Source organism: Bacillus sp. JAS24-2 (assembly GCF_008274905.1).
GTDB lineage: Bacteria > Bacillota > Bacilli > Bacillales > Bacillaceae_G > Bacillus_A > Bacillus_A cereus.
Window position 1 is genome coordinate 4926042 of record NZ_CP031068.1, and the last position, 57671, is coordinate 4983712.

Below are 57671 nucleotides of genomic sequence, written 5' to 3' on the forward strand. Positions count from 1 at the left end.
CACACCATCCGCATAAAAGTCACTGTAAAATACATCAGAAAATGGATGCACCGCTCTATCTTCCCCACAACGACGAATTGGAACATTATATTTAGCTGCTAATCTCTCAAGAACATCGTGTAAGATCGGTAATCCGTGTACATGATGATGACTATCTAAATGAGTTGGTGTTAATCCGTAAGATAGGAATTTCTCAATTTGAGCAGTCCACTCTCTCTCAACTTCTTCTGGATTTATATTCCCTTCCCTTACAACACTTTGTTTATGAAACAATCCGTCGCTACCTACAAGTGATGGTACGTTTCCAAGAAGTGGTTCCCCTGCTGTTAATACGAGATGTACGCCTACTCCGAGTAGGTTATACTCTTTCGCTAAGCGTACCGCATGCTCTGTTCCTGGCATATTCATCATCATCGTCGTTGAATTTACAAGTCCATTTATATGCCCATCAATAATGCCGTAATTTGTACCTTCTGTAAGACCGAAATCATCTGCATTTACAATTAACTTAATCATCATAATACCTCCTAATAGAATAAAAAAAGCGGGCTAAATAGCGCCGCTTTTACTTCTCTACCTTTTTAAAGAACTGTGGAAGATACTCTTTATGTGCTTCCAACATTTCATCTAAAATTTGTTTTGCAACTTTATCTGATGGTACAAGTGGATTGATTGTCATAGCAAGCAGCGCCTTATGATAATCCCCTGTAACAGCAGCTTCAATTGTTGTGCGCTCGAATGATTTAATTTGTTGTACTAAACCGCGAACTGGTACTGGAAGATCTCCAACTGCAATTGGTTTTGGGCCTTCTTTCGTAATAATACAGTTCACTTCAACAGCTGAATCATGTGGTAAGCTTGCAATTGTTCCGTTGTTTCGTGTATTAACAGGCTGGATATCACCTTTATTATTGTAAATAGACGTAATTAAGCTACATGCTGCATCACTATAATAAGCTCCGCCACGTTTTTCTAATTGTGGTGGTTTAATATCTAAGTTCGGGTCTTTATATAACTCAAATAAATCATTTTCTAATTGTTTTACTACTTCTGCACGTGTACCTTTTTCAACAGAAGCCTCTTTCTCTTCTTCTAACATTTCACGTGTTTTGTAGTAGTAACGATGGTATGGACATGGAATTGCACGAAGGCCGCGAATAAAGTCTGGTTCCCAGTTAAGCGCTGCGATATTTTCCATCGTAATTTGCTTTTCTGGATCTGTCACAAGCTCTAACACACGATCCATTACACTTACGCCATCTAAGTATACATCTAGTCCGTATACCATATGATTTAAACCTGCGAAATCAACGTGGACACGACTTGCATCTACTTCAAGTAATCTTGCAAGACCCATGCGGATTCCGATTGGAACGTTACATAGACCAACTACTCTTTGAATATTTGTATAACGAAGGACAGCCTCTGTTACCATACCAGCTGGATTTGCAAAGTTAATTAACCATGCATTCGGACAGAGCTCCTCCATATCTTTACAAATATCTAAAATAACAGGAATCGTTCTCAACGCTTTGAATAGACCACCAGGACCATTTGTTTCCTGACCGATTACATCATATTTTAACGGGATTGCTTCATCTTTTGCACGTGCTTCTAATAAACCAACGCGAAGTTGTGTTGTTACGAAGTCAGCATCTTTTAATGCCTCACGGCGATCAAGTGTTAAATGTACCTCGATTGGTAAACCTGATTTTTTCACCATACGTTTTGCTAAGTTACCAACGATTTCTAACTTTTCTTTTCCTGCCTCAATATCTACTAACCAAATTTCACGAACAGGAAGCTCATCATAACGCTTAATAAATCCTTCAATTAACTCTGGTGTATAACTAGATCCACCGCCGATTGTAGCAATTTTAATTCCAGTCATGCTTTATTCCCCTTTCGCTTCAAGCTTTTTATAAAGATCGATAAACTCTGCTGCTAATTCTTTCACTGTAATCGCATTCATTAAATGATCTTGTGCGTGAATTAAAAGAACACTAACCTCTGTTTTTTCTCCTCTTGCTTCTGATTGTATGAGCTCTGTTTGGAAATGATGCGCTTCATTAATCGCTTCTTTTGCCTTTACCATCGCTTCATCTGCTTCTACCATTTTCCCCTGTTTGGCAAATTGAAGTGCCTCCATCGCAAAGCTTCGTGCGTTACCACTATTTAAAATCAATTGGAATGGAATTTGTTCTGCTGTAGTCATCATAATTACCGCCCTCTCTATTATGGTTCAACCGATTTACATACCCCTTCAGTTTGAACATTTCTATTACATTATTATTTTATGAATGATAGTTTGGTGTTCTTGTAGATGGATTTCATCTTTTTGAACATGATATAAAGGTGATTGTTCTCACAGATAGTGTTATCTGTGAGAACAATTACTATGTTACATAGGTAAAGAATTACTATTACCTTGCGCTGCTGCTTTTTCAGTACGAACAACTGAACGGTCACATAACACAACGAATGGATAATAAATTACCATTGCAATTACAAAGTTGAATAACTGTAGAATTGCACCAGAAATATGTCCACCTGTTACAAGATAACCACTAATAATTGGTGGTGTTGCCCATGGAATCATCACAACTGTTTTTGGTACCCACCCCATAGATATAGCTGTATAAGAAGTAATTACTAATACAATTGGTGTTAGGATAAAAGGTAAGAATAAAATTGGATTTAAAATAATTGGTGTACCAAATATTACTGGTTCGTTAATGTTAAATGCACCAGGTCCAATTGATAAGCGAGATACACCACGTAATTGTGCACTTTTTGCTACGAGTAATACCACTACTAAGAATGCTAATGTCGCACCAGAACCACCAAGGTATACGAAAGTATCAAAGAATGGTTTTGTAATAATATTTGGAACATCAAATGCAGATGTACCACCTTTAAATAAATTCATATTTTTCTCTAATGCCGGTAAGTATAATGGCTCAATAATACCACCAACGATATTTGGCCCATGTAAACCGAAGAACCAAAGAAGATGAACAAGGATTACAATGATAATTGCACTTGGTAATGTCCCTGCTAAACTTTGCAGTGGTGATTGAATCGTATTAAAAATAAATTCATGAACACTTGTACCAGATAATTTCACTGCTAATTGAATACCTGCAACTACTGTTAAGATAACAAATGCTGGAACTATAGCTGCGAAAGATCTTAAAACTGCTGGTGGTACTCCATCAGGCATTTTAAAAGTAATGTTTCTTTGTACAAAGAAACGGAATACTTCAGTAACAAGGAGTGCCACAATAATTGCTACGAATAACCCTTGTGCACCTGTCCAAGCTAAGTTCAATCCGCCTTCTTTCGGTGTTGTTGGTGTAAGAATAATTAACGCACCAAATGAAATAATACCTGCTGACAAACCATCAACGCCGTAAGATTTTGCTAAGTTATAACTTGTTGTAAATGCTATGATTAGTGCTAGAATCGCGAAAGAACCAGTCCACATTCCGCCGCCGACTTGTTTCCACGTTTCACCAAACAAACCTTTCATGAAATCTTGGAAAACTTCAGATGGAAAACCATTAATTAGTGATGCCAGTGCACCAACTAAAATAAGTGGCATAACTGCAATAAATCCGTCACGGATCGCAGCTAAGTGACGTTGCGATCCGATTTTACCAGCGACAGGAACAATATATTTCTCCATAAATGCAATAAACTTTTGCATTTCGCTTCCCCCCTAATTATTTTTTAAGTGTTAATGCGTGATCTAAAACTGCTTCTCCATTCATCATGCCGTAGTGCATTGGATTGATAACGTCGATTCCAACATTTTTCTCGTCAGCAAGCGTTTTCATTGAAGAGAGCATGTAACGAACCTGTGGTCCTAGTAATAACACATCTGCTTGGTCGATATTGTTTTTTACTGCATCCCCAGATACAGCCCAAATCTTTCCTTCTAGACCGCGAGCTTTTGCAGCCGCTTCCATTTTTGTAACTAGTAAACTTGTAGACATCCCTGCTGAACAACATAATAAAATATTCATTTGAAAATCCCCCTTGTGTAGTATAAAAAATTTATGTTTATTTATTTTTCTTTACGCTATTTATTAATGCAATTAGCGTGCCAACTTTTTAAAACCACTAAAATCAGTGCTTTTTCGAGCATTTTCTTTGTGTGTTAACGCTTTCAATTAGTGTGTCGTCCAAAAAAAACACAGTGTGTTATAAAACAACACGCTTTTAACACATAACTGTATGAAAATAGATTAGTGTTTAGTCGTCTAGTTGTGTTTAATATGAAAAAACACTAAAAAAACTTTTTCAATGAAAAATAATTCATTATTTTAACCCACTATTTAGTGAAATAAAAAAACCTTGCATAAGCAAGGTTCATTCATCCACCGACATCTTCCTATATAACTCTACAAACTCACTCGCTAATTCTTTCACCGTAATTGCATTCATTAAATGGTCTTGCGCGTGTACCATTAAAAGAGTAACTTCGGTCTTTTCGCCACCAGCCTCTTTCTGGATAAGCTCCGTTTGTACGCGGTGCGCCTCCTTTAATTCCTCTAGTGCTTCTTGTAATTTAGCTTCAGCTTCTGTAAACTCCCCACGCTTCGCACAATCAATTGCTTCCATTGAACAACTTCTCGCGTTTCCCCCATGCAAGATTAAATGAAAAGCTTTCGTCTCTATCGTATCCATTGTAGTTCTTTACTCCCCCTTTTCTTCCGCCAGTTTTTGTTTATCCCATATTTTTAAGAACGGTAAATAAATGAAGAATGCTAGCGCAAAGTTAACAAGTTGCAAAATAACACCTGAAATTTTCCCGCCCGATCCTAAATATCCACTAAAAAGAATAGGTGTCGTCCAAGGTACAGCGGCCCCACTCGGACGTGCAACCCATCCCCATTCCATTGCAAAGTAAGAAACAATCGTTAGGACGACTGGAACTAATATAAATGGAATTAGTAAAAGTGGGTTCATCACAATCGGCATACCAAAAGTTACCATCTCATTAATATTAAATATACCAGGTGCAATTGACAATCTCCCTAAACTTTTTAATTGTTGACTTCGTGCAAATAGTAACATTCCGACAACTAGAGCAAGCGTTGCACCAGAACCGCCCATATAAATCCATAAGTCAAAAAACTGTGCCGTAATCGTATTTGGTACATCTTGCCCAGCTTGAAAAGCAACTCGGTTTTGATCCATTAACGACAACCAAACGGGGCTCATTACACCACCAACAATAGTAGCACCATGAATTCCACAAGACCAAAGAACATGAACGAGAATAACTGCTATTATTGCGCCCCAAAGACTAGCGCCAAGTACACTAAGCGGTTCCTGTAAAATTTGTCCTACAATATTATGGATACTGCCAAAAGAAGTATTTTCTATAATTAAGCGCAAAATCCAAATAACTGTGACAACAATAAATCCTGGAACAAGTGCTGCAAATGAACGCGTGACAGCTGGTGGAACTGTCTCTGGCATCTTTATAATTATCTTTTTTTGTACAATAAACCGATAAAGTTCAGTAGATATAAGTGCAATAATCATTGCTACAAATAACCCTTGGCTTCCCATTAATGCAGCTGGGATAGCGCCTTCTACAAGTACACTTTCTTTTGTACTTGGTATAATATATGCAACTTGAAATGGAGTCGCAAGTAAAAACGTCACAAGCGACAATGCCCCGGATGCTAAAGCATCTACTTTATAATACTCTCCAAGTCTGTAAGCGATTCCAAAAACAGCTATTAAAGCCATTATATTAAAAGTTGCACTAACTGGATACCCTAAAGCTCGCTGCCAATTCTCCCCAAACAAACCTGCCATAAAATCGTTATATCCCGGTATCGGCAGTGCACTAATAATGAGGAAAAACGATCCAATAATTAAGAAAGGCATCGTTAAAATAATTCCATCTCGAATTGCTTGTAAATGCCTCTGCTCTGCAACCTTCCCTGCTACCGGCATCACATACTTCTCTAAAAACCGTATCATCTATCCCACTCTCCTCATGGTTTCATTAACAAAGCTGCTTGCAAGATAGCTTCTCCATTACAAAGTCCGTAATGAACAGATTGAATGACATCAACAGGTATCCCTTTATCCTTACATAGTTCTTTCATTTTCGGTAATAAATAACGTACTTGCGGTCCAAGTAAAAGGACATCAGCTTTATCAATATGACTATTCACTTCAGAACCTGATACTGCCCAGATTGTTACTTCTATCCCTCTTGCCTCTGCTGCTTTCTCCATCTTTGTAACAATCAAACTGGAAGACATTCCCGCTGCACAGCAAAGTAAAATATTCATCCCGCTTCCCTCCCCCTTTTTCTCTACCTAAGTTATGGTGCACTCCTTGCCACCACTAGGTTACAAATATATATGTCTAGATTTCCTGCTGTATGCCGAGCTTAAAAACAAAAATTTCTTCGTTTTCACGCTATTCCATTTATCCGTATTCTCCTAGTAAAGAGGACGCTAACTCGCTATAATAATTCAGTATGATTTTTTTAATTGATAGGAGGATATATTTATGAAGGCATATCGCTTTCCACTTATTTTGTTATCTTCTATCCTAATTGGTGGTTTCATTGGTTATTTCATGGGTGCCGATGCAGTTGCTTTAAAGCCGCTTGGTGACATTTTCTTAAACTTAATGTTTACGATTGTTGTACCTCTAGTGTTCTTTAGCATCGCATCGTCTATTGCTAATATGGATGGATTAAAACGTTTCGGTAAAATTATGTCTAGTATGGCTGGGACTTTCTTATTTACAAGTATTTTAGCTGCTATTTTTATGATTATTGTCGTGAAAGTATTCCCGCCAGCACAAGGTGTTGTACTAGAACTAACACAACCTGACAAAGCCGGCAAAGCTGTTAGTGTTGCAGATCAAATCGTCGGTATTTTAACAGTATCTGACTTCTCGAAGTTACTATCTCGTGAAAATATGTTAGCTCTTATTTTCTTCTCTATCTTAATGGGGATTGCAACTTCAGCAGTTGGCGAAAAAGGAAAGCCATTTGCTACATTCCTACAAGCTGGTGCAGAGATTTCAATGAAGGTTGTATCTTTCATTATGTACTACGCTCCAATCGGACTTGCTGCTTACTTCGCAGCATTAGTTGGCGAATTCGGACCACAACTTCTTGGAACTTACTTCCGAGCAGCAATGGTATACTATCCTGCTTCTCTCATTTATTTCTTTGTATTCTTCACATTCTATGCATACCTTGCAGGTCGCAAACAAGGTGTACAAGTATTTTGGAAGAACATGGTCTCTCCTACAGTTACATCACTTGCAACTTGTAGTAGTGCCGCAAGTATTCCAGCAAACTTAGAAGCAACAAAGAAAATGGGTATTTCTTCAGACGTTCGTGAAACAGTTGTCCTTCTTGGTTCTACTCTTCATAAAGATGGCTCTGTTTTAGGCGGCGTATTAAAAATTGCTTTCTTATTCGGTATTTTCAACATGGAATTCGAAGGACCGAAAACATTAGCAATCGCACTTGTTGTTTCTCTATTAGTAGGAACAGTAATGGGCGCTATTCCAGGCGGCGGTATGATTGGTGAAATGTTAATCGTTTCTTTATATGGCTTCCCGCCAGAAGCATTGCCAATTATCGCAGCAATCAGTACAATCATTGATCCTCCTGCAACGATGTTAAACGTAACAGCAGATAACGCTTGTGCCGTAATGACAGCTCGCCTTGTAGAAGGTAAGAACTGGATCAAAAACAAATTTGCTTAATAAATAGAAAGAGGATGCTCGTTTTGAGCATCCTCTTTCTTTGTTGTTAATCCATTCCGCCACAAATTTGTTAAAACCTTCACAAATATTCCACACCTCTTATCCATTCTCCGTACTATAATCATGTATGGAAAAGGAGATGGACACAATGACACAAAGCGCACCAGAATTTAAAGTTTTGCAAAGCATTGCATTTCTCGCTGTCGTTTTGCAAAGTTCTTTATTATATACAATGAATCAAGGAAATGTCTTACTTGAGCAATCCCTCGTTATGGGCATGCTATTTAATCTTGCAAAATTCTCAGCACCAGCATTCATATTTATCGTTGGATTTCACTTAATTCGTCACTATACAAAGCAATTAGTATATAAAGAATATATTTCCGAAAAAGCGATACACTTACTCATTCCTTATTTCTTTTGGTCTATTCTTTACTTATTAACAACAAATGATCTTATTACGTTACAAAGTGGAATAAAAAGTTTATTACTCGGAACAGCCGCTCCCCATCTTTGGTACGTTATTATGATGTTCCAAATTCACTTATTGTTCCCTTTACTATGCACACTTTTTTATTGGTTTCAAAAACGAACAGAAAATAAAAAAGACATATATAAATATATGACCTTTTTCGCTTGCCTATATTTTCTATTAATGTGGTTCTCTTCTCACTATATTTTTAATGGAGAAAAATTAACAAGTTCAACAATTTTACATTATACAGATCGATCATTTCTATTCTACTCATTCTATTTCGTTATGGGCGGCATTGCCGCTGTAGCACTAAAAACTTGGCGTCTATTCGTCATGAAACATATCCCGCTTATAACAATATTATTTTTCATCTTATTTTTATTCATCAATTATGAGTTGTTTAGTTTTTACGGAGCAAACTCTATTCATTTAACTGTTTCTACCTATTTAAAACCATCTATGTTTTTATATATCGTATGCGAAATTATCATACTGTATGTGTTATCTATTATGATAGTACAGCGTCGTGGTTTCTTATATAAAACGTTACGTTTCATTGGTAATTACACGTATGGTGCTTATTTAGCTCATTTATTCTTCTTGCAACTATGCACAAAACTTCTTTCCTTATTCACACTGCAAGAAAATACTATATTATATGCCCTATTACTATTTGTGTTAACGGCCATTATCTCTATTTCAACAATGGTCATTTGTAGCACAATACCATTTCATACTTGGATTACAGGGCCTTCTCCTACAACAAAGATGAAATGGACGAAGGTTGTATTACGAAAAAATCATAAAAAACTATTCAAGCCATATATTTGATATAATAATACGCATATAAAAAGAAAGCGAGAGACACCTATGATTAATCAAGTTGGACAAATTATGCTATATGTAAATAACCAAGACGAAACAGTACAATTTTGGACAGAAAAAGTAGGGTTCCAAATCATTGCGGAAGAAAATAACGGAAACGGATTCCGCTGGATTGAAATTGCACCGGCGAAAGAAGCAGGAACAAGCATCGTCCTTCACGATAAAGCGTTAATCGCGAAGATGCAACCTGAACTAAACCTAAATACGCCTTCACTTATGTTCTTCTCAAATGACTTAGACCGTCTATATAAAGATCTTTCTGAGAAAAATGTCACAGTTGGACAGGTTGTAGATTTACCTACTGGTAGAGCATTCAACTTTGCTGATAATGAAAATAATTACTTTGCAGTAATGGAACGCAAATAAAAAATAAGCTATCCGAAAAAATCGGATAGCTTATTTCATTTTAAGAAACTTGTTCTGCATTCGTTTCTCTATGCTGTATATGACTCGTGATCCAAGCAATTCCACCGGCAACAACGAGATAACATAACAATATTAAAATTTGCATTTGTAATTGCGACCAATCTCCTAAAGAAATAACATCTTGTAATCCTCTAAGAGAATGAGACATTGGGAGAAACTGTCCAATTTTGCTAAGAACAGCTATGTTTAATTCTCCTGGGAAAGTACCTCCGCTCGTCGCTAATTGCAGGACAAGAAGCGTTACCGCTAAGAACTTTCCAACAAGACCAAATACTGTTACTAGCATAAGAATAAATGTCATAAACGTAAAGGAAATAACAATACTTGATAAAACAAAGAGTGGCACACTTGCGACTTCTAATTTCATAACACCTAGCACAACTACATCTACGAGTAGCGCTTGAATGAGTCCAATTAAATATACCAATCCTAGTTTATTGATAAAATGTACCGTTCCGCTTACCTTCATGTTTTGTCTGCGGCCAAGAGGTAAAATATTCGATGCCATAATTCCGCCAACATAAAATGCAAGTGATAAGAAATATGGTGCAATGCCTGAACCGTAGTTAGGAACGTCAGAAACTGTTGACTTCACTAACTGAACTGGCTCTGAGAACATCGTATTGCGTGCATCATCATTACGAACATCCGCTATCTTCTCTGCGCCCTCTCCTAATTTCGTAGAAAGTTCTTTCGCACCATCATCAAGTTTAACAAGTCCATTTGTTAATTTACTAGCACCGTTATTCAGCTCTGTTCCACCACTCGCAAGCTGATTTACACCTTCTTGCAATGATGTAAAGCCATTTCCCCACTTCATAAATCCATCAGCCAAATTCGATGCACCATCTGCTATCTTTTTCGTTCCAGCAGTAGCTTCATTTAACTTAAATCCGAATGTATTCATGCCTTCTTCAATCTTATGTTGACCATCAGTAAGCTTCTTCGCACCTTGTGTCAATTGTTGTTGGCTATTATTTAAAGTACTTGTTGCTTTAGCTAGTCCATTAGACGTAGCAACAATTTTTTGAAAAGCGGGATCTTGCTGCACTTCTGGATGATTTTTCACGTACTCTTCTAATTGTTGTTTCACACTATTAGCCGCCCCATCCGCTTTTACTTGCCCTTCAGCAAGCTTCTCACTTCCGCTCACCCATTCATTTGTACCAGCACTTAATTCACTAACTCCTGATTGTAACGTTTTTTCACCTTGTGCTAATAACTCCATACCACTATGAAGTGATGTCGCTCCTTGACTCAGCTCATTTGCTCCCCCCGTTAAGGCAGATTGGCTAGACGCAAGCTTGTCACTTCCTTCTTTCAATTTCGATGTCCCGTCACTTAAACGATCAATACCATTCGCAAGCTGATTCGCTCCATTTTTTGCATCGGTCGTTCCTTCATGTAACTTCTCAGCACCATTACTTGCATCACTCAACCCTTGTGCCAAATCTTGAAACTTTGAAAAAACACCTTCTGTATATGATTTCGTAATACTATTCGAGATTTTTGTTTTCATATTTTCAACAGCCGTCGTTCCAATTTGAGCCGCTACAAAGTTTTTACCTGGATTTACTTTGTACTGCAATTGTGCCGGCTCTGGTTTCTCATTCATAAGTGTACTTACCTTTTTAGAGAAATCTTCCGGAATCGTAACAACCATATAATATTTATCTTCTTTTAACCCTTCATCAGCATTTTTTTCTGATACGAAATGAAAAGCCAATTCCTTATTCTCTTTTAAATTTTTAACAAAATCGTCTCCTGCATGAATTGTTTTTTCATCCATCGCAGCACCCTTATCTAAATTCACAACTGCAACAGGTAATTTATCTAATTTTCCGTACGGATCCCAATATCCAGCTAAAAAGAATCCTGAATAAATTAACGGAACGATTAATAAAAAAATTAAAGCGATACGTCCATGTTTATGGTGCCACATCGCTTTCCAATCTTTAAATATAAGTTTAATTCCCTTCATGAAACATACTCCTCTTCTAATTTAACACCCTTCGAATGGTTTAACAGATTTACTATACACGTCACTTTACATACTGTATAATACATCTTTAATTATTAATTCATTCCTTTTGGTCTATAGAAAGGAGACTCGAAATGGAACTGCTCCAGTTAAAATACTTTCAGACAGTTGCACGACTAGAACACATGACAAAGGCAGCTGAAGAATTGCATATCGCGCAACCTTCACTCAGCAAAACAATCGCTAGACTCGAAAAGGATTTAGGAGTTCCTTTATTTGATCGCCAAGGCCGACAGATTACTTTAAATTCTTTCGGAAAAGTATTTTTAAAACGAGTAGAGCGTATTTTTCATGAATTAAGTGAAGGAGAACGAGAAATTAAAGATTTAGCCGAATTACAACAAAGCTCTATTACACTGGCCGTTTCTATTCCAAGAATATTACCAGAACTACTTGGCTCTTTTTTACTAGAACATCCTAACGTTCGGTTCCAACAATTTCTTGCATCCACTCCTTCTATGAAACGACAACTAGATAATATAGAAATTGACTTTTGTATCTCCTCTGTGCCAATTGAAGGGGAAGAAATTGTTTGGGAACCACTTATTACAGAAGAAATCTTCTTAGTCGTCCCTTCAGGCCATCGTTTATCAGGCCGAGAAAATATCCACCTGCATGAAGTAAAAAACGAATCGTTTATTAGTATGAACACTGGCTATGGATTTCGACACTTAACGGATGAATTTTGCAAAGAAGCTGGTTTCACTCCGCATATTGCTTTTGAAGTAGATGAACCGACCGTGATTAGCGACCTCATTAAGCAAGGTCTCGGCATCGCTTTTGTTCCAAGTTTAACTTTATTAAAAAACTCTACTTTAGCATCAAGCAAGTTGCGTATTATTGAACCCAATTGTCAGCGAACCATCGGATTAAGTTGGTCAAAAAAACGCTACTTATCAAAAACAGCTCAGCAATTCCGTGAATTCGTGATTGATTACTTCTCCAACATTAGGACGTAAAATTATATCAACAAATAAAAGTTGCCACCCTCATATGGTGGCAACTTTTATTGTTCACTCTTTTTTAATTCCATTTCAGCTAAAAGTGGTAGTACATTATCAAAAATATGCGTATTATTATTTTCACCTGTTACATATCCACCATAATATCTACTAAATACGTTATCATTTCGGAATGTGGCCATATGATCATACAATTCTTTCGCAAACTTTTTATCACCTGTTTGTAGTACGTACAAAATCGTTAATCCGTATGCGGCTGGCGATTCATAATTCACAGTTTGTTTTCCCGTTTCTAAATTGTAACGACCGTATAGCTTTCCATCCTCCTGGAATTTCTTCTTTATAAATTCCAAATAAGCAGTTGATGAAAGACCACCTAAACTTCGATGATATGCAACGTATGATTGGTCAATAAGATTCACTTCTTTATCGTACGTAAATGTACCATCTTCTTTATACTCTTTCGGGAATGCCCAGCCATGCCTTGGATAGTCCGCTAAAAATTGAACGACTTCCTGATATTGCTGAGCAGAAACTTTGTCGTACTTCTTCATATAGGAGAATGCACGTGGATTTATGTATGATGTTGTTACAAAATTATTTTGTTTCCCTGCATCTGCATCATAATAATCAACATAATAATTATCTTTTTTATTATAACGAAGTACAGCATCACTTAATTGATCGGCAAGGTTTTTATAACGCTCTTCCTTATACATTTCATAAGCACGATATAATTGTTCTATAATACGAAGATCATCTATAAGTGCATTTGTAGCTGACTGCCTCTCTCCCTTTTCAGAGAGTTTCCATAAAACGATATGATTCTTATATACGAAATTATCTTGAATAACCTTTACTTGCTCATCAAATAACGCCTGATCATCTTTATCAAGTGTATATTGTAACCATAATCCCGCTGATTCTGATAAAGCTTCACGTCCCTTGGCTTCACCCGTACCTGCCTTAGTATCTACTAAACGATACGTGGCAAGAGTTCCATTGTCATTCACCATATGTCTTAAAATAAAATTTTCTGTACGGTTTCCTTGTAAAGCTGACCAAAATACAATTCCACCTAAAGCGATTAAGAAGATAACTCCAATCCCTATATATAAACGTTTCCGCAATCTTTTCACCTCCCTAGTAAGGCTAACCTTAATTTTATCAGAACATACATAAATTTAAAAAAGACAATCCACTAGATTGTCTCCCCCATTTCTATCCCTCGTAAACCTCTTTAGAAGGTTTATATAGCGATTGTACAAGCCGATCATATTCACGACGTGTAATCTCTTTATTATATAGCTTCAATAATAAATCTCTATGCTCTTTTGAAAATGCCATCTTTTTAATGACTTCAGGATACATAAAACACCCTCTCCATTTCACATAAACTTCTTCTTTTCTAAAAATAGAACTTATGTTCGCATAAAAGATTATAAAAGATTCCTGTAAAAAAAACAAACAAAACATGAGAAACTATTTATTTCTTTCTATTCAAAATATTACAACATTATATTATCATATTCACTTTTTAAATACATATATATTTTTGGTAGTTTTTTTGAATAAATCTTCCAATTCAATCAGAAAATAATGGCAAAAAGAAGAGGAGTTTACATATGGATACGGTAACATTAGCAAGAGCATTTTTTGGTTCTTCATTAGCATTCCACATTATTTTTGCAACACTTGGCGTCGGACTTTCATTGATGATTTTTATAAGCGAAATACTCTATCACTGGAAGAAAGACTCCGACTATGCCATTATGGCGAAAAGATGGACAAAGGCGTTTGCTATTCTTCTCGGTGTAGCAATTCCAACTGGAACAATTGTTGGTGTGCAAATCTCACTTCTTTGGCCTGGTTTCGCCAAAATTGTTGGGCAAGTTATTTCTGTTCCCTTCCAAATTGAGATTTTCGCCTTCTTTTTGGAGGCTTTATTCATGTCGATTTACGTATATGCAGCTGATAAACTTCCTCCATTTATGAGATTAATCTCGCTATTTTTCGTCATGCTTGGTGCCACGGCATCCGCCGTGCTTATTACATCAGCAAATACATGGATGAATACACCAGCAGGCTTTTCAATGAATCCAGATGGATCTGTTTTTAACGTTGATCCGTGGAAAGCTTTCTTTAATCCAAGTTTTGGCACAAGTGCATTTCATGTCGTTATTACGGCTTATGCAACCGGTGCGGCTGTCATTGCTTCTATTGCTGGATTTAAATTATTGAAGAAAAATTTAAGTACACGTGAAATTGCTTATCATAAAAAAGGGCTGCTATTAGGGCTTGTCGTTACATTTATTACAGGCGCTACGATGTGGCTTTCAGGACATGAATCAGCGATTGCCTTACATAAACACTCACCTGAAAAACTTGCATCTGCTGAAGCTTTATTTGAAACGACATCACACGCACCGCTATCCATTGGCGGAGTTGTGGATCCTAATACACTTGAACTAAACTATGCACTTGAAATTCCAAACATGCTTAGCTTATTAGTGGGACTAGACCCTAGCACTGTCGTAAAAGGACTAAACGAATTCCCACAAGAAACATGGCCACCATTTTATACACATACACTATTCAACTTAATGGTAGGAACTGCTGCGTTTACCTTTGCTGTTGCAACAATTGCACTCTTATATTGGTATTTCGTGTACCGAAAAAAGGGAACAGAACTACCGAAGTGGCTACTTTGGGGGGCTGCCGCATGCGGACCAATTATGATGCTCGGTATTGAATTCGGATGGATTTTCAGTTGTAGCGGTCGTCAACCATGGACAATTTATGGTATGCAACGTACCGTCGATGCATCTACACGCGCTGATTTCGTCGGTCCTTTATTTGTTTTGTTCATCATTTTGTATATTGGACTCGCTATTTTAACAGTCATTGTTCTACGGACATTCTTTAGAAGACATCCATTAAAGAATGATTTACAACACCAAGGAGGCGATTCTCATGTATGAGGAAAGTATTGCAATCATCATCTTATGGGCCCTTATTTTCGTATACAGTATACTAGGGTCCATTGATTTTGGCGCTGGTTTTTGGGGCATGGTATACGCAAAACATCCGACGCTCGCTGCTAAACTTGCGAATCGGTACTTATCACCAACTTGGGAAGTAACAAATACGTTTCTCGTTTTCGTCGTTGTCGCATTTCTCGGCTTCTTTCCGAAAGCGGCCTTTACTCTTGCGACAGTAATGTTCGTACCAGTTATGTTAATTTTAGTGCTCATTGCAGTACGTAGTACATTTATGGTATTTGCTTACTCCTTGCCAAAATACCAATACCTTCTTCGGGTTATTTCAGGTATTACTGGTCTATTAATTCCAGCACTATTAATTACCGTTTTACCCGTTACAGAGGGAGCCTATATTACAATGTCTGAAGGAAAGGAAGTACTCCTATATGGAAAACTTCTTGCTAGCCCAGTTATCTACTGTTATATGCTCTTCGGACTAACTTCTGAACTATTTCTCTCCTCTCTCTTTCTTGCTGATTTTTCGAGAGAACAAAGTTCAGAAGATACGTATAGAATTTATAGAAGAAATGCTATCATCCTTGGTCCTGCAACGCTCGTTACGGCAATTATTGCCCTCGTTGTAATGGATCCAGAAACACATTGGGTTATGCAAGGATTAATAAAGCAATTCCCGTGGTTTACAGTTTCTATTGTTTTATTCGTTATCGGATACTCGTCCCTTTGGTGGACAAACAAAAAGTACAATACACTAGGATACCCTCGCATTGCCGTTTTAGCTGTCGTCGCTCAATATGCATTTGCAAGCTATGCTTACGGGGTCGCGCATTTACCGTATATTATTTATCCTGACGTAACTGTATTTACAAGCTTTACAACGAAAGAAACGTTCTATGCACTGCTCATTCTATACGCAATTGGGATTGCAATTTTATTACCAGGATTTATTTTCTTCTGGAACTTATTCTTGAAGGATCGTACTTTTTTGAAGGAAAAATAATATAGCATTGGAGTCTGTTCCAAAAGGCATTTTGGGATAGACTCCTTTTGTCGTGTTTTGTCGATAAGTCGATATATTTTAAAAATCGCTGATATATTTTGAGTTGCGCCCATATAAATTTCATTTACTATCTTACTGCCCAATAATTTATAGACTCCTCTCATAATAGTTATTTCACTATTCGTGACACTTGTCCTTTAGCATGAAAAACACATATTCGGTTCATCTCGTTATACGTCTAGTTCTTCTTATTTTTTGCTGAATATACTACCAATATAAACTTGAGACAAGCTACATCTGTTCAAGGGAAAATAGAAAGGTAGGCAAAATATGAGCATTGAAATATGGATTACTATTATTGTATTTTTCTTAACGATGATCGTTATCTTTTGGCGACCTCGCGGCTTAAATGAGGCATGGCCAGCAGCAATCGGAGCTGGTATCATCATAATTACTGGACTTGTATCAAAACCAGACATCATGGATATTATAAGTAAAATTGGCGGTGCTTCCATAACAATATTAGCAACTATTGTTATGGCAGTTATATTAGAAAGCTTCGGCTTCTTCCATTGGTCCGCAGCGAAACTGGCAAATCTAGCGAAAGGTTCTGGACGCCGTCTATACTGGTATATTCAATTATTATGTTTTCTTATGACTCTTTTATTTAATAACGACGGTAGTATTTTAATTACAACTCCCATTTTAATTCTTCTTCTAAAAAACCTTCAATTAAAACCACATCAACAAATTCCTTATTTATTAAGTGGTGCTTTAATCGCTACGGCATCTAGTGCACCAATTGGTGTAAGTAATATCGTAAATTTAATCGCATTAAACATCGTCCATATGACTCTTTATATGCATACCGCTATGATGTTTGTACCTGCAACATTAGGCTTATTATTTATGTCATGGCTCATGTATACAGTTTTGAAGAAAAAACTTCCGAAAAAATTACCTGTTTCTTCATATGATATTGAAGAAATTTTCTTCACGAAAAACTTCCATCCACTAAAAGGAAATAATTCTGTCGATACGAAACAAAAACGGACAAGATTCATGTTAAAAGTATTAGGTTTCGTCTTCCTTATGCGCTGTCTTCTATTCGTTGCATCCTTCTTATCCATCCCAATTGAAATCGTTGCGGTACTTGGTTCACTCGTTCTGCTCATTTGGAGATGGTACTACTTACGAACAAATCCTGTCGACATTTTGAAAAAGACACCGTGGCACATTTTAATTTTCGCCTTCTCTATGTACGTCATTATTTACGGACTACACAACGCAGGATTAACAGCTGCACTTGTACAATGGCTCGAGCCAGTTGTGAATCAGCATCTACTCTATGCTAGCTTTGCAATGGGCGGACTTGTATCCATCCTCTCTAACGTCTTCAATAACCATCCTGCCCTTATGATTGGTACAATCACATTAACAGAAATGGGACTAGATCCAGTCACATTAAAAACTATCTATCTTGCAAACATCATTGGTAGTGACATCGGTTCACTATTACTACCAATTGGTACGCTAGCTTCACTCATTTGGATGTATATTCTGAAACAAAACAAAATTAAAGTAAAATGGAAAGACTATTTAAGTGTATCCCTTATCGTTATCCCGCTCACAACAGTCGTCACACTATTCCTCTTATTCTACTGGGTACATCTCTTCTTCGCCTTATAAACAACAGAAGCCCCATTTGCTACCGTCTTAGCAAATGGGGCTTCTTCTATAATAAAGTTAGGTACTACAGTGTGATCAATTAAGTAAAGAGGTGTAACATGTTATTGATATAAATGACTACCAGCTTCTTTAAATTCTTCTGCTTTCTCTTTCATTCCTTTTTCAATTGCTTCTGTCGTTTCTAAATCATTTTCTTTTGCATATTCACGAATATCATGTGAAATTCTCATACTACAAAACTTCGGTCCACACATTGAACAGAAGTGAGCTGTCTTTGCCCCTTCTGCAGGCAACGTTTCATCATGATATTCCATCGCACGTTCAGGATCTAAAGATAAATTAAATTGATCGCGCCAACGGAATTCGAAGCGTGCTTTTGAAAGTGCATCATCACGCTGATGAGCCGTTTTATGTCCTTTCGCAAGATCAGCCGCATGCGCTGCAATTTTGTACGTAATAACACCCGTGCGTACATCATCTTTGTTTGGCAAACCTAAATGTTCTTTAGGCGTTACATAACAAAGCATCGCTGTTCCAAACCAGCCAATCATCGCAGCTCCAATTGCAGATGTAATATGGTCATAACCTGGTGCAATATCTGTCGTTAGTGGCCCAAGTGTGTAAAACGGCGCGCCCTGACAAATATCAAGCTCTTTCTCCATATTCTCTTTAATTAAGTGCATCGGTACGTGTCCAGGTCCTTCAATCATAACTTGCACATCATGTTTCCAAGCAATTTTTGTTAATTCACCAAGTGTTTCAAGCTCAGAAAACTGTGCTTCGTCATTTGCATCTGCAATAGACCCTGGACGTAATCCATCTCCAAGAGAGAACGAAACATCATACTGCTTCATAATTTCACAAATCTCTTCAAAGTGAGTATATAGGAAGTTTTCTTTATGATGGAATAAACACCACTGTGCCATAATCGAACCACCGCGCGAAACGATACCTGTCGTACGCTTTGCCGTGATTGGAATATAACGAAGCAATACACCAGCGTGAATCGTAAAGTAATCAACGCCTTGCTCCGCCTGCTCAATTAACGTATCACGATATACTTCCCACGTTAAATCTTCTGCAATTCCGTTTACTTTTTCCAGCGCTTGATAGATCGGTACAGTTCCAACTGGTACAGGCGCGTTACGAATAATCCACTCACGCGTCGTATGAATATTTTTACCTGTAGATAAATCCATAATCGTATCCGCACCCCAGCGCGTTGCCCATGTCATCTTCTCTACTTCTTCTGCAATCGAAGAAGATACAGCTGAGTTTCCGATATTCGCGTTTACCTTCACATGAAAATTACGCCCGATGATCATCGGTTCAGCTTCTGGATGATTAATATTCGCTGGTAAAATAGCGCGGCCTTCTGCGATTTCCTTACGAACAAACTCCGGCTCTACCCCTTCACGAATCGCAACATATTCCATCTCAGACGTAATAATGCCATTACGTGCATAGTGCATTTGCGTAACATTTGCACCTTGCTTTGCTCTAAGTGGCTGGCGATCCATTTGCGGGAAAACAGGTGTATGCTTCGAAGCTACTTTCACACCGTCATCCTCTGGTTTCACTTCACGCCCTTCGTATGCTTCTACATCACCACGCCCCATAATCCAAGAGTGGCGCGGCGTTGGAATTCCTTTTTCCAACTCGACCTTATACGCAGGATCTGTATAAGGACCGCTCGTATCATACACACGGATTGGTGGATTTGGAACGCCATTCGTTTCGCTTTGTTCAATCTCACGCATCGGCACTTTCATACCTTCTCGTGGTCCATCCACATATACTTTCTTACTCCCTGGTAAACTCGACTTCAATTCAATTTGCTCAGCTGAAACAGATTGTTTCATAAATTTTGTTGCCCCCCTGTTCGTGACAAGGACAAGATATGGCCAGCGCATGCCAAAATAAAAAGAGCCAGGTCCATAAAAAAATAAGGACCTGGCTCATAAAGACATCATTATGTAAAGCCGTTAACTTCCCTACGCTGGTACGAGCCAGATCAGGTCCAAAGGGTTAAGAAGTTCACGCGCTTCTCTCTCAGCCTACGCATACGTTAGGCACCCCTAGTTTATCACTGATTTAATTTTCAATACTTTCCCATCATACACGATAATCTGAAAAATGAAAAGTTTATTTCTTTTGCTCTTTACGGAATCATCCACGTTAAATAATACGCTTGCACATACGTCATAATACCAACAATAATTACGAAGAATAAGCTATGCTTCACTGTAAAACGGAACAAATCCGATTCTTTTCCAGCAAGACCAACCGCCGCACAAGCGATCGCAATCGACTGCGGGGAAATCATTTTCCCTGTTACACCGCCTGTTGTATTTGCTGCAACAAGAAGCACTTCAGATACGCCGACTTGCTGCGCTGTAATGGCTTGTAAATTTGAGAACAGTGCATTCGCAGACGTATCAGACCCTGTTAGGAATACGCCAATCCAGCCTAAGAATGGTGAGAAGAACGGGAATAGTCCGCCAGTTCCGGCTAATGCTAACGCTAACGTAGAAGATAGACCAGAATAGTTTGCGATAAATGCAAACCCTAGTACGAATCCGATAGATAGAATTGGCATTTTTAATTCGCTTAACGTTTCTTTAAATGTCACTACTGCATCTTTTACATTCATTTTCAAAATAAACATGGAAATGATACAAGCAATTAAAATTGCTGTTCCAGTTGCCGATAATACATCAAACTTCAAAATTGCCTCGTAAGGCGTTGGTTTATTTACAATTGGCTCTGCTTTCATTACTAAATTATGCAGACCTGGAATTTCAAACTTAAATACAAGACTTTCTAAAGCCCCTCCTGGAGCGAATAATGCCTTAAAGAAACTTTGGCTCCAAATGACTACCATAACCGTTAATACGATAAATGGAGACCATGCTTTCACTACTTTTCCAAACGTTAATTTCGGCATCGATGCCGCTGTCGTTGTTACTGCTACTTCACTATTTGCTTGCCCGGATTGATAAATTTCTTTCGGCTGCCAAACTTTTAAGAACAGCGCTAAACTAATTAAACTTACAAGTGCCGATGTAATATCCGGAAGTTCCGGTCCTAAAAATGTCGCTGTAATGAACTGCGTAATCGCAAATGAACTACCCGCTACAAGTAACGCAGGCCACGTTTGTCTTATACCTTTAAATCCATCCATTAAAAATACGATAAAGAATGGAACAAATAATGATAGGAACGGTAATTGATGCCCAGCCATTTGTCCAATTTTATGTGGATCAATACCTGTTACTTGTCCAGCAACTGTAATCGGAATTCCCATCGCTCCGAACGCCACTGGTGCAGTATTTGCAATCAAACAAAGACCTGCTGCGTATAAAGGATTTAACCCAAGACCCGCAAGAAGCGCTGCTGTAATCGCTACTGGTGCCCCAAATCCTGCCGCTCCTTCTAAAAATGCTCCAAATGAAAATCCAATTAAAATAACGAGTAGACGATGATCGTTCGTAATCGATAATACCGATGCACGAATCACATCAAATTGACCTGTTTTCACAGAAATTTTATATAAAAATACGGACATAATGATAATCCAAGCAATTGGCCATAACCCATACAAAAAACCGTACCCGGTTGCTGCCATTGCCATCGTGAACGGCATTTTATAAGCGAATAACGCTACTAAAACTGTAAGTACAACTGTAATAAATCCTGCCACATACCCCTTCATGCGGAAAACTGCTAAAGCTAAGAAAAAAAAGATAATCGGAATAAGTGCGACCGCTGCCGAAATCCAAATGTTTCCGAATGGATCATAAACTTGTGTCCATGTGTTCATTGTTCTCTCCCCCTAAAGAATCCCCTTTTAAATAGAATAACCTCATCAATAGACTATCAGGTCATCATACCTTTAAGCCTAAAATAAAAAAACGTTTAAGAAAACGTTTTCAACAACTTTCATTTATACTGTACCATAACAATTTCTATTAAAAAAGATTTTTTTGAAAATTTTATTATTTAACAGAAAATCTTACAAAATCGTCACGTTCTTGTAATGTTCATCGATAGGAAGTTTGCTAAAATTATTGCATAATAATAGTATAACAACAGAAATTATTCATGAGGTGATATATATGAACGGAAATAAAATATTAGCTGCGTTATCATACTTTAGTGTACTATTTGCCCCTATCTTATTCCCTATTATCGTTTGGATCGTGGGAGACGCTGAAACAAAACCACATGCAAAACGTGCTCTATGGACACACATCATTCCAAGTATCGCTACATTCATTGGCGTAACTATTCTAGGAATTATGGGTCTTGGATCTGATCAACCAGATGTAACACTTGGAATTGGATCAATGATTGTCTTAGCTATTTGCGGAATCATCAGCTTATACTACTTCATCTGGAACATTGTAAAAGGAATTAAAGTGCTGAAAGCTTAATTTTAAACAAATGTTTGTTTAAAAAGGGCCCCTTGCAATTTGCAAGGGGCCCTTTTCCTAATTCGTTCACTTTATCTTCTGCGTTTCTTCTTTTTTCTCATCATTTTCTTTCGGCGCGTATTCACTTTATCCGCTATAATGTGGAGCGTACTTGCCACAACAATTCCCATTAAGAACGTTACAATTTCAACCTCATGCTTCTTCGCAATTTCTATTAAATTACCATCCAGTGCGATTACATTTAATAGTAATAAAAATGGAGAAAAGACGATTAACATGTACGCAATACGAATTACATCACCAAGTATAATCGTATGTGTAAAGAAAGATCGATGCGGCATTACTTTCTTATAAGGATACCAAAATATACGTAAGAAACCCCATTTGTTATAAGCATTACTGTACGTATCTAAATCTGGTGTTAAAAATGAAGTACCTACTAAAAAACCAATCGCAAAAGTTAATAAAAAATCAAAATTTGTTAATCCATACGAAAAGAGCAAAAACAAAACAACCGGAAGGGATATTAAGTTTATTTTCGTATGCGTTCTTCCTGATGGCATAATGCACTTCCTCGCTTACGTTCGTCCTGTCACCTTATGACAGGTTTCACCTATTGACCTAATTTCTGATCGATAAATGTTGTGTCTATATCCGAACCAAACCATTCTGCCAACTTCACTCGTGCCTTATCTTTCACATCTTCATTGACGTATAACGACACCTGTATTAGTGCGGCCGTTAACGCCCCCAAATCATCCGTATAGCCAATTCCAGCAATGAAATCTGGAATCGCATCAATCGGTGCAATAAAATAAGCAAGTGCTCCAATTACAATAATTTTCACTCGTTTTGGAACATCGGGTCTTTGCAAAACGTAAAACAGTAATAAACTTGCATAAATGACAGATTGCCCTGCTTGCTTTGCAACATGTTTTACTTTCTTCCAAAACGCTTCAACTGAAAATTTTTGTTTCATGTAAAAAGCCTCCCTATTTTTAAAAAGAAATAAGCTACAATATGTTATCAGTAAAAGTTCATGGAAATTACACAAAACCTATCAATGAACTTTTATTGTAACAAACAAACCAAAAAAGAACAAGTGTTCGTTAATTTTCACACTATTTCCTTCATATAATAGATTTCTAGATAACCCTTACCCATCTTCATTTCTTATTTCTCAACAAAGAAAATTTTCACTTCCACTTAACATTCTGCTCTACCTTTGTTATATTTTCTAGTTGACGGACATATAAACGAATGTTAAAGTTTTCTCTGGTAGTGACAAATCTTATACAAAAAATGTAAAATGTTATAGTGTTTCTCAGAAATGAATTTTGTTGTATAATACAGAAATGACGTTATGCTTATGAGCAACAAAAGAAACCAAAAGGGTATGCATAGTTATAGTCGTATATGGGTGAATATAGAACCTTTAATTATGGCCAAGAAAACTATGTATTTTTTATTTTAGCATTTTTCGCTCCAAAATCGACCAAGCCTGATAGAGAAAGGGTGGAAATGAATGAAAGAAACCTTGAAATCACAATTTCAAAATGTGCGTTTCACTGTATTCGTAGCTTTAGCCTTATGGCTGAAAACTTACCTTATTACACGCACAAGCTTTGATTTAAAACTTGAATCTTTCATGCAAGAATTCATTTTATTCCTTAGCCCATTAGCAGCATCATTACTGCTTGTTGGTCTTGCATTATTTGCAAAAGGGAAAAAACGTAACTATATAGCACTTGGAATTAATTTTGTCTTAACAATCGTTCTTGTTGGTAACGTAATGTTCTACGGATTCTACAATGACTTCGTTACATTACCGGTGCTAGGACAAACATCTAACTTCGGAAGTTTAGGTTCTAGTGTGCAAGAATTATTTAACTACAAAATTATTCTTGCATTTGCAGACATTATCGTTTTCTTCGTTCTATTAAAGAAAATGAAGAACTTTGCACCTACAGAGCGTGTAGCACGCCCGATGCGTTCTCTATACTTCGTATCAACAGTTGCTATTTTCTTCGCAAACTTAGGACTTGCAGAAGCTGAACGCCCAGAACTATTAACACGTTCATTCGACCGCGTTATGCTTGTTAAAAACTTAGGATTATATGTACATCAAGTATACGATCTTGGCTTACAAGCAAAATCAAGTTCACAAAAAGCGTTCGCTGACGGTAGTAAATTACAAGAAACAGAAAACTACGTAAAAACAACACAAAGTAAACCAGATCCAAATATGTTCGGTACTGCAAAAGGGAAAAACGTAATTGTTGTCTCTCTTGAGTCATTACAAACATTCTTAATTGGTGCAACAGTTAATGGACAAGAAGTTACACCATTCTTAAACCAATTTACGAAAGAAAGTTATTACTTTGATAACTTCTTCCATCAAACTGGTCAAGGTAAAACATCTGATGCTGAATTCCTAGTAGATACTTCGTTATATCCACTAGACCGCGGTGCTGTATTCTTCACACACGGTAACAATGAATATACAGCAACTCCAGAAATTTTACGTCAGCAAGGGTATCACACGTCGGTATTCCACGCAAACAACGCAACATTCTGGAACCGTAACATTATGTATCCAGCACTTGGTTATGATCGTTACTACAACGAGCTTGACTACAAGATTACGCCAGAAACAAAATTAAACTGGGGATTAAAAGATATCGAGTACTTCGATCAATCTATTGATATGCTAAAACAAGTGAAGCAACCATTCTATACTCGCTTCCTTACTTTAACGAATCATTACCCATTCACTTACGATGACAGTACAAAATTAATCGATGAATACAATTCTGGTGATGGAGTATTTGACCGTTACATGGTAACTGCTCGTTACTTAGACGAAGCAATGAAACACTTTATTGAGCGTCTAAAAGCAGAAGGTATTTACGACAACTCAGTAATCGTATTCTACGGTGACCACTACGGTATTTCTGAAAACCATAACCGTGCAATGGCACAGTTCTTAGGAAAAGAAGAAATCACTGCATTTGACCATATGAACTTACAAAAAACACCGATGTTTATTCACGTTCCAGGTCAAAAAGAAGGTAAAACAATTTCGAAACCAACTGGTGAAATTGACATTAAACCAACTATTCTAAACTTACTTGGTGTAGATTCTACAAATGACGTTCGATTCGGTCATGATGTATTCTCACCTGATAATAAAGGATTCGTTGTTCTTCGTGACGGTAGCTTCGTTACAGATAAATACATGTACACAAACAGTACATTCTATGACCGTGCTACTGGCGAAGTTGTACAATTACCGAAAGAAGAATCCCAGCCACTAATTGATCGTGCCCAAAATGAATTGAACATGTCTGATAAAATCATTGAAGGTGACTTACTTCGCTTCTCTGAAAGTAATAAGATCAAAACTGGTGAAGTAAAAACAGTTATTAAAGAAGAAAAGAAGAGCGCTGAGTAATCTCAGCCTCTTTTTTATTTTCTTCCATACAACTACTTATATTCATTAACTTTAAAATTACATAACCTTTACCAAATATTCACATAGTGTTAATGAAGAATCTCTATAATAAAATATGCAAACGAGGTTCTACATATTTCTTATCTCTCATCTTTCGTAAGATCCCTTAAAGAAATGTGTAAATCTTTTGTTTCTACTTTCTTATAATTGTCTTTCAACTTGTTTTGTTTCCATACACAAAGCATTCAACGAGACAATGTCCCTATGAAAGATAGCTACCCTCCTTGTGCAGCATTCCATAAGAATGTTGCTTTTTTTTATTTAAAAGCAGGATTCTCATTTCTTATTTTCGAATTTGTATATACAAAATGCTGTAAAGTGAAACTTTAATCAGCCCTCATCAATCGGGCATTTACGGGCAGTGATTCGCCCACTTCACTTCTTTGCTCTACCCGAATTTGTAAGTAGGGGCTTTACTGCCGTTAATGCGGGGTAGATCATCCTTATTTCTCTATGATTTACAAATACATATATGGTCATATGTAGAGAATTGCTCACATAAAAATTACTATAGTGATTTTTATCTCGCATGAATGAAAGTTTCACGTTACTTACGTACTTACGAAAGGATGGGACGGAAATTGGCATACGAAAAATTTGTACTTTGGAATGATGAAGTTATTGATACAACAAAACAACAAACGTACATAGAACTTGAAGAGAGAGGTTCGCAGTTCGGAGATGGTGTCTATGAGGTTATTCGCCTATATAAAGGGAACTTTCATTTATTAGATCCGCACATAACGAGATTATATCGATCCATGGAAGAAGTAGAATTATCGCTCCCTTTCTCAAAAGCTGAGCTCATCACTTTACTTTACAAATTAATTGAACGAAACCATTTCCACGAAGATGGCACCATTTATTTGCAAGTATCTCGTGGTGTACAAGCTCGCACACATGTATTTTCATATGACAACCCTCCGACAATTTATGCCTATATTACAAAAAAAGAACGACCAGCTTTATGGATTGAATATGGTATACGCGCTATATCAGAACCCGATACTCGATGGCTACGCTGTGACATTAAATCATTAAATTTATTACCAAACGTACTAGCTGCTACGAAAGCTGAACGGAAAGGCTGTAAAGAGGCACTTCTCGTAAGGAACGGTATTGTAACGGAAGGAAGCCATTCCAACTTCTTTTTAATTAAAAACGGAACGCTTTACACACATCCAGCCAATCACCTTATTTTAAATGGCATTATTCGTCAATATGTCCTTTCTTTAGCGAATACTCTTCACATTCCTGTGCAGGAAGAACTTTTCAGCGTTCGTGACGTTTATCAAGCAGATGAATGCTTTTTTACAGGCACAACGATTGAAATTTTACCAATGACCCACCTTGATGGGACCGCGATTCAAGATGGGCAAGTTGGGCCTATCACCAAAAAACTGCAAAAATCTTTTAATCAAATCTTATTACAATCCAATATGGCATCTTCTTAAACACGAATAATTTCTGTCCTTTCATATTCAATATATGCATTTAAATGGAAATCAAGGTGTAATTTTATGCCTTGATTTTTTTCTTGTAATCTTTTTGTCATATTCAGATTCCTATATAAGTCTTGACAGTAATCGACATGCTCTTTAGAATTTTTAACAGTTGGTAAATATTTCTTCACTACATTACAGACAGAAAGGAATCGACAAATTATGAAAAAGTATCTTGCCGGTCTTGCGGCAGTGTCTGTAGCAGGAGGAGCAGCACCTACACTTGATAGTGTTCAAGCTGCACCTGAACAAAATACACAAAAAGCTGCTACAACTGTCCAAGCTTCTGCATCAAACAGCTCATCTTATAAGGTAAACGCGAGCGTATTACATGTTCGTGCGGGATCAAGCACTTCTCACGACATCATCTCACGCGTTTATAACGGTCAATCACTAAACGTGATTGGCGAAGAAAACGGTTGGTTCAAAATTAACATTAATGGACAAACAGGCTTTGTTAGTGGCGAATTTGTATCAAAAAGTGGCGCAGCAAACAACAATGTAAGTACAGGTGGAAACAATAAAGTTACCGCTGATGTATTACGTGTACGTACAGCTCCTAACACATCTAGTTCTGTTTCTGGGCGTGTATATGAAGGACAAACATTAAACGTAATTGGACAAGAAAATGGTTGGGTGAAAATTAACCATAATGGACAAGTAGGTTATGTAAGTGGCGAATTCGTATCTGGCGTTTCTTCTAATACAGGTTCTTCAAACAACAATACGAATAATAACAACCAAGAAGTAAAACCAGCAAGCGGAAACTATACAGTAAATGTATCTTCCCTTCGCGTTCGTACAGGTCCTAGCACTTCTCACACAACTGTAGGTTCTGTGACAAAAGGACAAGTAGTACAAGTTGTTGGAGAAGTTCAAGATTGGTTCAAAATCAATTACGCAGGACAAACTGCTTATGTAAGCAAAGACTATGTAACAAAAGGCGGTTCTAACGAAAACGTTACAGAAGGCAACAAACAAGAGCAAAACAATAATAATGGAACTATTCAAACTGGCGGTTCTTACGTAGTTAACGCTACGTCTTTACGTGTTCGTACAGGCCCTGCCGCTTACCATAGTGTAATTGGTGGCGTTTTAAACGGTACAACATTAAACGTAGTTGGATCTGAAAACGGTTGGTTTAAAGTAAATTACCAAGGAAAAACAGGCTTTGTTAGTAGCGAATTTGTAAAATTCGTTAAAGGTGGCACTACTACTCCTGAGCAACCAAAACAACCTGAAAAACCTAACCAAGGTGCGATTGGCGACTACTACATTAATGCTTCTGCACTAAATGTACGTAGCGGCGAAGGTACAAATTATAGAATCATAGGCGCACTTCCACAAGGACAGAAGGTTCAAGTAATCTCTGAAAACTCTGGATGGAGCAAAATTAACTACAACGGTCAAACTGGTTATATCGGAACACGTTACCTATCTAAAACACCAGTTGGAGGCGCAGTAGATAATAAGCCTAACAATAACCAAAATAACAATCAAAACAATAGCAACAATAATAATACAGGCAACAATAGCGGCGACAGTTCTTCCGTACTTGCATATGCAAAATCAATGCAAGGTGTACCGTACGTTTGGGGCGGAACTTCTGCTAACGGCGTAGACTGCAGTGGCTACATCTACCACGTATTTAAGAAATTTGGTCATAACATTAGCCGCCAAAGTGTTGCAGGATATTGGAGTAGCCTACCACAAACTTCAAGTCCACAACCTGGTGACTTAATTTATTTCCAAAACACTTATAAATCTGGTCCTTCTCACATGGGTATTTACCTTGGGGGCGGATCATTTATCCAAGCTGGAGATAAAGGTGTAGCAATCGCTTCATTAAGTAACTCTTATTGGAAGAGCCACTTCTTAGGATACACGAAAGCACCTTAATTAATAGTTTCAAAGCCTTCTAGTTTACTAGAAGGCTTTTTTGTACGATTTCAACACATTACTCCCTTTCCTCTAGCTTCCCTCTATAAAAATAATGTATCCATTCTTCCATTTCATACACTTTATTCTGCAAAAACAATGCATAACGTTATCATAATGTATATATTTCCATAAAAAACATAACCTATTTCATGTCTATTTATTTTATATGTGTTTTTTTGAAGAATTTTCTTTTTATTTAAACTTTTCATTAGACGTTTGACCTCCGATGTCCATTATGATAAGTTACTTAAGATGTTATATTCGTAAACGTATAGACAACTGGTTTATACACTGTTTTTACTATGAGGAAGGAGCATACACTGCATGAATCTTTTATGGGGAATTGGCGGCGTGATTGGAGTATTAGCAATTGCTTTTCTACTATCTTCCAACCGCAAAGCTATTAATTGGCGCACAATTTTAATCGCGCTAGCATTACAAATGTCATTTTCATTTATCGTATTACGATGGGATGCTGGTAAAGCAGGTTTAAAACACGCTGCTGACGGTGTTCAAGGATTAATTAATTTTTCTTACGAGGGAATTAAGTTCGTTACTGGGGATTTAGTCAACGCAAAAGGACCTTGGGGATTTGTATTCTTTATTCAAGCACTACTTCCAATCGTATTTATTAGTTCATTAGTAGCAATCTTATATTATTTCGGTATTATGCAGAAATTTGTTAGCATCGTTGGTGGTGCATTAAGTAAACTTCTTGGAACTTCTAAAGCAGAAAGCTTAAACTCAGTAACGACTGTATTTTTAGGACAAACTGAAGCTCCAATCTTAATTAAACCTTACTTAGCACGCTTAACAAATAGTGAATTCTTCACTATTATGGTAAGCGGTATGACAGCTGTTGCTGGATCCGTTCTTGTCGGTTATGCAGCAATGGGTATTCCGTTAGAGCACTTATTAGCAGCTGCAATTATGGCGGCTCCATCGAGCTTATTAATTGCGAAACTAATCATGCCAGAGACAGAAAAAGTAGATAATAACGTTGAACTTTCTACAGAACGTGAAGATGCAAATGTTATTGATGCAGCTGCACGCGGCGCATCTGAAGGTATGCAACTTGTTATTAACGTAGCAGCAATGTTAATGGCTTTCATCGCATTAATCGCTTTATTAAATGGATTATTAGGATGGGTTGGTTCTCTGTTCGATATTAAACTTAGTCTTGATTTAATCTTTGGTTACTTATTATCACCATTCGCAATCTTAATCGGGGTTTCTCCTGGTGAAGCGATACAAGCAGCAAGCTTTATCGGTCAAAAACTTGCAATCAACGAATTCGTTGCATACGCAAACTTAGGACCACACATGGCAGAGTTCTCTGACAAAACAAATCTAATTTTAACATTTGCAATCTGTGGATTTGCAAACTTCTCTTCTATCGCAATTCAATTAGGTGTAACAGGAACGTTAGCTCCTACTCGCCGTAAACAAATTGCACAATTAGGGATTAAAGCAGTTATCGCTGGTACATTAGCGAACTTCTTAAACGCAGCAGTTGCAGGTATGATGTTCCTATAAACTTATATAGAGTCTTCTCTTTCTACAAGAGGAGACTTTTTTCATGCAATCCAAACGTCTTTTATGTATCTATTAATCAATTTATCCTAAATATAAGCACATTATGATACAATAATGTTTAAGTCTTTTTATTTTTCTTATGAAAATAGAGATACTACTTGTTGTTGCCCTTCAAAAGAGTTTAACGACATGGTCAATTTCTTAATAATTGCGCATACTACAAGTATCTATTGATGAAATAGCTTTAAGGAGGAAAGTTTTGTGAAAGATAAGTTCTATAAAATCCTCTCTATGTGGATTTTACAAATTGTATTTTATTTTACTACTGTATATGTGACGAAATATGAGCATGCTCTCATTTTTACAATAATATACGTAATCGTAAATGTACTATTCTTATTTTTAGCTGACAAAACAGCATTTGTTTTCTTCATACTAGGAACCATTATTTCCGTATTTTATTTGTTCTATCAAGCATGGCTTCACTTATGGAGTACATCAGATCAATGGCAATATATGATTACCCACTTCCTGATGGCAGCTAACTTCTTCATTGTATATATAACAACTCACCTATTGAAAAAAGTGATTCATGAAAATAAAGCTTTAACTGAGCGTGTGAGAACATTGGAACAATATATTGGAGAATCCAAATTACTAACAAGACAAGAATTCGAGAGACGCCAAGCGTTATTAACGACTGCAATGAATCGTCGTAATGAAACAGGCATTATTGTTTACTTTGATTTCACTTCCTTTAGTAAATATACAAAGGAAAGTGTTATGGACCGTGTAGCTTCTTTATTAGTTGAAACGGTAAGGAATGATTTTGACCTTGCTGCTGAATATGATAATAATACGCTAGTTATTTTATTACAAAACACAAATGAAGCTGGTGCTGATATTGTAATGAACCGCCTAAAACCAAAAATGGAGCAATGGCTTGCTGCTGAAGCAATCAAAGATATAAAAATTTCACGCGAGCAAATTGGAAACAAAGGACAGACACTGTTATGATGACTCTCGTTATACTTCTTTTATTCCTTCTGTTTTGCGTACTCGTTTTTTGGATTAGTATCACATTTTCAATTAAATATGTACTTATTTTTACGGCCTTTCTATTCTCTGGCTTACTCGTTTACTACTCTTTCTTAACAATCGCGGGCTTAATTCACCGAAATAGTAAACGAAAAGATCGTACGCTAGAACATTATCCGAGCGTCGATATTTTCATACCTGCCCATAATGAAGGCGTCGTTATTAAAGATACTTTAGAGGCGATGGCAAAGATTGAATATCCAGGAAAGCTAACTATTTATTTATTAAATGATAACTCTCAAGATGAAACACCTGAAATCGGAGATGATTTCGACAAAGCTTATGCTCATATTTGCCATATTCGTGTTCCTCCCGGTGAACCGAAGGGTAAATCACGTGTACTAAACTATGGGCTTAGTATTTCAGATGGTGAGTACTTCTGTGTTTACGATGCAGATAACCAACCTGAACCACACGCACTGCGAATGCTTGTAGAGCACGCTGAAACAACTGAAGATGCTGTTGGAGCTGTTGGACACGTTCGTACAGTAAACGAAAACAGAAACTGGTTGACGCGAATGATTTCGCTAGAATTCCAAATCTTCCAGCTCCTTATGCAATCTGGACGCTGGTTACTATTCCAAACAGGCTCGCTGACAGGAACAAACATGCTTCTTCGTCGCTCCGCACTAGAAGAGCTTGGTGGCTATGACCCTTACGCAATTGCAGAAGATGCTGAATTAACATTACGAATTACACAAAAAGGTTATCTCTTACCAATCGTCCCAGAATCAGTTACTTGGGAACAAGAACCAGAGCATTTAAAAATTCTTATTAAACAACGTACACGTTGGCTCCAAGGAAATTTATATATTTTAGAAAAAATGTTCTCATCATTAAGTTTCTTTAAAGGAAAGCTGCTTGTTCATTCCTTACAACAAGTTCTGGTGTATGTTGTATTTTGGCTATTCCTAATCATTTCGAACGTTTGGTTTGTAATTGGGCTGCTCGGGATATTCCAAATTCAATATAGCATTCCGCTACTATTTATGTGGTATGTTGCATATATTACATATGTTTCTCAATTATTTAGTGCCCAGAGTGTCGAACGAACCTTTACACCGACTAATATTTTTATTAGCGTTATTATGTACTTTACGTACGCACAGCTCTTTACGTACTTATTTATTCGTAGCTTAATCTTATACTTACGTGCAAAGAGCAAGAAACAAGTCATTGGCTGGGATAAAACAGTTCGATTTAAAAAAGATAAATAATAAAAATAAGCACAGAGCGCCGTATGCTCTGTGCTTATTTATTGCCGTATAAATTATATATCAGACAATACCCCTTAGCTGAAAGTAATTTCACGTCCATCCCCCAACGAACGATCGACCTTCATTTATATACGAAAAAGTGATTGCTATTTTTGTAGAACCAATTGCTTCTCTTGCTGTTCTTTGCGCGTTTCAGTCTTAGGTTCCGTGCTTTCTTGGACACTACGATGTGCCACACGTTTCAAACAAATATGCTTCCACTTTCTTTCGTAACGTTTCATTATTCTAGATGTCCCCCTTGAATGCGCTTTAAAACTATTTGAAATCGCTTACAGGAAATAATATAGCACATATATATAAACGTGACAACACATTTCCGACAATTTTTTGTCAAAAATATGAATAGAATTCGTAAGGGATCGAATATTGTCGAAACCTATCGTTTTTTCTTCGTATAAAAGGCATACTACTTATATGGTAAAGTATTTTATTTCCCCTACCCGCATTTCAAATTCCTTCTATATAAAGTGAAACTTTCATTAGCCATCACCAATCGGGCTTTTACAAGCAGCTCGATTTATTTGCTTTTGCTGAATTTTGAGGTGGGGTTCTTACTGCTCAGCAAATAGAGGGATAAAAAAAGAGCTGATATGAAATCAGCTCTTTTCCTTCTATTATTAATGACGCTTCATACGTCCTTCTTTTTGTAACTCTTTAAATAATGCTGCCATCATAAAGAAAATAACAAAGACGAACGGGAATGCTGCAATGATAGCTGCCGTTTGTAATGCTTCTAATCCGCCAATATATAATAGCGTAGAAGCTATCGCGGCTAGAACGATACCCCAAATCATTTTAATACGATTTGGTGGGTTTAAACTACCATGTGTCGTTAACATCCCTAAAACGAATGTTGCAGAGTCTGCAGATGTAATAAAGAATGTTGCAATAAGTAAAATACCTAAAACTGATAAAGCTGATCCAAAGCTGCCCATCTGATCGAACATAGCGAATAACCCTACTTCTGTTCCCATCTCTTTCACTTTTTCGAAGATATGTGCATCACCAAACAGCTCCATATGAATACCTGTTCCGCCGAAAACAGAGAACCAAAGTGCACCAATTACGGTCGGCACAAGTAACACACCGATTACAAACTCACGAATTGTACGTCCTCGTGAAACACGAGCAATAAACGTACCTACGAATGGTGACCATGCAATCCACCATGCCCAATAGAAAATTGTCCACGATTGAATCCATTGGTTTCCACCTTCGTCTAATGGACTTAAACGGAAGCTCATGCTTGGTAATTCCTGAATGTAAGAACCGATTGTTGAAGTGAAGTAATTCATAATAAAGTTTGTTGGACCCGCAAATAATACAATAATCATAAGTGCAAACGCAAAAATAATGTTCGTATTACTTAAATATTTAATTCCTTTATCAAGACCTGTTTGCGCAGATAACATAAATAATACTGTTACGATTGCAATAATAACTAACTGTGTCGTTAATGAATTTGGGATAGATGTTAAATAGCTAACACCACCTGCAATTTGTTTTGCACCGAGACCTAATGACGTTGCAACACCAAACACAGTTGCAAAAACAGCTAACACATCAAATGAATGAGCAATACGCCCGTGTTCCCCGCCCTTAAATAACGGACCTACTGTCGCACTAATCGTACTTGCTTTTCCTTTTCTAAAGGTAAAGTAAGCAATACATAACGCTACAAACGCATATAGTCCCCAAGGATGTAATCCCCAATGGAAAAATGAAAAACGCAGTGCAAGACGCGCACTTTCCTCAGTTGCACCTTCTCCAAACGGAGGTGCGTATAAATGGTTTAATGGTTCAGCAACGCCCCAGAAAACTAAGCCGATACCCATACCAGCACTAAATAGCATAGCAAACCATGTCATATAACTATAATCAGGTTCGTCATCATCTTTACCTAGACGAATAGAACCGTATTTCGAAACAATTAAAAAGATAGACACACCTAAAATAATAGAAACGGAAATAATATAAAACCAGCCGAACTTACTAACTAATGCAGTTTGAATTGCGGTTGTTACATTTCCTAAACTACCTTTTCCAATAATAGATTCGGGAATAATCCCCCAAATTGTAAATGCAATACATAATGTTAATGAAACGATGAATGTTTTTGTCAGTTTCCTCATCAAATCCCCCTTCGTAGGTTTCGCTTTTGTAAATAACATAAATTCCGATATGTAAAATCGGATAGAAAACTATAATTTTGCAGTGATTTTCTTACTTTCACCTTCACCAATTCGAATTCTTATGGACAGCCTTACCTTTCGTATAACCTTTTCACTCTGCAAGAGCTACAAGTTAGAAATACTGCTGTCAAATTGTGTGAGAAAAACGCGGATAGGAATGTATTTTCCTAAAAAAGGATGTGTTACATATGTAAAAAAGGGCAAATTTCTTCCTTGCAACCCTTTCGTTTTGTAACAATTATGCGGTTTTTTTGCTAGTATATAGCACGTGTTTATAGCTTCACAAACAAAATGTTTATGTTTATATAACTATATTACCCATAAAACGGTAAAATACTCAAGGAATGTAATCGTTTAGTAAACATCATGTAACATTCCTGTAATATTTTTATTTACGTCGAAAAAAACATGTTGTATTAAATATTTTGAATATAACTAGAAACCTATGAGTCATATAGAATGAAAAACGCTTTCCTATATTTTTTGTTATATTACAGGATATTAACGACTTATTACGAATGGTTTGTAATTGTGTGTTTTCCCCAAATCCGAAAAAATCTGTTGCTATAATGAGGACACGAAAACAAACGCAATGGAGGCTATCATGAAAAAATTAATTGGTATAGCAACAGCAGCAGTTTTTGGTCTTGGGATTTTCACATCATCTGCTAATGCAGAAACTGTTGTAACAACAGACGTACTAAACGTACGCGAAAACCCTACTACGGAATCAAAAGTTGTCGGTAAATTACTAAACGGTAATAAAATAGATGTACAAAATACAGAGAACGGATGGTCAAAAGTTACTTTAGACGGTAAAGACGCATTCGTAAGTGCAGAGTTCACAAAAAGCATCTACTACGTAACAGCTAACGTATTAAACGTACGTGCTGAAGCGAACACAAACTCAGAGGTTCTTGGAAAGTTGAAGAAAGACGATGTAATCGAAACAACGAACCAAGTACAAAATGAGTGGTTACAATTTGAATATAACGGGAAAACAGCTTATGTTCATGTTCCTTTCTTAACAGGTACAGCACCTGTAATTGAGAAACAAGAAACAACGGCTCCTGCTAAAGCTGAAGCACCAGCTAAGGCTCAAACACCTGTAGCACAAGCAAAACCAGCTGCTAAGCCTGCTGTGAAAGCTGCTGAAACTAGCGAACCATCTGGTGGTCGTGAGTTAACAGTTGTAGCTACAGCATATACAGCTCACCCGAGCGAAAACGGTGGCACATATGGCGGCCGTGTATTAACTGCAATGGGTCATGATTTAACTGCGAATCCAAACATGAAAATGATCGCTGTTGACCCGAAAGTAATCCCATTAGGATCTAAAGTATGGGTAGAAGGTTACGGAGAAGCTATCGCTGGAGATACTGGTGGTGCAATTAAAGGTAACCGTATTGATATCTTACTTGGATCAGATAGCGCTGCTCAAAAATGGGGACGCAAAACTGTTAAAGTGAAAATTTTAAAATAACCAATGACTGCTAAATTACAAGCCGGTTCTCTTTATTGAGAGCTGGCTTTTATTTATAATACATATAAGGAGGCTATGCCCATGAATGTACAAGCAAAAGTAGACTGGATTGGTACGCCAAAACCGTACATATATAAAGATGAAGTAACATATAACGCTACGTCTATTGATTTCTCACTCGCTGGCGATGATAACCGCTATAAGTTAATTGTGCTCAAGTCTGAAAACAATACACATTACAAAATTGTGCAATATGGAATAAAACCAGGCTCTCAAAAGCCATTTCCTATCGACATTCCATTTGAACAAAACATGTTACCAATTATAGAGCAGATATTACATGATCCATATGTACAAGAAATATTAAAGGAAACACACTCATAATTGTAAAAAAATATATCAACGATTTTTCAATTATATCTATCATAACTTACGATATATCAACGGTTCGACACGAAATATCGATTTAGCTACAAAAAAGAAGCTGTTCAAATATTGAACAGCTTCTCTCATATTAACGAGTTGGACCAGATACATCTTCTGATTTCAACGTATTATTTGCACCAAGAGAATGATACAACATCTTTCCATTTCCATTCACAGTTACAATATGTTCGTTATTAAAACTTTTGAACTTCACAGATCCATCACCGTAACGAATATGATACTCTTCATATGTCGTTACTTTATATTTCGTATCACTTTGACGCTCTACATTACGAACTTCCATCGTTAATAAGTCTTCTGTAATTCCTTTTTTGTGTAAATACTGTATATAATCACGGTCTTCCTTATACGATTTCCCGCTCTTATCATAATTCTTTTCAATTAAACTAAAATCATTTAATGAAATTGCACGTACGTTATCATAAATATGATTTCTTACAAATTCGCCCACTGCTGAACTTGATGTTTCTTTCGGGAATTTTAAGTAATACGTGCTTTGGTCTCCAATTTTAACACTTTCAGATTTCATCACACCAAAATCAGTAGTTTTCTCTAAATGTACTTCTACTGTTTCATCTGTGGATACAGGGCCAAGCTTATAACTTCCATAATTTAATTTTCCACGTTTTTTCCCATTCACAAATACAGTTGCATCACTTTCATCAGAAGAAATGCTTACATACTTACCTTCAAGCGATAAATCCACTTTCACCTTCTCGCTCTGTTCATCCGCTAAATCTACTTCTTTCTCTGTTTCTAATTCAGTCAGTTCTGTCTTCGCCGTTGCCTTTACAACATATGTACCTGGGAAGTATGGCCCCAACTCTTTCGAAGTTTTATCACTAGAAAGCTCTGTTTCTTTTTTGTCATTCACATGTATTTCTGCATTTTTTGCAGTTGTACTAATGCTCATATAATAAGATTTCATGCTAAACTTATACTTTGGATATAAGAACCACTCTTTTCCCTCTTCTACTATTTCCCCGTCCTTAAATGAAGATTTATCTTTAGTTAACTTTTGATCTACTGTCTCTTTCTGTAAATAAGACAGTAATTGTTTGTTGTAAGAAGGATTCTCTTTTAAATAACGCATGTACGCTTTAATATCCTCTGTCTTAATCTTTAAGCTTGAATCATTCGCTTTTACAAACTCATCAATTGCATTAATATCTTTCTTTTGGAATGCTTCAATCATTACATTTACTTGCTTTTCTTTTGAAAACTTATATGCTCCAAATTTATATGCCCCAAATAATAATGCAGCAATAACAGCAAAACCAATGATCAAAAATAAATTTTTCTTACTTTTCACTGATTTTGTCTCGCTTTGTAATTCTGTATATGAAGCAGCAGTGTTATCAACGATTACTTCTACTTTACTCCCACACTCCGGACAAAAGTTCAAATGGTCTGCAACGTTCTTTTTACATGTTCCACAAAACTTCAACGTGCTCTCCTCCTATTTTTTAGCTAATTTCATTCCAGCAAATGCCGCTACATATGTCACAATCAAGCTAAACAAAGTTAAATATATAAATGAATTTTGCATAGATAATACCGTTCCACTTGTTCCAAATAAACCTGTTACCGTTCCTGAAACATTAATTTGGAACTTAGAAATCATATTCATTACAATCATCATAATTGTGTAAGAACCACTACATACCGCTAATGTAATATATATATTGGCGGTCGGTAATTTAGCTAACTTTCTTCCCGCTCTAAACATAAAGAACAATGGAATAATAAGCAGTAATAAACCATAATGGAATACATTATTCACTTTATCAAATTCTGCAAGGCTTTCCTCATTTGCTCCTTTTGAAATCAATATCTCTCTAAGCTCTACGCCATTTACAGAGACGCCTGATATAAATGAAAACGATAGTGTGCTCTCATATGTATTTGATTTCTTACCAATTCTAGTAAATTCTTTACTAAGTGCTGGACTTGATACTTCTAACGGCGCAAAATGAGCCATACTCCATAATTGAGGTGTTAACTCTAATGCTAATAATGTACTTTCAGATTTTAAAGTTGTTATTTCTTTTAATGGTTCAATACCGTCTTCCTTACTTACTAACGCCATAATACAAACCGCTACCGCTGTTACTAAAAGTCCTTTTATCATAGCTGAAACACCGTAATACACAGACGCTCCATATGGCATTAACTCTTGAAATGCTACTGCCATATTGTTTTTGCTTGTATGAGCAATAAATCCTAATAAGGTAAATAATGTCCCACATACAAAACCACTCAATAAACTCTTAATCGCTGAATAGCCAACCGTAATTTTACCTGCTTCTGAGAATGGAATTGCAAAAGATTGTGATGCTATAAAACTTATAATGAATAAAAAGACGCCATAAATAATACCAACTGTTGCTGCCATAAAGATTTGATCTTTAATCGTTTTCGCAACATGCTGTTTCCCTAACCAAATTCCTGTACCAGCGAAAATAATAAATGGAATGATTAATAATAATGTAAATGGAGTATGCCAAGATAAAGAAAATATCAATCCACTATCATCGTTAGCTGTAAAACCAAGTAAATGGTAACTTAACATCGTAGAAGTTGCACTCGAATAAAAACTTGGCAACATTTCTAATTCTTTTGCAAATTTGCTAAACATCTCACTTAACATAGAAGCAAATAATAAACTACCAATCCAACCAGCAATTAACATGAGAATACTTGCAACAGCCCCACCAATAAAACCTTTTTGTAAAACGGCTTTATCTGCTTTAAATTCAACTTTAGGAGCACCATCCATTGTAGGCAATTTTACAGATTGTTCTTTTTTCTTCACAACAGATAAAGAATACCCACACTTTTGACAATATAAATTTTTTTGAGCATTTTCACTGCCACAACCTTTGCAGTATTTTGCAGTATCTTTTTCTAATGTTACTGCATCTATAGCTCCTGCAATCTCCATACTACCTTCATTTGGGCAATAATTTACTTCTTCACCATGTTGTTTTCCACATGTGCGACAATACATTTAATTCACTCCCCACTTTGCTTAATTCCACAAACTGGACAGTAAGTAGAGTTTTTATCGATATGCTCATTACATGAAATACAATTTACCGTTTCACCTTCATTTTCTACTGCTAACATCGGGTTAGGTTTTCCACACGAACCACAAAACTTATCATTTATTGATAAAGGTCCACCACATTCACATGTAGCTTTTTCACCTTGTTGTTTTTGCAATTCAACAATGCGCTTTCTTGCTTGATAAATAGCTACATCAAATTCTTGAACTGGAGCAATCATTTCTTTTAAGCTCGCTTCATTTACTCCACTTCCTCTTAATTGAACATACACTTGCTGCCCAACCTCTAATAGAACCTCTGCTTTTTTCTGCATTTGCACTTGCATTCCCTTTTTCAATTGAGCAATTTCTTGTGCAACTTGCAACTTCATTTTCCCTTGTTCTATTCCTTCTTGTAACTTATTCATTCCACTACCTAACTTCGTCTGTAAATCTGACAAATTATTTCTCCTCCTATACGTATATATTCATATATGAAATTGACATTTTATATATTACCATGATTTTCAAGTTATGTAATCCAAATTTCATTTTTTCTGTTTTGAGCATTTTTTGTTTATAATGGTAAAGGAAAGAAATATGTGTACGGAGGAATATTATGCTGCAACACTCAATTACGAAAGATGAAATTATGATGATTGCGAATGAGTTCGTTCAAGGACTAGATCCGCAGCAAACAGCTGATCAGGAACATGTCGCTACAGCTCGGCACCTATATCGTAGTGGTGTTGTCTACAACGTTGACTTTGATGGTTATACACTATCAGGAACTGTAGATGCGGAAGGCAACGTATATAGCGTTCATATTCCGATTCGTAATGTCACTGAAAGTTATTGTGATTGCTTCGCACCAACACAATGTGAGCATATGCTCGCTGTATTACTATCTGCAGCGTCTAGTTTCGGGCAAGTAGGAGATGTATTAACTTTATTTAAAAATAATACGAAACCTTCCCTTCCTCCTATTAGAACTGCAAGACAAGTATTGCAATCATCAGCTTTTGAAGAAACGGATTATAAAAGTTGGGAATCATATTTTGAAAAAGAATATGATTCATTTAAAAAAGAACAAGCTCGCCTTACTTATAAACAAATGTATTTTCTTATGAGTATCTTTACAGATTTCTATACGAAGCTTGAGCGGAAAGCTCCGCGCGTCATCGCCATACATGAATTATTCAGGTTACATGCAGCAATTTACTGCTTTCAAAAATTATTAGAAGAAATTCAGGCATTCGAAGCAAACAAAACGTATTCTTATCACCAACCTGTTAATGTCGTTCGCCTATTTGTAGATAAAGTGGAATCCATCGTTCGGGACTTACAATCAGAAGCGATTCCTTCAGAGTCTGAAATAATTTTGCAAGAAACAGCTCGTCTCGTTCATGAAGTATTCTTCTCTACCGATGCTTATACGCAAGAGCGATTTTTCATTTATCGTCACATATGGAGTGAACTTTTAAACAATAAAGAGAACATACAAGAGGAAGAAAAACGAATCGATACGAAAATCAATCCACTATCCAAAGCATTAGCGTCTTCTCATCTTCTCTTTTTAAATGATGAAGATGTACTAGCGATGGACTTACTAAAGAAACAACCTGCTTCTGTTGTGAGTCTATACTTCTATTGGTTAGAAGAACTATTAAGTGCCATGCAATGGGATCGTGCAAAAAACTGGCTTTCCTTTACGTATAAACAAGTAAAGAAAACGATCCAAGATCACGAAAATACGATTTTCATAAAAGATATCGTTCGGCTATTTGTAATCATGTATGAAACATACGCAACACATACAAATGAACAAGCTGGTTTTGAAATGATTTTACAAGAACTATTACCGTATAGTTTCACAAACTACGAACAGTACGTACTCGCGAAAAAACAGTATCGCACATGGGCAGAGCTTCATCTCTTATATGGATTTGAGGCAATTGAACTGTTGAAAGAGCCACTGAAAGATATTGAAAAAGAAGCGCCAGAAGTGGCACTTCCTCTTTACCATCTTGCTGCTGTAGAGGCGATTGAAGAACGAAATCGTAAATCATATAAACGTGCAGTTCGTTACTTAAAGAAATTACGTACATTATATAAACGATTAAAACGCACCGATGAATGGGATGCTTTCATTATTCACATCGCCAATCTCCATTCACGTCTGCGTGCACTACAAGAGGAATTACGGAAAGGAAAATTAATCGATGATCAATCAAACTGAAGTAACAATTAGGCTCCAGCATGTTAGTCAAGGTTGGTTCCTTTGGGGAGAAGATGACAGCGGTACTCCATTATCCGTAACAAGTTGGAAACGAAATGCATTCACATGGCACTCCACTTCTTTCTACGGTACGTTTCTAAAAGAAGCAACCTTCGAAGGAAAACAAGGTGTGCTGCTAACAAATGCACAAGCCTTTGAATACATTGCAAACAAACCGATGAATTCCTTTGCACATATTCAAATAAACGGCACGATTACAGCACTTACGAAAGATGCAAATGAACTATGGGATGCCTTTACGAGTGGTAGTTTCGTACCAGATATGAATCATTGGCCTAAACAACCATCTTGGAAAGTTCAAAATACACCAATTGAAGATGACACATTAGCATCGCTTTTCTCAGCAGCAGTAAATGAAAGCATATTACAAGACAACCGCTCAAATGACGGCTGGGAAGATGCTAAAAGACTATATGAACATTATGACTTTACGAAAAGACAACTGGAAACAGCACTACATGAAGAAGATTGGCTTCGGAAAATTGGTTATATTGAAGATGATCTTCCGTTTACAATCGGACTAAGACTACAAGAACCACAAGAAGAATTTGAAATGTGGAAGCTTGAAACAATTGTGACACCAAAGCGCGGGGCGCATCGCATATATGTATATGAAAACATCGATTCCTTACCGAAAAGATGGCACGATTACGAAGAACGGATTACAGAAACACAAGAAGGTTTTAGTAAACTCATACCGTGGTTAAAAGAAGGAGATACGTTCCGAAATGAGCTCTTTGAAACAGAAGCTTGGAACTTCTTAACAGAAGCAAGCAATGAATTACTTGCGGCCGGCATTACAATTTTACTACCATCATGGTGGCAAAATTTAAAAGCAACAAAACCGAAATTACGTGTCCAGCTGAAGCAAAATACAGCACAAACACAATCGTTCTTCGGTATGAATACGCTCGTTAATTTTGATTGGCGCATTTCGACGAACGGCATTGATTTATCAGAAAGCGAATTTTTTGAACTCGTTGAACAAAATAAACGTCTATTTAATATAAATGGTCAATGGATGCGACTAGATCCAGCCTTTATCGAAGAAGTAAGGAAACTCATGAACCGTGCCGATAAATACGGACTAGAGATGAAAGATGTCCTGCAGCAACATTTATCAAATACGGCTGAAACAGAAATTGTAGAAGATGATAGTCCGTTTACTGATATTGAAATCGAACTAGATGGATATTATGAAGAACTATTCCAAAAGCTGCTTCATATTGGAGATATTCCAAAAGTAGATGTCCCTACTTCACTAAACGCAACACTTCGTCCGTATCAACAACACGGCATTGAATGGTTATTATATTTACGAAAGCTTGGATTTGGAGCATTGCTAGCTGACGATATGGGACTCGGGAAAAGTATTCAAACAATCTCTTACTTACTATATATAAAAGAAAACAATCTCAAAACAGGCCCTGCATTAATCGTAGCGCCGACATCTGTTCTTGGAAATTGGCAAAAAGAATTTGAGCGTTTCGCACCGAATTTACGTGTTCAATTACATTATGGAAGTAATAGAGATAAGGGCAATTCTTTTGAAGATTTCCTTCAATCGGCAGATGTTGTATTAACATCTTATGCATTGGCTCAACTCGATGAGGAAGAACTAACTTCATTATGCTGGGATGCTGTTATTTTGGATGAAGCACAAAATATTAAGAACCCACATACGAAACAGTCGAAAGCAGTACGAAACTTGCAAGCAAATCACAAAATTGCTTTAACTGGTACACCGATGGAAAATCGCCTCGCTGAACTTTGGTCCATTTTCGACTTTATTAATCATGGATATCTCGGAAGCTTAGGGCAATTCCAGCGCCGCTTCGTCACACCGATTGAAAAAGATCGTGATGAAGGAAAAATCCAGCAAGTTCAACGGTTTATCTCACCATTTTTACTGCGCCGAACGAAGAAAGATCAAACAGTCGCATTAAATTTACCAGATAAACAAGAACAAAAAGCTTACTGTCCTCTTACTGGTGAACAAGCTTCCTTATATGAACAACTTGTTCAAGATACACTGCAAAATGTCGAAGGATTAAGTGGAATTGAAAGACGCGGCTTTATATTACTTATGCTGAACAAGCTAAAACAAATTTGTAATCATCCAGCTCTTTATTTAAAAGAAGAAGAGCCACAAAATGTCGTTGAACGCTCTATGAAAACAAAAACGTTAATGGAGCTCATAGAAAATATAAAAGATCAAAATGAAAGTTGCCTCATCTTCACTCAATATATCGGCATGGGGAACATGCTAAAACGTGTGCTAGAAGAAAAATTCGGCCAGCGTGTCCTCTTCTTAAACGGTAGTGTACCGAAAAAAGATCGCGACAAGATGATTGAGGAGTTCCAAAACGGAACGTATGACATTTTCATCTTATCCTTAAAAGCTGGCGGAACAGGATTAAACTTAACCGCTGCCAACCATGTCATTCACTACGATCGTTGGTGGAATCCAGCTGTGGAAAATCAAGCAACAGACCGCGCATATCGCATTGGTCAAAAACGATTTGTTCATGTTCACAAACTCATTACAACAGGAACATTAGAAGAAAAAATTGATGAAATGCTAGAAAGAAAACAATCTCTAAACAATGCGGTCATCACAAGCGATAGTTGGATGACTGAACTATCAACAGACGAACTAAAAGAATTACTCGGTGTATAAAGTGAAACTTTAATTAGGCCAATCACGTAGAGTTTTACTACCCGCAAAAAAAAGCGCTAATCTCGAAATGAGATTAGCGCTTTTTTCTATTCCAAAACCAATTACTTATTATAATCCCCGTTAACCCGCCGCACGTATCAAGCAATGAATCTTGCCACATTGGTGTACGGTCTCCCGTATACCATTGGTGAATTTCATCAAATGTTGCATAACCCGCAACGAAAAGAAGGGCATATATAAAACATCTTTTCCTCGAATAACCTGATCGATGAAAAGCGTAATAAATCAATGAACCTAGCATAAAGAACACCATAAAATGAGCACCTTTACGAAGGAAAAACTCAATAAATCCGCCTACACCTTTATTCGCAATACTAACAGGGGTTCCTCCACCATAATCGATAGATACCCATGAAAAATGCTCTTTCACAAATTCAACATTTACATATTGTTCAATATCTGAACGCATATCCTGCTTTTTATATGGTTGTGCCGAAGAATAGAAAATCAGCCCCATCCATAGTAATACAGGAATCCAAAATAACCATTTACGATTCATTATCCAGAATTCTCCTCTCTTAATCTTTTAAGGGTACCAAAAAAAAGAAAAAATTTCACGCCAAAACATGACATTTGCATCCTATTTATAAAGTGAAAGGAGGTGATACACATGGCAATTGAAACAATCGTAATGGATTTAACTTTACGTCTTGTCTTAAACAACGGATTAGATAAGAACGGCAAAACAGTTTTCAAGAGCAAACAATTTAAACGTGTTAAAACAAATGCGAGCTTAGATCAAGTACACAATGTAGCTGATGCTCTAGCTTCCTTACAAGCATCACCGCTTCACGCTGTACAACTTGTAAGCACATCAGATCTTTCTAAACTATAAAGTAAAACTCGGATCAGTGGGGATTTTATTCATCCCCGCTGATTATTAGCCCGCAATTTAACCGGCAGACCCAAATCCCGTAAATAGCGGGATAAATACAAAGGAGGGAATAACACATGCAAGTACTAGAGTTGATTTTCGCGAAGGAAGATGGAAAAACAGTCGTTTTTTCTATCGATACGCCCATCACACCAATCGATGCACAAGTCGTAAATCAAGTAATGGATACAATCCTTGCCTCATCTGTATTTTCATCCATTGATGAAAATACAAGAAAAAAGGGAGCTCGCCTTGTAGAAAAAAATGTATCTGAAGTTCCCATTACTCTATAAAATGAAAAAGACGAATCTGCATCATTTTGCAGATTCGTCTTTTTTCTTCGGCATTTCAATCGGGATAAAAATCTTTGAAAAACCGACGCATACATACTTATAATGTTCTTCCCCTATATCAAACTCAGTCGTATATGTTGAGAAGAATATATAATCATTTCGCTTCGTATAATGATCAATTAATAACCCAACTTGTGGCTCAACATACTTTTTGGCTAACTTTTTACCGGCCGATGCCAAGTCGCCAAGAAGACCCTCTTCATTCTCTTTTTGAACTTCATCTAGCTTCTTACTCACATCATTACGCTTCATAAACTGCTTCGCTGCCCATTCTGTATATTCTCCCTTACTCGGATTACTGTTTGCTAAATATACTAGGAGAACGACAACTAAAGCCATAATAATATACTTTTTCTTCATACTATATCACCGCCTACTCTTTTCTATTTTCATATATATGTACAAGCGATGCAAATTAGAAAGACTATCACCTATTGATTGTAAACGAATAGCCAAAATTTACAATATGAAATAGAATATTAACAGTAAATTTACTTAATTTATATATAATTATATTCAGAATGAAAATTATAAGGGAGGCTATAGAATTATGGATAATGAAAACAACATTTTTATTTCTAGTTCTACAATGATGCTTGAACCATGTAAACACCCTTATTACCGTACAAAAATTATCGACAGTAGCGGAAACCATCTTTACTCCTGTCAAACTGCTCTCCAACTTATACAGAAATCTTGTCTAACAAATATTCATTCTACTTATCAAGGGAGACGTAATGCTGTAAAAACAAAATTTAAATTCAAACAAAACGTTCCAATTCCGATCAATCATAGAGAATATATTTGTGCTTTCCCAACAGAATCTCCTGCTTCTCCAAATTGTATTTGGCTTTTCTTCAAACATGTTCATACAATAGAGTTTTTCAAAAAAGCTAAACGAGCTAAAATTCATTTTTCAAAAGGAGCTACCGTAACGATACAAATTAGTTCCCATAAGCTAAGTCAGCAATTATGGAAAGCTGGATATGTATTATCCCAAATGAACATGCAAGATTCATCACCTTAATAACAAATAGAATGGAAGGTAGTATTTCCTCACCTTCCATTCTATTTGCTATTTTTATCCTTTTACACTATCGCGCATTTTCTCGAGTGCTTGCCGATACATCCATCTTACTTGATAATATGTCATTTCCGTCTCTAAAGCGATTTCTCCCATCGTCTTCCCTACAAAAAAACGTTCAAAAATAATATACTTCTCCTTCTCGTCTAACACACTCATAAAATCCTTCACTCTTATTTCAACATCTTCAAAATGAAAGATTTCCTCATACTCACCTACACATACACATCTTTCTTGCAAAGTAGATTCTTTCTTCAATCTTTCTAATATATAACCACGCACCGTTACAAGTGCATATGCAGGGAAATACCCCTTCTTTGCATCAAATCTTTCATACGCATGCCAAAGACCAATTAAACCACATTGATAATACTCTTCATAATCTTGACGAATACCTAATTTCTTTATTTGATTTACAATCATCCCTTCATACAAAACAACTGCCTCTTTAAAAGTGGCTAGCTTCACACAGTACCCGTTTCTAAAAGGTATACCTTTCTAGTATTCCGCGGTACCTTCACAATATAAAAATAAAGAAAAGATTTCACTGTGAGTAATTTCAAATACTACCGACGGAATTTGAAATTACACCAGCTAGTATTTGAAATTTTGTTGGTGGTATTTGAAATAGGGGTAAAAATAAAAAAGGTGACTCTCTTGAAGAGTCACCTTTTTAAAATAATATGTTATGCACCAAAGCCGCTTACTAAACCTCTTACAACGCCTAATGCAATTGTTAGGATAAAGAAGATTACAATTAAAATCGTAGCTTGTTTCTTACTTAAACCAGCTACAATGTGTAAGCCTAGTCCTGTTAGAATGAGGCTCCAAATATTAAAAATTTCAATTGAAGAGGCAATTCCATGTACTACTGTCCCTTGTTCAAATAAAGGAGCTAAACTTGTATAAACATCAGTGCCATTTCCATCAAAAATAAAGCCTAATCCTGCATTTAACAATCCGCCGATATAATAAACAAGATTAGCATATAAGTAAATCGATAATATTTTCATGTATGGTGTATCATTGCTCATAAACATCATAATAATTTTATAAAAACCTGCCGCAATAAAGAGACCTATAGGTGTTCCTAATAGACCAACAAGTGCGCCTCCACCAAGGGTAAATCCTTTTACCATTGCCCCTGCTTCACCATTTAATTCTTTTGCCAATTCTGGAGTACTAATTAATGTTAAGTAAGACACTGCTGTTGCTATAATCGTTCCTAATATAACAAATAAGACAAATGCCCCCCAAACCGGACTTTTCGTCTTCATTCTCTCAAACTGCTCACCTGGAGAAGTAATCATACCAAATAATGATGGCTTTTTTGAAACTACATCTTGCGTATTAATATTTGCTTCCATTATAACGCCTCCTTCTATTTATATAACCCGTTCTAACGGGCGGTTCACTTCCTCATATAGAGGCTACGAACCGCCCACTAGAACGGTAATGTGTATTGTTACTACACTATTAATTACTCATAACGCAATGCTTCAATTGGATCTAATTTCGCAGCTTTATTTGCTGGAATTAATCCGAAAATAATACCGAGTGTCATCGAGAACAGTACGCCTCCAACGACAACTTCCCACGAGACGAGTGGTGGCCATTTTGCGAATGTAGAAACGATATATGCTCCGCCATACCCAAGACCAATTCCGATTAAACCACCTAGAAGTGTTAACATAACAGCTTCAATTAAAAACTGTAATAAAATTTTACTACGCGTTGCTCCAAGCGCTTTACGTATCCCAATTTCGCGCGTACGCTCCGTTACAGATACAAGCATAATATTCATAACACCAATACCACCAACGACTAATGAAATACCCGCGATACCACCGATAATCATCGTCATGATGCTAGTTACTTTAGAAACATTTTCTTGGAGTTCTTTTAAATTCACCAGTTCATATTTACCTGGGATTTCACTTGGCTTACGACTATTTAATACATCAACAGCTCGTTTCCCTGCTGCTTCTAAATTGTCTACATTTTTAGCTTGAATTGCGATATTTTGAATATCATCTGTCCCATATAAAACAGGCCATAACGTAAGAGGAATTAACGCTTCTTCCATTTCAAATCCCATAAATTCATTATCTGATGTATACACACCAATAATTTGCATTGGCTGTCCCTTCATCTCAATAATTTGTCCAACTGGGTTTACGTCCTTAAATAACGTTTCCTCTGTTTTTGTGCTAATCATCACAACGTTATTCGCGTGAGAAATATCTGATTCATTTAAGGAGCGGCCCTTTACAACCTTTACTTTATTAACCGCAAAATATTCATTATCAAGTCCAATAACATTCAGCCTTGCTTTTTTATCATTTACATCAAGTGTCTCTGTTGTCGAATTTGTTGTAATAACGTGTGAAACATCTTTCACTTGTTTTACTTCCAAAATATCCTCTTCCGTTAACTTCGGTATTTCAAATCCACCTATAGCAAATTCATCATTAATATCTGCTTTAAATTGAATTGGCATAAGGTTATTACCACCAGAACCTGCGAATTTTGATTTCAACATCGCTTCCCCGCCTTGCCCAATTGCAACGACAGTAATAATCGAACCTACCCCGATAATAATACCCAGCATCGTAAGAGCTGAACGCAGTTTATGAGCTAAAATAGAAGATAAGGCAATTTTTATACTATCTAGTAAACTCATACCGCACACCTTCTATCTTCTGTAACTTTCCCGTCTCGCAGTACAATGCGGCGGGAAGAATACGCTGCCACTTCCTCTTCATGCGTAACCATAACAATCGTCGTACCTTCTGCATTAAGCTTCGTGAAAATATTCATAACTTGCTCACCAGACTTCGTATCAAGTGCACCAGTCGGTTCATCGGCCATAATAAACGTTGGATTATTTGCAATCGCTCTTGCAATCGCTACACGCTGCTTCTGTCCACCTGATAACTCATTTGGTAAATGATGCACGCGATCTGCCAATCCAACTTTACCTAGCGCCTCCAAAGCACGCTTGCGACGCTCTGCTTTCTTCACGCCACCATATACGAGCGGAAGCTCAACATTTTCCACTGCTGAAAGACGAGGCAGTAAATTAAAATGCTGGAATACAAAGCCAATATATTCATTACGAATTAAAGCAAGCTTTGACTCGTCTGCTGTTAAGATATTCACGTCATTCAGCATATATTCGCCTTCTGTTGGACGATCTAAACAACCGATAATATTCATAAGCGTCGACTTACCAGAGCCAGACGGTCCCATAATCGAAACGAACTCACCGCTCTGAATCGTTAAACTAATACCGTGCAAAATCGGCACTGCCAACTTTCCTTGATAATACGTTTTAGCAATATTATTTAACGTAATCATTTCTCTTTCACTTCCATTCCGTCATACACATCGTCGGAAGGATTTTTAACCACCTTTTGCCCCACTGTTACGCCTTCTACAACCTCTGTCCAGTCCCCATCAGTAGAACCTTTTTTCACATTTTGTTTACGAAGCTTACCTTTATCCTCAACATAAACAAATGCATCATCGCCTTTTGCTACAATACTCTTACTTGGGACAGCAATCATCTTCTTATTCTCTAAGTTTACTTGCAGAGAAACGTGGTAACCTGGAGATAAACCGTCTTGGCTATCAAGACTTGCTTTATATGTATATTGAGACATATTTTGAGTTGCTTCACCCATGCCGCCAGCTTGCGCCATCTCTGCACTTGTTGGGAACTCACTTACCTCTGTAATCTTACCTGTCCACTTCTTCTTATTATTTGCTTTCGCCGTTACAGTGAATGTTTGATCTTTTTGAATTTGTGACTTCTGAAGCTCAGTTAACGTACCTTGAACTTGAAATAGATCTTTAGAAGCTACTTGTAAAAACGCTTTTCCTTGACCACCTAACGCTTGAGATGAGCCTTGTGCCGCATCTTTATCTAACTTTTGAACAACACCAGCGAAATTACTATAAATCGTAAGTTCTTTCTGCTTCTTACTTAACTCTTCTTTCTGCAACTTTCCTTTTTCTTTCTCAAGGTCAATTGTTTTTTGCCCTATCTCTAACTCGTTTACTTGCTCGTCCATCGGATCTGTTACTTCTTTCCCAGCTCCGCTATCTTTCGCCTTCTTAATTTCTTTCTTCAACGAATCAATCTTCTTTTTCCCTTGATCGTAACGCATATCCGCCATCTTCTGATCAAGCTCAGCTTGCTTCATTTGAAGATTAATCTCTTCATTATCATAAGAGAATAACTTCGTACCTTTTTCTACCTCTTGCCCTTCTTTTACCTCAATATCTTTCACTTTCCCTTTGGCCGGATCTGCATAGAAGCTTTCAATATTACCAGGCTTCACCTGACCAGAAATTAACTTCGTATTATTCAGCTTACGCTCTGTCACTTTCTCAAAACTTACAGCATCAGCATTTGTTGATGCACCCTTCTTCTTACCTTGCATAACAAAAATATTAATTGCCGCTACAATAACAATTAGTGCAATAACCCCAATAATAATCCATTTCTTCTTCTTGTTTGGAGTACGAACCGTATTTGGTAACATATTCTCTCTCCCTTTATAAATTAATAGTTTAATAAATACCATAATTGTATAAAACTTTCTGAAAATAAATTGTATATTATTACAATCTTTTTACAAAGTTTTACACATCCATTTATATTGTAACAAAAATTCCAATGATTAGAAATATGACATTATATCTTTTAAGATAGATTTAAGGAAAGATTATATTATATAGAAAAAGCCATCCAAAATAATAATTGGATAGCTTTTTCAAACAAAATATTACGCTACTTTAGGATCTTTTCTCTCATGTCCACGTTGAACAATAAATAAGAAGATTGTTGATAAAACCGCACCTGTTAATAGTAAGATGAAACAACCATCCCAGCCAGAACTATCAACAATAACACCAATTGCTGCGTTAGCTACAAGACTTCCGCCTACATAACCGAATAGACCACACATACCAACTGTCGTACCTACTGCAAATTTCGGTACTAATTCCATCGCACTTAAACCGATTAAGAACTGTGGTACATAGATTAAACAACCGATAATAGAAACTGCAATACTTACAACAAGTACGCTAGTTGCTTGCCAATATATAAACGTACCAATAACAACTCCAACCATACTAATAATACATAATGGCATACGTTTTCCTTTAAATAATTTATCACTTAAAAAGCCAACGATTAATGAACTTGGAATTGCCATACCTTCAAAGATTGCATATGCCGCATGCGCTTCTGCTTTTGAAAACCCTTTAACTGTCGTTAAATAAAGTGGAACCCAGTTAATAACACCGAAACGAATTAAATAAACAAAAGCATTCGCAATACATAAGAACCATACAAATTTATTTTTCACTACATACTTCATTAAAATTTCTTTTGGTGACATCTTGTTAGCATTATCTGCTTTTTCAAGATTTTCATAGTCATTACGATACTCATCAATTGGAGGAAGACCTTCAGATTCTGGTGTATCCTTCGCATTGATCCAAACAAGAACTGCAATTACCATTGCGATAATCGCAGGAAAAATAAACACGCCGCCTTGCCAATGATTTTCACCGAAAATACCTACACCAATTCCGACAAGTGGTGGCACAAGCATTCCACCAACGTTATGTGAAATATTCCAAAGGCCTGTTTTCGTACCACGTTCTTTCTTCGAGAACCATTTCGTCATAACAATACTACAAGGTGGCGCTCCCATACCTTGTACAATACCGTTAACAACAAGTAATGTAACAATCATCCCAAATGATGATGCAAAACCGAAACAAATATTTACAAGCCCTGATAAGAATAAACCGACTGCGATAAAGCGCTGGGCGAAAGCTTTATCTGATAAATTACCCATAAAGAACTTACTAAATCCATAAACAATTGCCATTACTGAGCCTAGTAGACCAATTTCAGCTGTACTAAAACCATATTCTTGTACTAAATACGTACTTGATAACGTAAAGTTACTACGAACTAAATAATAAGCAGCATATCCAACTGAAATCCCGATTAACACACGAATACGTAGTAATCGATATACACGGTCGATCATATCCGCTGGCAATCTTTCAATTGCAGGTGCTGGCTTGAGCCATTTAAACATATATTTCCGTCTCCTTTTCTCACTTCAGAGAGAGACGCTGTCTATTCCATATCTCGATTATTCCGCTATTTGATATATTTTGGTTCGTCCTTCTAACCGGCTGTCCTTCTATTTCTTTCTCATTCTTCGCAAACATCGTTGGTACGCCAAACGACACTTTCTCTAAAATATGCCCCGCTTCTTCTGATAAACAATAATCAATAAATAAATCCGCAATAATACCACTCGGTGCACGTTTTAGTTTCGAAATCGCATTAACAGATAACCCTGTTTGCTCAGGTTCGTTACTTAAAATCGGAAAGCCTTGTTTTTGAAGCATTCTCTGATCTCCCATAAAGTTGATGCCTATCATATATTCACCGCTCGCAACAAGTTCTGCTGGGATGTAACCATTCACTGTTACTTCTCCAACTTGTTCTGCCAGATTCTTCACATATCCCTTCGCTTCCTCTTCACCTAACGTATCAATCAGTGATTGGAAAAACGTATATGCTGTACCTGAAACATTTGGATCGGGCATGACAATCTTTCCTTTATATACTGGATTCAATAAATCTTTCCATCTTAACGGATACGAGAGACCAAGCGGCGCTATTTCCTCGTTCCACCGCTCTTTATTAATCGCAATTGCCAGCTTCTCCACTTCATAACCATACCAATAACCATCTTTATCTTTAACAGTTTTTGAAATACGATTTGCATGTTGGCTTATCACAGGAATAGAAAGATTTTTCTGCTTCATCATTTGATGCGCATCTACTGTACCGCCAATAATAATATCCGCCTTCGGATTTCCAGCTTCTTCTTCCACTCTACGAAGAAGTTCTTCTGTTGAAAGACGAATAAATTCATACGTACATCCACGTGGTTTACAAAATGATGAAAGTAACGCTTCACCAACTTCCTCACGAGCCGCTACATACGCAACAATATGACGATCATCCAAAATAGGGAGACCATTTTTACTATATTTAATAGAGGTTGTATCTCGAGAGCAACTAGACATCGCTCCTCCAATTACTAGCAAAAAGAAGAAAAAGGCTATCTTTCTCATGACGCATTCTCCTTTACGAATAACTCTGCTAGAGAGCCTTTCATATACATGACATTTCCGTTATTATCACCGAGATATTGCACAACAAAGTACGATGGATACACAGAAATCGTAAGAATATCTTCACGATCATTCTTTACGCGCTTACCTGTTTTATAAGCTGTAATATAAGCAATCGGTTCATTCTGCGATTGTAATAACTTCTGAATTTCTCCGTAATCTGTAATTTGCTTTGCGTACCGAATAGAATCAAGCATGTGCGTAAGATTGATAGTACGTACCACATCGCCTTGACGTACTACGACATCCTTTGCTGAAGCAAAGAAATCACTAATACGCTCTGGCGTGTAATACAGGCTTAATAAATACGTTTGAAGTGCTGAAATCATCGGATCCATGCCATTCTTTCCGTATACATTTTCCCCATACTGGAACAAGTCACCTACTGCAAAAGTACGCTTATGTCCATTCAAGTACGTTACTTCTCCAGTAAATACTTGTTCTTGGCTCTTAACGTCCCCCGGCTCTATTCGAATTCGGTCAAAGAATGAAACAATCGTATGCAAACGAACTTCATCCGTTACAACGATTTCTCCCCACTTTTCATGTCTTACTTTCACTTCAATTGGAAGAGATTCATTCACCCTTTGTAAAACGGCTTGTTTATCATTTACAATGTTGATTCGATTATAGATTTGCTTCTCCATAACATAAAACAAAACAAGAGAAACAATCATACAAATGACAAACATAAGAATTTGAAATGATAGCCTTTTCATTTCTGCCTACCTCCAAGATAAAAAAACGTTGTTTCGAAAATACCGCATAATTGTTTCATAAATGTATCATTTAACCGCTTTCAAGTTTTTTATGTCTTCCATCCTTCTCGGAAGCAAAAATGTAATGAATATTGTAGTACCTATTTCTTCACTACTCTCAATCCGCATGCTTCCGCCCTGCTTATTCATAATCTCCTGACAAATATACAAACCATAACCATTCCCGTAACTAGAAGGAAGTGCCTTTCCTTTCGGAGACTCATTCCACTCTGCAAGCACCACTTCATCTATACCGATCCCATCATCATGAACAAAAACCTTCGCCTCATGCTCATTTACAATTACATTCATACGAATGTGCGAAGCATCACTATACTTAATTGCATTATCAAGCACATTTAAGAAAATTTGCTTCGTCTTATCAAAATCCGCAACAACATGTACATCCGTTAACTCATTTACCACTTCAATTTCAAACTGATTTAGACGAGGTTTCACAATTGAAACTGCTTCTTCTGCCAATTCCTTTATATTCACAACTGTAGGAGACACTTCAAACGTACTCGTCCCATATTTCGAAGACTTAAGCAGTTCCTCTACAAGTGATAATAAACGCTCACTTTCCACCGCCACATAACGAAGACTTTCCTGTACATCTTCTTTCGATTGTAACTTTGGAATTAAATCCACATAACCGATAATTGCCGTTAGCGGTGTTTTTAGCTCATGCGTAATGCGGTCTAGGAAATCTTTCTGCTTCTCCTTCTCCTCCTGCAATTGCTTAATATGCAGTTCAATTCCATCGGCCATCGCGTTAAAAGATGCTGAAAGCTGAGCGATTTCTACGTACTCATTTAACTCAATCTTACTCTTATAATCACCATTCGCGAGCCTCTGTGCCATTTGTCTCAACTGATCAATCGGTTTATGAAGAGACTTCGCCAAACGAATCGCAAAGAAAATACCGGTAGCTACTAAACAAAGAGATGTCATTAAGAACGTCCAGCTCACATTTGTTAAAACTTCCTTCTCACCCGTTAACTCATTTATAAAACGAATACTTCCAATGACATCGTTTCCATAATAAACCGGGCTTGAAAACAAAAGAATAGGAGCTGGATCCGCCTCCTCAAAAACGTAAGACTTCTTTCCCTTCAAAGAACTCTCAATGTCGATGTTACGGTGAAGCAATGCTCCTTTTTGTGTATCTGCAACAACATCGCCATTCTTCCCAATCATCTGCACACGGACATCCATACGCTTCGCTAAATACGACGCAATTAAAAGTGAATTCGGACCAAGCGTATCCACTTCTGCTTCCTTCTCTAAGTAATTCATCGTATAAATTTGTGCTTCTACACTTAACTTTTCTAAAGAATCTGCTGCGTTATGATACATATTCTTTTCTAACGTAATATAAACAACTGCATATAAAAGAACAAAAATCGGAATTAACAGCCCAACTATTCCAAACACCATATTTCGTTTTAAAGACATACCATCACCACTTAACAATCCAGTTTATAGCCAACGCCATAAATTGTCTTAATATATTCTCCGCTCGTCCCAAGCTTCTTGCGAAGTCTCTGCACCATAATATCAACTGCTCTCGTATTTCCGATATACTCAAATCCCCATACTTTCTCAAGC

General features: G+C 36.9%; 52 protein-coding genes and 1 riboswitch (2 of these 53 cut by a window edge). Of the genes, 21 read left to right on the forward strand and 31 right to left on the reverse strand.

From position 1 onward, the window contains the following. From chbG to DN407_RS25720, 8 genes are all read right to left on the reverse strand, one after another. A protein-coding gene (gene chbG, locus DN407_RS25685) for a chitin disaccharide deacetylase (protein WP_000593491.1) crosses the window boundary here: on the reverse strand, positions 1-516 show its 5' portion. 189 nt of this gene lie to the left of the window's left edge; the window shows 516 of its 705 coding nt (coding positions 1-516); it begins with the start codon at positions 514-516; its stop codon lies beyond the left edge, outside the window. A gap of 49 nt (positions 517-565) precedes the next feature. Further along, entirely contained in the window at positions 566-1891 is a 1326-nt protein-coding gene (celF, locus tag DN407_RS25690) for a 6-phospho-beta-glucosidase (RefSeq protein WP_000145762.1), read from the reverse strand. Between the two features lie 3 nt (positions 1892-1894). Next, the gene (locus tag DN407_RS25695) at positions 1895-2218 is read right to left on the reverse strand and encodes a PTS lactose/cellobiose transporter subunit IIA (RefSeq protein WP_000989059.1); all 324 of its coding nucleotides are present in this window, start codon (positions 2216-2218) and stop codon (positions 1895-1897) included. A gap of 183 nt (positions 2219-2401) precedes the next feature. Further along, positions 2402-3709 (reverse strand): PTS cellobiose transporter subunit IIC, encoded by a 1308-nt coding sequence (gene celB / locus DN407_RS25700; RefSeq protein WP_001168837.1) that lies wholly within the window; start codon positions 3707-3709, stop codon positions 2402-2404. Positions 3710-3725: 16 nt separating this feature from the next. Then, positions 3726-4028, reverse strand: coding sequence for a PTS sugar transporter subunit IIB (locus DN407_RS25705; RefSeq protein ID WP_001023563.1), 303 nt, complete (start codon positions 4026-4028; stop codon positions 3726-3728). 346 nt (positions 4029-4374) lie between these two features. Further along, on the reverse strand, positions 4375-4692 hold the full coding sequence (locus DN407_RS25710; RefSeq protein WP_000379645.1) for a PTS sugar transporter subunit IIA: 318 nt from the start codon (positions 4690-4692) through the stop codon (positions 4375-4377). Positions 4693-4701: 9 nt separating this feature from the next. Next, the gene (gene celB / locus DN407_RS25715) at positions 4702-6003 is read right to left on the reverse strand and encodes a PTS cellobiose transporter subunit IIC (RefSeq protein WP_000617782.1); all 1302 of its coding nucleotides are present in this window, start codon (positions 6001-6003) and stop codon (positions 4702-4704) included. A 14-nt stretch (positions 6004-6017) separates the two neighbouring features. Then, a complete protein-coding gene (locus tag DN407_RS25720; protein WP_001023554.1) occupies positions 6018-6320 on the reverse strand; it encodes a PTS sugar transporter subunit IIB in 303 nt (100 codons plus the stop codon). A 223-nt stretch (positions 6321-6543) separates the two neighbouring features. On the opposite strand from DN407_RS25720, the gene DN407_RS25725 reads away from it, so the two are divergent. From DN407_RS25725 to DN407_RS25735, 3 genes are all read left to right on the forward strand, one after another. Continuing rightward, positions 6544-7761, forward strand: a complete 1218-nt coding sequence (locus DN407_RS25725; protein ID WP_000649376.1) for a dicarboxylate/amino acid:cation symporter — start codon at positions 6544-6546, stop codon at positions 7759-7761. 148 nt (positions 7762-7909) lie between these two features. Further along, positions 7910-9067 carry an acyltransferase gene (locus DN407_RS25730; protein WP_098280636.1) on the forward strand — a complete coding sequence of 386 codons (1158 nt, stop codon included), beginning with the start codon at positions 7910-7912 and terminating at the stop codon, positions 9065-9067. A gap of 39 nt (positions 9068-9106) precedes the next feature. After that, entirely contained in the window at positions 9107-9487 is a 381-nt protein-coding gene (locus DN407_RS25735; protein ID WP_000610162.1) for a VOC family protein, read from the forward strand. 40 nt (positions 9488-9527) lie between these two features. Here DN407_RS25735 and DN407_RS25740 read toward each other — a convergent pair whose 3' ends face one another. Further along, on the reverse strand, positions 9528-11528 hold the full coding sequence (locus tag DN407_RS25740) for a YhgE/Pip domain-containing protein (protein ID WP_098280635.1): 2001 nt from the start codon (positions 11526-11528) through the stop codon (positions 9528-9530). A gap of 134 nt (positions 11529-11662) precedes the next feature. Here DN407_RS25740 and DN407_RS25745 point away from each other — a divergent pair, with 134 nt between their 5' ends. Beyond that, a complete protein-coding gene (locus DN407_RS25745; protein ID WP_065845557.1) occupies positions 11663-12547 on the forward strand; it encodes a LysR family transcriptional regulator in 885 nt (294 codons plus the stop codon). Positions 12548-12594: 47 nt separating this feature from the next. Here DN407_RS25745 and DN407_RS25750 read toward each other — a convergent pair whose 3' ends face one another. Beyond that, positions 12595-13680 (reverse strand): hypothetical protein, encoded by a 1086-nt coding sequence (locus DN407_RS25750; RefSeq protein WP_048568618.1) that lies wholly within the window; start codon positions 13678-13680, stop codon positions 12595-12597. Positions 13681-13771: 91 nt separating this feature from the next. Then, positions 13772-13921 carry a hypothetical protein gene (locus DN407_RS31760; RefSeq protein ID WP_000283181.1) on the reverse strand — a complete coding sequence of 50 codons (150 nt, stop codon included), beginning with the start codon at positions 13919-13921 and terminating at the stop codon, positions 13772-13774. 254 nt (positions 13922-14175) lie between these two features. Here DN407_RS31760 and cydA point away from each other — a divergent pair, with 254 nt between their 5' ends. From cydA to DN407_RS25765, 3 genes are all read left to right on the forward strand, one after another. Further along, positions 14176-15531: a cytochrome ubiquinol oxidase subunit I gene (gene cydA, locus DN407_RS25755; protein WP_000381987.1), complete on the forward strand. Its 1356-nt coding sequence runs from the start codon at positions 14176-14178 to the stop codon at positions 15529-15531. Then, positions 15524-16549, forward strand: a complete 1026-nt coding sequence (locus tag DN407_RS25760) for a cytochrome d ubiquinol oxidase subunit II (RefSeq protein WP_149216705.1) — start codon at positions 15524-15526, stop codon at positions 16547-16549. The genes cydA and DN407_RS25760 overlap by 8 nt, the downstream gene beginning before the upstream one ends. A gap of 330 nt (positions 16550-16879) precedes the next feature. After that, complete coding sequence (locus DN407_RS25765) at positions 16880-18238, forward strand: arsenic transporter (protein WP_000021120.1); 1359 nt, start codon at positions 16880-16882, stop codon at positions 18236-18238. Positions 18239-18339: 101 nt separating this feature from the next. On the opposite strand, the gene thiC is transcribed toward DN407_RS25765, so the two are convergent. Then, positions 18340-20100, reverse strand: coding sequence for a phosphomethylpyrimidine synthase ThiC (gene thiC, locus DN407_RS25770; protein ID WP_000814479.1), 1761 nt, complete (start codon positions 20098-20100; stop codon positions 18340-18342). Between the two features lie 112 nt (positions 20101-20212). After that, a riboswitch (TPP riboswitch) is annotated at positions 20213-20328 on the reverse strand. Between the two features lie 71 nt (positions 20329-20399). Next, entirely contained in the window at positions 20400-22061 is a 1662-nt protein-coding gene (gene lldP / locus DN407_RS25775; protein WP_001099339.1) for an L-lactate permease, read from the reverse strand. Between the two features lie 295 nt (positions 22062-22356). On the opposite strand from lldP, the gene DN407_RS25780 reads away from it, so the two are divergent. After that, the gene (locus tag DN407_RS25780; protein ID WP_001014099.1) at positions 22357-22674 is read left to right on the forward strand and encodes a magnetosome magnetite crystal formation protein family; all 318 of its coding nucleotides are present in this window, start codon (positions 22357-22359) and stop codon (positions 22672-22674) included. 71 nt (positions 22675-22745) lie between these two features. Here the strand turns inward: DN407_RS25780 and DN407_RS25785 are convergent, their stop codons facing one another. Beyond that, positions 22746-23237: a metal-binding protein gene (locus DN407_RS25785; protein ID WP_001139060.1), complete on the reverse strand. Its 492-nt coding sequence runs from the start codon at positions 23235-23237 to the stop codon at positions 22746-22748. Positions 23238-23287: 50 nt separating this feature from the next. Further along, positions 23288-23653 (reverse strand): YkvA family protein, encoded by a 366-nt coding sequence (locus tag DN407_RS25790; protein ID WP_000810369.1) that lies wholly within the window; start codon positions 23651-23653, stop codon positions 23288-23290. A 546-nt stretch (positions 23654-24199) separates the two neighbouring features. Between DN407_RS25790 and DN407_RS25800 the strand changes: the two genes are divergently transcribed. The 6 genes from DN407_RS25800 to DN407_RS25830 all read left to right on the forward strand — a co-directional run bounded on the left by DN407_RS25800 (position 24200) and on the right by DN407_RS25830 (position 33482). After that, a complete protein-coding gene (locus DN407_RS25800) occupies positions 24200-26128 on the forward strand; it encodes an LTA synthase family protein (RefSeq protein WP_098377650.1) in 1929 nt (642 codons plus the stop codon). A gap of 629 nt (positions 26129-26757) precedes the next feature. Then, entirely contained in the window at positions 26758-27642 is an 885-nt protein-coding gene (locus tag DN407_RS25805) for a D-amino-acid transaminase (RefSeq protein ID WP_074595267.1), read from the forward strand. A 210-nt stretch (positions 27643-27852) separates the two neighbouring features. Further along, positions 27853-29589, forward strand: a complete 1737-nt coding sequence (locus tag DN407_RS25815; protein ID WP_070184475.1) for a C40 family peptidase — start codon at positions 27853-27855, stop codon at positions 29587-29589. Between the two features lie 366 nt (positions 29590-29955). Next, entirely contained in the window at positions 29956-31167 is a 1212-nt protein-coding gene (locus DN407_RS25820; RefSeq protein ID WP_001051029.1) for a NupC/NupG family nucleoside CNT transporter, read from the forward strand. Between the two features lie 261 nt (positions 31168-31428). Continuing rightward, positions 31429-32184: a nucleotidyl cyclase domain-containing protein gene (locus DN407_RS25825; protein WP_000653234.1), complete on the forward strand. Its 756-nt coding sequence runs from the start codon at positions 31429-31431 to the stop codon at positions 32182-32184. Next, a complete protein-coding gene (locus DN407_RS25830) occupies positions 32181-33482 on the forward strand; it encodes a glycosyltransferase family 2 protein (protein WP_086408243.1) in 1302 nt (433 codons plus the stop codon). The genes DN407_RS25825 and DN407_RS25830 overlap by 4 nt, the downstream gene beginning before the upstream one ends. Before the next feature lie 677 nt (positions 33483-34159). On the opposite strand, the gene opuD is transcribed toward DN407_RS25830, so the two are convergent. Beyond that, positions 34160-35674, reverse strand: coding sequence for a glycine betaine transporter OpuD (gene opuD, locus DN407_RS25835; protein ID WP_001230117.1), 1515 nt, complete (start codon positions 35672-35674; stop codon positions 34160-34162). A 664-nt stretch (positions 35675-36338) separates the two neighbouring features. Here opuD and DN407_RS25845 point away from each other — a divergent pair. Continuing rightward, positions 36339-37217: a cell wall-binding protein EntA gene (locus tag DN407_RS25845; protein ID WP_000733346.1), complete on the forward strand. Its 879-nt coding sequence runs from the start codon at positions 36339-36341 to the stop codon at positions 37215-37217. 81 nt (positions 37218-37298) lie between these two features. Next, positions 37299-37601, forward strand: coding sequence for a DUF3910 family protein (locus tag DN407_RS25850; protein WP_001102540.1), 303 nt, complete (start codon positions 37299-37301; stop codon positions 37599-37601). 130 nt (positions 37602-37731) lie between these two features. Here the strand turns inward: DN407_RS25850 and DN407_RS25855 are convergent, their stop codons facing one another. From DN407_RS25855 to DN407_RS25865, 3 genes are read right to left on the reverse strand one after another with little or no spacing between them, the layout of a single operon-like run. After that, on the reverse strand, positions 37732-39111 hold the full coding sequence (locus tag DN407_RS25855; RefSeq protein WP_000666896.1) for a zinc ribbon domain-containing protein: 1380 nt from the start codon (positions 39109-39111) through the stop codon (positions 37732-37734). Between the two features lie 12 nt (positions 39112-39123). After that, complete coding sequence (locus DN407_RS25860) at positions 39124-40674, reverse strand: zinc ribbon domain-containing protein (protein ID WP_000271640.1); 1551 nt, start codon at positions 40672-40674, stop codon at positions 39124-39126. Positions 40675-40679: 5 nt separating this feature from the next. Further along, on the reverse strand, positions 40680-41171 hold the full coding sequence (locus DN407_RS25865; RefSeq protein WP_001281753.1) for a zinc ribbon domain-containing protein: 492 nt from the start codon (positions 41169-41171) through the stop codon (positions 40680-40682). Between the two features lie 158 nt (positions 41172-41329). Here DN407_RS25865 and DN407_RS25870 point away from each other — a divergent pair, with 158 nt between their 5' ends. Both DN407_RS25870 and DN407_RS25875 read left to right on the forward strand, forming a co-directional pair. Further along, a complete protein-coding gene (locus DN407_RS25870; protein ID WP_149216706.1) occupies positions 41330-42949 on the forward strand; it encodes an SWIM zinc finger family protein in 1620 nt (539 codons plus the stop codon). Next, a complete protein-coding gene (locus tag DN407_RS25875; RefSeq protein ID WP_000610111.1) occupies positions 42933-45689 on the forward strand; it encodes a DEAD/DEAH box helicase in 2757 nt (918 codons plus the stop codon). Before DN407_RS25870 ends, DN407_RS25875 begins: the two co-directional genes overlap by 17 nt. A 73-nt stretch (positions 45690-45762) precedes the next feature. Here DN407_RS25875 and DN407_RS25880 read toward each other — a convergent pair whose 3' ends face one another. Then, positions 45763-46248, reverse strand: coding sequence for a VanZ family protein (locus tag DN407_RS25880; RefSeq protein ID WP_001080709.1), 486 nt, complete (start codon positions 46246-46248; stop codon positions 45763-45765). Positions 46249-46359: 111 nt separating this feature from the next. Here DN407_RS25880 and DN407_RS25885 point away from each other — a divergent pair, with 111 nt between their 5' ends. Both DN407_RS25885 and DN407_RS25890 read left to right on the forward strand, forming a co-directional pair. Next, complete coding sequence (locus DN407_RS25885) at positions 46360-46584, forward strand: DUF1659 domain-containing protein (RefSeq protein WP_149216707.1); 225 nt, start codon at positions 46360-46362, stop codon at positions 46582-46584. Between the two features lie 116 nt (positions 46585-46700). After that, positions 46701-46916, forward strand: a complete 216-nt coding sequence (locus DN407_RS25890) for a DUF2922 domain-containing protein (RefSeq protein ID WP_001197593.1) — start codon at positions 46701-46703, stop codon at positions 46914-46916. A 21-nt stretch (positions 46917-46937) separates the two neighbouring features. On the opposite strand, the gene DN407_RS25895 is transcribed toward DN407_RS25890, so the two are convergent. Next, complete coding sequence (locus DN407_RS25895; protein ID WP_000731405.1) at positions 46938-47336, reverse strand: DUF4359 domain-containing protein; 399 nt, start codon at positions 47334-47336, stop codon at positions 46938-46940. A 190-nt stretch (positions 47337-47526) separates the two neighbouring features. Here DN407_RS25895 and DN407_RS25900 point away from each other — a divergent pair, with 190 nt between their 5' ends. Continuing rightward, positions 47527-48003: a competence protein ComK gene (locus DN407_RS25900; protein WP_149216708.1), complete on the forward strand. Its 477-nt coding sequence runs from the start codon at positions 47527-47529 to the stop codon at positions 48001-48003. Between the two features lie 54 nt (positions 48004-48057). Here the strand turns inward: DN407_RS25900 and DN407_RS25905 are convergent, their stop codons facing one another. From DN407_RS25905 to DN407_RS25950, 10 genes are all read right to left on the reverse strand, one after another. Then, positions 48058-48528: a sigma-70 family RNA polymerase sigma factor gene (locus DN407_RS25905; protein ID WP_149216709.1), complete on the reverse strand. Its 471-nt coding sequence runs from the start codon at positions 48526-48528 to the stop codon at positions 48058-48060. 218 nt (positions 48529-48746) lie between these two features. Further along, a complete protein-coding gene (yknW, locus tag DN407_RS25910; RefSeq protein WP_016110989.1) occupies positions 48747-49427 on the reverse strand; it encodes a YknW family membrane protein in 681 nt (226 codons plus the stop codon). A gap of 113 nt (positions 49428-49540) precedes the next feature. Continuing rightward, entirely contained in the window at positions 49541-50743 is a 1203-nt protein-coding gene (locus DN407_RS25915) for an ABC transporter permease (protein ID WP_000054354.1), read from the reverse strand. After that, positions 50740-51420, reverse strand: coding sequence for an ABC transporter ATP-binding protein (locus tag DN407_RS25920; protein WP_000631626.1), 681 nt, complete (start codon positions 51418-51420; stop codon positions 50740-50742). The genes DN407_RS25915 and DN407_RS25920 overlap by 4 nt, the downstream gene beginning before the upstream one ends. Further along, complete coding sequence (locus tag DN407_RS25925) at positions 51417-52610, reverse strand: efflux RND transporter periplasmic adaptor subunit (RefSeq protein WP_149216710.1); 1194 nt, start codon at positions 52608-52610, stop codon at positions 51417-51419. Before DN407_RS25925 ends, DN407_RS25920 begins: the two co-directional genes overlap by 4 nt. A gap of 243 nt (positions 52611-52853) precedes the next feature. Beyond that, a complete protein-coding gene (gene pgtP, locus DN407_RS25930) occupies positions 52854-54188 on the reverse strand; it encodes an MFS transporter (RefSeq protein ID WP_000477602.1) in 1335 nt (444 codons plus the stop codon). A 19-nt stretch (positions 54189-54207) separates the two neighbouring features. After that, positions 54208-55242, reverse strand: a complete 1035-nt coding sequence (locus tag DN407_RS25935; protein ID WP_001225645.1) for an ABC transporter substrate-binding protein — start codon at positions 55240-55242, stop codon at positions 54208-54210. Then, positions 55239-56021: a DUF3919 family protein gene (locus tag DN407_RS25940; RefSeq protein WP_098299773.1), complete on the reverse strand. Its 783-nt coding sequence runs from the start codon at positions 56019-56021 to the stop codon at positions 55239-55241. Before DN407_RS25940 ends, DN407_RS25935 begins: the two co-directional genes overlap by 4 nt. Positions 56022-56087: 66 nt before the next feature. Then, positions 56088-57518, reverse strand: a complete 1431-nt coding sequence (locus DN407_RS25945; protein ID WP_000054027.1) for a HAMP domain-containing sensor histidine kinase — start codon at positions 57516-57518, stop codon at positions 56088-56090. 11 nt (positions 57519-57529) lie between these two features. Continuing rightward, on the reverse strand, positions 57530-57671 hold the final stretch of the coding sequence (locus tag DN407_RS25950; RefSeq protein WP_000699553.1) for a response regulator transcription factor. It continues 530 nt past the right edge of the window; the window shows 142 of its 672 coding nt (coding positions 531-672); its start codon lies off the right edge, out of view; it ends in the stop codon at positions 57530-57532.

Bases quoted from the DNA above. Each gene is read 5' to 3' on its own strand.
- DN407_RS25895 (WP_000731405.1), bottom strand. From the start codon at position 47,336: ATGAAGAAAAAGTATATTATTATGGCTTTAGTTGTCGTTCTCCTAGTA.
- DN407_RS25790 (WP_000810369.1), bottom strand. From the start codon at position 23,653: ATGAAACAAAAATTTTCAGTTGAAGCGTTTTGGAAGAAAGTAAAACAT.
- DN407_RS25800 (WP_098377650.1), top strand. From the start codon at position 24,200: ATGAAAGAAACCTTGAAATCACAATTTCAAAATGTGCGTTTCACTGTA.
- DN407_RS31760 (WP_000283181.1), bottom strand. From the start codon at position 13,921: ATGTATCCTGAAGTCATTAAAAAGATGGCATTTTCAAAAGAGCATAGA.
- thiC (WP_000814479.1), bottom strand. From the start codon at position 20,100: ATGAAACAATCTGTTTCAGCTGAGCAAATTGAATTGAAGTCGAGTTTA.
- DN407_RS25785 (WP_001139060.1), bottom strand. From the start codon at position 23,237: ATGCCATCAGGAAGAACGCATACGAAAATAAACTTAATATCCCTTCCG.
- yknW (WP_016110989.1), bottom strand. From the start codon at position 49,427: ATGGAAGCAAATATTAATACGCAAGATGTAGTTTCAAAAAAGCCATCA.
- pgtP (WP_000477602.1), bottom strand. From the start codon at position 54,188: ATGTTTAAATGGCTCAAGCCAGCACCTGCAATTGAAAGATTGCCAGCG.
- DN407_RS25760 (WP_149216705.1), top strand. From the start codon at position 15,524: ATGTATGAGGAAAGTATTGCAATCATCATCTTATGGGCCCTTATTTTC.
- DN407_RS25845 (WP_000733346.1), top strand. From the start codon at position 36,339: ATGAAAAAATTAATTGGTATAGCAACAGCAGCAGTTTTTGGTCTTGGG.
- cydA (WP_000381987.1), top strand. From the start codon at position 14,176: ATGGATACGGTAACATTAGCAAGAGCATTTTTTGGTTCTTCATTAGCA.
- DN407_RS25720 (WP_001023554.1), bottom strand. From the start codon at position 6,320: ATGAATATTTTACTTTGCTGTGCAGCGGGAATGTCTTCCAGTTTGATT.
- DN407_RS25725 (WP_000649376.1), top strand. From the start codon at position 6,544: ATGAAGGCATATCGCTTTCCACTTATTTTGTTATCTTCTATCCTAATT.
- DN407_RS25860 (WP_000271640.1), bottom strand. From the start codon at position 40,674: ATGTATTGTCGCACATGTGGAAAACAACATGGTGAAGAAGTAAATTAT.
- DN407_RS25885 (WP_149216707.1), top strand. From the start codon at position 46,360: ATGGCAATTGAAACAATCGTAATGGATTTAACTTTACGTCTTGTCTTA.
- DN407_RS25820 (WP_001051029.1), top strand. From the start codon at position 29,956: ATGAATCTTTTATGGGGAATTGGCGGCGTGATTGGAGTATTAGCAATT.
- DN407_RS25875 (WP_000610111.1), top strand. From the start codon at position 42,933: ATGATCAATCAAACTGAAGTAACAATTAGGCTCCAGCATGTTAGTCAA.
- DN407_RS25830 (WP_086408243.1), top strand. From the start codon at position 32,181: ATGATGACTCTCGTTATACTTCTTTTATTCCTTCTGTTTTGCGTACTC.
- DN407_RS25815 (WP_070184475.1), top strand. From the start codon at position 27,853: ATGAAAAAGTATCTTGCCGGTCTTGCGGCAGTGTCTGTAGCAGGAGGA.
- opuD (WP_001230117.1), bottom strand. From the start codon at position 35,674: ATGAGGAAACTGACAAAAACATTCATCGTTTCATTAACATTATGTATT.
- DN407_RS25745 (WP_065845557.1), top strand. From the start codon at position 11,663: ATGGAACTGCTCCAGTTAAAATACTTTCAGACAGTTGCACGACTAGAA.
- DN407_RS25940 (WP_098299773.1), bottom strand. From the start codon at position 56,021: ATGAAAAGGCTATCATTTCAAATTCTTATGTTTGTCATTTGTATGATT.
- DN407_RS25900 (WP_149216708.1), top strand. From the start codon at position 47,527: ATGGATAATGAAAACAACATTTTTATTTCTAGTTCTACAATGATGCTT.
- celB (WP_000617782.1), bottom strand. From the start codon at position 6,003: ATGATACGGTTTTTAGAGAAGTATGTGATGCCGGTAGCAGGGAAGGTT.
- DN407_RS25765 (WP_000021120.1), top strand. From the start codon at position 16,880: ATGAGCATTGAAATATGGATTACTATTATTGTATTTTTCTTAACGATG.
- DN407_RS25740 (WP_098280635.1), bottom strand. From the start codon at position 11,528: ATGAAGGGAATTAAACTTATATTTAAAGATTGGAAAGCGATGTGGCAC.
- DN407_RS25710 (WP_000379645.1), bottom strand. From the start codon at position 4,692: ATGGATACGATAGAGACGAAAGCTTTTCATTTAATCTTGCATGGGGGA.
- DN407_RS25730 (WP_098280636.1), top strand. From the start codon at position 7,910: ATGACACAAAGCGCACCAGAATTTAAAGTTTTGCAAAGCATTGCATTT.
- DN407_RS25870 (WP_149216706.1), top strand. From the start codon at position 41,330: ATGCTGCAACACTCAATTACGAAAGATGAAATTATGATGATTGCGAAT.
- DN407_RS25880 (WP_001080709.1), bottom strand. From the start codon at position 46,248: ATGAATCGTAAATGGTTATTTTGGATTCCTGTATTACTATGGATGGGG.
- celF (WP_000145762.1), bottom strand. From the start codon at position 1,891: ATGACTGGAATTAAAATTGCTACAATCGGCGGTGGATCTAGTTATACA.
- celB (WP_001168837.1), bottom strand. From the start codon at position 3,709: ATGCAAAAGTTTATTGCATTTATGGAGAAATATATTGTTCCTGTCGCT.
- DN407_RS25695 (WP_000989059.1), bottom strand. From the start codon at position 2,218: ATGATGACTACAGCAGAACAAATTCCATTCCAATTGATTTTAAATAGT.
- DN407_RS25805 (WP_074595267.1), top strand. From the start codon at position 26,758: ATGGGACGGAAATTGGCATACGAAAAATTTGTACTTTGGAATGATGAA.
- lldP (WP_001099339.1), bottom strand. From the start codon at position 22,061: ATGAACACATGGACACAAGTTTATGATCCATTCGGAAACATTTGGATT.
- DN407_RS25925 (WP_149216710.1), bottom strand. From the start codon at position 52,610: ATGTTACCAAATACGGTTCGTACTCCAAACAAGAAGAAGAAATGGATT.
- DN407_RS25915 (WP_000054354.1), bottom strand. From the start codon at position 50,743: ATGAGTTTACTAGATAGTATAAAAATTGCCTTATCTTCTATTTTAGCT.
- DN407_RS25935 (WP_001225645.1), bottom strand. From the start codon at position 55,242: ATGAGAAAGATAGCCTTTTTCTTCTTTTTGCTAGTAATTGGAGGAGCG.
- DN407_RS25945 (WP_000054027.1), bottom strand. From the start codon at position 57,518: ATGTCTTTAAAACGAAATATGGTGTTTGGAATAGTTGGGCTGTTAATT.
- DN407_RS25920 (WP_000631626.1), bottom strand. From the start codon at position 51,420: ATGATTACGTTAAATAATATTGCTAAAACGTATTATCAAGGAAAGTTG.
- DN407_RS25780 (WP_001014099.1), top strand. From the start codon at position 22,357: ATGAACGGAAATAAAATATTAGCTGCGTTATCATACTTTAGTGTACTA.
- DN407_RS25850 (WP_001102540.1), top strand. From the start codon at position 37,299: ATGAATGTACAAGCAAAAGTAGACTGGATTGGTACGCCAAAACCGTAC.
- DN407_RS25890 (WP_001197593.1), top strand. From the start codon at position 46,701: ATGCAAGTACTAGAGTTGATTTTCGCGAAGGAAGATGGAAAAACAGTC.
- DN407_RS25735 (WP_000610162.1), top strand. From the start codon at position 9,107: ATGATTAATCAAGTTGGACAAATTATGCTATATGTAAATAACCAAGAC.
- DN407_RS25705 (WP_001023563.1), bottom strand. From the start codon at position 4,028: ATGAATATTTTATTATGTTGTTCAGCAGGGATGTCTACAAGTTTACTA.